Source organism: Blastococcus sp. SYSU DS0753 (assembly GCF_054051175.1).
This window is the reverse complement of the sequence record NZ_JBJHAT010000006.1, coordinates 1-55,015: the sequence shown is the minus strand read 5'-3', so window position 1 is coordinate 55,015 and position 55,015 is coordinate 1. Positions and strand designations below refer to the sequence as shown.

General features: G+C 73.2%; 64 protein-coding genes and 1 tRNA gene (1 of these 65 cut by a window edge). 45 read left to right on the top strand and 20 right to left on the bottom strand.

The window, feature by feature from the left end:
• Positions 1-312, top strand: the 3' portion of a protein-coding gene (locus ACI799_RS07360) for a DUF2017 family protein (protein WP_456612747.1). The gene continues 186 nt to the left of window position 1, outside the view; 312 of the gene's 498 nt are visible here — the last part of the coding sequence; its start codon lies beyond the left edge, outside the window; it ends in the stop codon at positions 310-312.
• Here ACI799_RS07360 and ACI799_RS07355 read toward each other — a convergent pair.
• A complete protein-coding gene (locus tag ACI799_RS07355; protein WP_456587475.1) occupies positions 251-604 on the bottom strand; it encodes a hypothetical protein in 354 nt (117 codons plus the stop codon). The two genes, ACI799_RS07360 and ACI799_RS07355, sit on opposite strands and share 62 nt — an antisense overlap.
• Before the next feature lie 102 nt (positions 605-706).
• On the opposite strand from ACI799_RS07355, the gene ACI799_RS07350 reads away from it, so the two are divergent.
• The 11 genes from ACI799_RS07350 (at position 707) to ACI799_RS07300 (ending at position 10,184) form a co-directional block, all read left to right on the top strand.
• Complete coding sequence (locus ACI799_RS07350) at positions 707-1,192, top strand: Mov34/MPN/PAD-1 family protein (protein ID WP_456587476.1); 486 nt, start codon at positions 707-709, stop codon at positions 1,190-1,192.
• A 156-nt stretch (positions 1,193-1,348) separates the two neighbouring features.
• The gene (locus ACI799_RS07345) at positions 1,349-1,627 is read left to right on the top strand and encodes a MoaD/ThiS family protein (RefSeq protein WP_456587477.1); all 279 of its coding nucleotides are present in this window, start codon (positions 1,349-1,351) and stop codon (positions 1,625-1,627) included.
• Positions 1,628-1,673: 46 nt separating this feature from the next.
• A complete protein-coding gene (locus ACI799_RS07340; RefSeq protein ID WP_456587478.1) occupies positions 1,674-2,624 on the top strand; it encodes a PLP-dependent cysteine synthase family protein in 951 nt (316 codons plus the stop codon).
• 86 nt (positions 2,625-2,710) lie between these two features.
• The gene (locus tag ACI799_RS07335; protein WP_456596749.1) at positions 2,711-3,451 is read left to right on the top strand and encodes a 3-keto-5-aminohexanoate cleavage protein; all 741 of its coding nucleotides are present in this window, start codon (positions 2,711-2,713) and stop codon (positions 3,449-3,451) included.
• A gap of 13 nt (positions 3,452-3,464) precedes the next feature.
• Positions 3,465-4,289 carry a glutamate racemase gene (gene murI, locus ACI799_RS07330; RefSeq protein ID WP_456587480.1) on the top strand — a complete coding sequence of 275 codons (825 nt, stop codon included), beginning with the start codon at positions 3,465-3,467 and terminating at the stop codon, positions 4,287-4,289.
• The gene (locus ACI799_RS07325) at positions 4,286-5,029 is read left to right on the top strand and encodes an MBL fold metallo-hydrolase (RefSeq protein WP_456587481.1); all 744 of its coding nucleotides are present in this window, start codon (positions 4,286-4,288) and stop codon (positions 5,027-5,029) included. Before murI ends, ACI799_RS07325 begins: the two co-directional genes overlap by 4 nt.
• Before the next feature lie 97 nt (positions 5,030-5,126).
• The gene (locus ACI799_RS07320) at positions 5,127-6,068 is read left to right on the top strand and encodes a DNA polymerase domain-containing protein (protein WP_456612746.1); all 942 of its coding nucleotides are present in this window, start codon (positions 5,127-5,129) and stop codon (positions 6,066-6,068) included.
• Between the two features lie 221 nt (positions 6,069-6,289).
• A complete protein-coding gene (locus tag ACI799_RS07315; RefSeq protein WP_456587483.1) occupies positions 6,290-7,738 on the top strand; it encodes an alpha/beta hydrolase domain-containing protein in 1,449 nt (482 codons plus the stop codon).
• A gap of 338 nt (positions 7,739-8,076) precedes the next feature.
• A complete protein-coding gene (locus ACI799_RS07310) occupies positions 8,077-8,952 on the top strand; it encodes a poly(ethylene terephthalate) hydrolase family protein (RefSeq protein WP_456612745.1) in 876 nt (291 codons plus the stop codon).
• 71 nt (positions 8,953-9,023) lie between these two features.
• On the top strand, positions 9,024-9,614 hold the full coding sequence (locus tag ACI799_RS07305; RefSeq protein WP_456587485.1) for a QsdR family transcriptional regulator: 591 nt from the start codon (positions 9,024-9,026) through the stop codon (positions 9,612-9,614).
• 87 nt (positions 9,615-9,701) lie between these two features.
• Positions 9,702-10,184, top strand: a complete 483-nt coding sequence (locus ACI799_RS07300; RefSeq protein WP_456587486.1) for a DUF4262 domain-containing protein — start codon at positions 9,702-9,704, stop codon at positions 10,182-10,184.
• Between the two features lie 70 nt (positions 10,185-10,254).
• Here the strand turns inward: ACI799_RS07300 and bcp are convergent, their stop codons facing one another.
• Genes bcp through ACI799_RS07285 form a run of 3 tightly spaced genes read right to left on the bottom strand, consistent with a single transcriptional unit; the run spans position 10,255 to position 12,018 of the window.
• Positions 10,255-10,743, bottom strand: coding sequence for a thioredoxin-dependent thiol peroxidase (gene bcp / locus ACI799_RS07295; RefSeq protein WP_456587487.1), 489 nt, complete (start codon positions 10,741-10,743; stop codon positions 10,255-10,257).
• 52 nt (positions 10,744-10,795) lie between these two features.
• Complete coding sequence (locus ACI799_RS07290) at positions 10,796-11,200, bottom strand: YjbQ family protein (protein ID WP_456587488.1); 405 nt, start codon at positions 11,198-11,200, stop codon at positions 10,796-10,798.
• Entirely contained in the window at positions 11,197-12,018 is an 822-nt protein-coding gene (locus tag ACI799_RS07285; RefSeq protein ID WP_456598958.1) for a potassium channel family protein, read from the bottom strand. Before ACI799_RS07285 ends, ACI799_RS07290 begins: the two co-directional genes overlap by 4 nt.
• Before the next feature lie 76 nt (positions 12,019-12,094).
• Here ACI799_RS07285 and rph point away from each other — a divergent pair, with 76 nt between their 5' ends.
• On the top strand, positions 12,095-12,832 hold the full coding sequence (gene rph / locus ACI799_RS07280; protein ID WP_456587490.1) for a ribonuclease PH: 738 nt from the start codon (positions 12,095-12,097) through the stop codon (positions 12,830-12,832).
• Positions 12,829-13,440, top strand: coding sequence for an RdgB/HAM1 family non-canonical purine NTP pyrophosphatase (gene rdgB / locus ACI799_RS07275; protein WP_456612744.1), 612 nt, complete (start codon positions 12,829-12,831; stop codon positions 13,438-13,440). The genes rph and rdgB overlap by 4 nt, the downstream gene beginning before the upstream one ends.
• Before the next feature lie 12 nt (positions 13,441-13,452).
• Here rdgB and ACI799_RS07270 read toward each other — a convergent pair whose 3' ends face one another.
• Positions 13,453-13,683, bottom strand: coding sequence for a hypothetical protein (locus tag ACI799_RS07270; RefSeq protein ID WP_456587492.1), 231 nt, complete (start codon positions 13,681-13,683; stop codon positions 13,453-13,455).
• A gap of 126 nt (positions 13,684-13,809) precedes the next feature.
• Between ACI799_RS07270 and ACI799_RS07265 the strand changes: the two genes are divergently transcribed.
• The 4 genes from ACI799_RS07265 to ACI799_RS07250 are packed head-to-tail and all read left to right on the top strand — an operon-like array spanning position 13,810 to position 15,930.
• Positions 13,810-14,184, top strand: coding sequence for a hypothetical protein (locus ACI799_RS07265; protein WP_456587493.1), 375 nt, complete (start codon positions 13,810-13,812; stop codon positions 14,182-14,184).
• A gap of 54 nt (positions 14,185-14,238) precedes the next feature.
• Positions 14,239-14,754 carry a DinB family protein gene (locus ACI799_RS07260; protein ID WP_456612743.1) on the top strand — a complete coding sequence of 172 codons (516 nt, stop codon included), beginning with the start codon at positions 14,239-14,241 and terminating at the stop codon, positions 14,752-14,754.
• A gap of 41 nt (positions 14,755-14,795) precedes the next feature.
• On the top strand, positions 14,796-15,716 hold the full coding sequence (locus ACI799_RS07255) for a DUF6910 family protein (RefSeq protein WP_456612742.1): 921 nt from the start codon (positions 14,796-14,798) through the stop codon (positions 15,714-15,716).
• 55 nt (positions 15,717-15,771) lie between these two features.
• Positions 15,772-15,930 (top strand): hypothetical protein, encoded by a 159-nt coding sequence (locus ACI799_RS07250; protein ID WP_456612838.1) that lies wholly within the window; start codon positions 15,772-15,774, stop codon positions 15,928-15,930.
• Here the strand turns inward: ACI799_RS07250 and ACI799_RS07245 are convergent.
• Positions 15,874-16,509: a GIY-YIG nuclease family protein gene (locus ACI799_RS07245; RefSeq protein WP_456612741.1), complete on the bottom strand. Its 636-nt coding sequence runs from the start codon at positions 16,507-16,509 to the stop codon at positions 15,874-15,876. The genes ACI799_RS07250 and ACI799_RS07245 overlap by 57 nt on opposite strands.
• 99 nt (positions 16,510-16,608) lie before the next feature.
• Positions 16,609-16,689 (bottom strand) — tRNA-Leu (locus ACI799_RS07240).
• An 88-nt stretch (positions 16,690-16,777) separates the two neighbouring features.
• On the opposite strand from ACI799_RS07240, the gene ACI799_RS07235 reads away from it, so the two are divergent.
• On the top strand, positions 16,778-17,071 hold the full coding sequence (locus ACI799_RS07235; protein ID WP_456587497.1) for a DUF3618 domain-containing protein: 294 nt from the start codon (positions 16,778-16,780) through the stop codon (positions 17,069-17,071).
• 78 nt (positions 17,072-17,149) lie between these two features.
• Here the strand turns inward: ACI799_RS07235 and ACI799_RS07230 are convergent, their stop codons facing one another.
• Positions 17,150-17,773, bottom strand: coding sequence for a TetR/AcrR family transcriptional regulator (locus ACI799_RS07230; protein ID WP_456587498.1), 624 nt, complete (start codon positions 17,771-17,773; stop codon positions 17,150-17,152).
• Between the two features lie 127 nt (positions 17,774-17,900).
• On the opposite strand from ACI799_RS07230, the gene ACI799_RS07225 reads away from it, so the two are divergent.
• The gene (locus ACI799_RS07225) at positions 17,901-19,010 is read left to right on the top strand and encodes an EAL domain-containing protein (protein ID WP_456587499.1); all 1,110 of its coding nucleotides are present in this window, start codon (positions 17,901-17,903) and stop codon (positions 19,008-19,010) included.
• 12 nt (positions 19,011-19,022) lie between these two features.
• On the opposite strand, the gene ACI799_RS07220 is transcribed toward ACI799_RS07225, so the two are convergent.
• Entirely contained in the window at positions 19,023-19,628 is a 606-nt protein-coding gene (locus tag ACI799_RS07220) for a histidine phosphatase family protein (RefSeq protein WP_456587500.1), read from the bottom strand.
• 61 nt (positions 19,629-19,689) lie between these two features.
• Between ACI799_RS07220 and ACI799_RS07215 the strand changes: the two genes are divergently transcribed.
• From ACI799_RS07215 to ACI799_RS07200, 4 genes are all read left to right on the top strand, one after another.
• Positions 19,690-20,544 carry an aldo/keto reductase gene (locus ACI799_RS07215; RefSeq protein ID WP_456587501.1) on the top strand — a complete coding sequence of 285 codons (855 nt, stop codon included), beginning with the start codon at positions 19,690-19,692 and terminating at the stop codon, positions 20,542-20,544.
• A gap of 137 nt (positions 20,545-20,681) precedes the next feature.
• Entirely contained in the window at positions 20,682-21,836 is a 1,155-nt protein-coding gene (locus tag ACI799_RS07210) for an acyl-CoA dehydrogenase family protein (RefSeq protein ID WP_456612740.1), read from the top strand.
• On the top strand, positions 21,829-22,512 hold the full coding sequence (locus tag ACI799_RS07205; RefSeq protein WP_456612739.1) for a PaaI family thioesterase: 684 nt from the start codon (positions 21,829-21,831) through the stop codon (positions 22,510-22,512). Before ACI799_RS07210 ends, ACI799_RS07205 begins: the two co-directional genes overlap by 8 nt.
• Positions 22,513-22,577: 65 nt before the next feature.
• Positions 22,578-24,053 (top strand): AAA family ATPase, encoded by a 1,476-nt coding sequence (locus ACI799_RS07200; protein WP_456587504.1) that lies wholly within the window; start codon positions 22,578-22,580, stop codon positions 24,051-24,053.
• Position 24,054: 1 nt separating this feature from the next.
• Here the strand turns inward: ACI799_RS07200 and ACI799_RS07195 are convergent, their stop codons facing one another.
• From ACI799_RS07195 to ACI799_RS07180, 4 genes are all read right to left on the bottom strand, one after another.
• Positions 24,055-25,173 carry an NAD-dependent epimerase/dehydratase family protein gene (locus ACI799_RS07195; RefSeq protein WP_456587505.1) on the bottom strand — a complete coding sequence of 373 codons (1,119 nt, stop codon included), beginning with the start codon at positions 25,171-25,173 and terminating at the stop codon, positions 24,055-24,057.
• Positions 25,174-25,221: 48 nt separating this feature from the next.
• A complete protein-coding gene (locus ACI799_RS07190; RefSeq protein WP_456587506.1) occupies positions 25,222-26,586 on the bottom strand; it encodes an MFS transporter in 1,365 nt (454 codons plus the stop codon).
• A gap of 91 nt (positions 26,587-26,677) precedes the next feature.
• Positions 26,678-26,914, bottom strand: coding sequence for a hypothetical protein (locus ACI799_RS07185; protein ID WP_456612738.1), 237 nt, complete (start codon positions 26,912-26,914; stop codon positions 26,678-26,680).
• Positions 26,915-27,043: 129 nt separating this feature from the next.
• Positions 27,044-27,871, bottom strand: a complete 828-nt coding sequence (locus ACI799_RS07180) for an alpha/beta fold hydrolase (protein ID WP_456598969.1) — start codon at positions 27,869-27,871, stop codon at positions 27,044-27,046.
• A gap of 85 nt (positions 27,872-27,956) precedes the next feature.
• Here ACI799_RS07180 and idi point away from each other — a divergent pair, with 85 nt between their 5' ends.
• The 3 genes from idi to ACI799_RS07165 all read left to right on the top strand — a co-directional run bounded on the left by idi (position 27,957) and on the right by ACI799_RS07165 (position 29,668).
• On the top strand, positions 27,957-28,496 hold the full coding sequence (gene idi / locus ACI799_RS07175; protein WP_456612737.1) for an isopentenyl-diphosphate Delta-isomerase: 540 nt from the start codon (positions 27,957-27,959) through the stop codon (positions 28,494-28,496).
• A 113-nt stretch (positions 28,497-28,609) separates the two neighbouring features.
• Positions 28,610-29,383: an SDR family NAD(P)-dependent oxidoreductase gene (locus tag ACI799_RS07170; protein WP_456612736.1), complete on the top strand. Its 774-nt coding sequence runs from the start codon at positions 28,610-28,612 to the stop codon at positions 29,381-29,383.
• A gap of 21 nt (positions 29,384-29,404) precedes the next feature.
• Positions 29,405-29,668 (top strand): hypothetical protein, encoded by a 264-nt coding sequence (locus ACI799_RS07165; RefSeq protein ID WP_456612735.1) that lies wholly within the window; start codon positions 29,405-29,407, stop codon positions 29,666-29,668.
• Positions 29,669-29,677: 9 nt separating this feature from the next.
• Here ACI799_RS07165 and ACI799_RS07160 read toward each other — a convergent pair whose 3' ends face one another.
• Genes ACI799_RS07160 through ACI799_RS07150 form a run of 3 tightly spaced genes read right to left on the bottom strand, consistent with a single transcriptional unit; the run spans position 29,678 to position 33,835 of the window.
• Complete coding sequence (locus ACI799_RS07160) at positions 29,678-32,044, bottom strand: SpoIIE family protein phosphatase (protein ID WP_456612734.1); 2,367 nt, start codon at positions 32,042-32,044, stop codon at positions 29,678-29,680.
• The gene (locus ACI799_RS07155) at positions 32,041-32,676 is read right to left on the bottom strand and encodes a biliverdin-producing heme oxygenase (protein WP_456587513.1); all 636 of its coding nucleotides are present in this window, start codon (positions 32,674-32,676) and stop codon (positions 32,041-32,043) included. Before ACI799_RS07155 ends, ACI799_RS07160 begins: the two co-directional genes overlap by 4 nt.
• Before the next feature lie 28 nt (positions 32,677-32,704).
• Positions 32,705-33,835: a PucR family transcriptional regulator gene (locus ACI799_RS07150; RefSeq protein WP_456598972.1), complete on the bottom strand. Its 1,131-nt coding sequence runs from the start codon at positions 33,833-33,835 to the stop codon at positions 32,705-32,707.
• A gap of 131 nt (positions 33,836-33,966) precedes the next feature.
• On the opposite strand from ACI799_RS07150, the gene ACI799_RS07145 reads away from it, so the two are divergent.
• Complete coding sequence (locus ACI799_RS07145) at positions 33,967-34,896, top strand: proline dehydrogenase family protein (RefSeq protein WP_456598973.1); 930 nt, start codon at positions 33,967-33,969, stop codon at positions 34,894-34,896.
• Positions 34,897-34,939: 43 nt separating this feature from the next.
• Positions 34,940-36,565: an L-glutamate gamma-semialdehyde dehydrogenase gene (pruA, locus tag ACI799_RS07140; protein WP_456612733.1), complete on the top strand. Its 1,626-nt coding sequence runs from the start codon at positions 34,940-34,942 to the stop codon at positions 36,563-36,565.
• A gap of 95 nt (positions 36,566-36,660) precedes the next feature.
• Here pruA and ACI799_RS07135 read toward each other — a convergent pair whose 3' ends face one another.
• Together ACI799_RS07135 and ACI799_RS07130 are read right to left on the bottom strand one after the other, a co-directional pair.
• The gene (locus tag ACI799_RS07135; protein ID WP_456612732.1) at positions 36,661-37,662 is read right to left on the bottom strand and encodes a hypothetical protein; all 1,002 of its coding nucleotides are present in this window, start codon (positions 37,660-37,662) and stop codon (positions 36,661-36,663) included.
• A gap of 126 nt (positions 37,663-37,788) precedes the next feature.
• On the bottom strand, positions 37,789-38,337 hold the full coding sequence (locus ACI799_RS07130) for a DUF488 domain-containing protein (protein ID WP_456612731.1): 549 nt from the start codon (positions 38,335-38,337) through the stop codon (positions 37,789-37,791).
• Positions 38,338-38,440: 103 nt separating this feature from the next.
• Here ACI799_RS07130 and ACI799_RS07125 point away from each other — a divergent pair, with 103 nt between their 5' ends.
• On the top strand, positions 38,441-39,625 hold the full coding sequence (locus tag ACI799_RS07125; protein ID WP_456612730.1) for an MFS transporter: 1,185 nt from the start codon (positions 38,441-38,443) through the stop codon (positions 39,623-39,625).
• Here the strand turns inward: ACI799_RS07125 and ACI799_RS07120 are convergent.
• Positions 39,567-40,286: an NADPH-dependent FMN reductase gene (locus ACI799_RS07120; protein ID WP_456612729.1), complete on the bottom strand. Its 720-nt coding sequence runs from the start codon at positions 40,284-40,286 to the stop codon at positions 39,567-39,569. The two genes, ACI799_RS07125 and ACI799_RS07120, sit on opposite strands and share 59 nt — an antisense overlap.
• Before the next feature lie 141 nt (positions 40,287-40,427).
• Between ACI799_RS07120 and ACI799_RS07115 the strand changes: the two genes are divergently transcribed.
• From ACI799_RS07115 to ACI799_RS07050, 14 genes are all read left to right on the top strand, one after another.
• Entirely contained in the window at positions 40,428-41,015 is a 588-nt protein-coding gene (locus tag ACI799_RS07115; protein WP_456612728.1) for an amino acid synthesis family protein, read from the top strand.
• On the top strand, positions 41,012-42,214 hold the full coding sequence (locus ACI799_RS07110; protein WP_456596713.1) for an amidohydrolase family protein: 1,203 nt from the start codon (positions 41,012-41,014) through the stop codon (positions 42,212-42,214). The genes ACI799_RS07115 and ACI799_RS07110 overlap by 4 nt, the downstream gene beginning before the upstream one ends.
• 42 nt (positions 42,215-42,256) lie before the next feature.
• Entirely contained in the window at positions 42,257-42,466 is a 210-nt protein-coding gene (locus ACI799_RS07105; RefSeq protein WP_456596712.1) for a ferredoxin, read from the top strand.
• Positions 42,463-43,722 (top strand): NAD(P)/FAD-dependent oxidoreductase, encoded by a 1,260-nt coding sequence (locus ACI799_RS07100; RefSeq protein ID WP_456612727.1) that lies wholly within the window; start codon positions 42,463-42,465, stop codon positions 43,720-43,722. The genes ACI799_RS07105 and ACI799_RS07100 overlap by 4 nt, the downstream gene beginning before the upstream one ends.
• Positions 43,723-43,725: 3 nt before the next feature.
• Entirely contained in the window at positions 43,726-44,871 is a 1,146-nt protein-coding gene (locus ACI799_RS07095) for an alpha/beta hydrolase family protein (protein WP_456596710.1), read from the top strand.
• Positions 44,872-45,070: 199 nt separating this feature from the next.
• Complete coding sequence (locus tag ACI799_RS07090) at positions 45,071-45,322, top strand: hypothetical protein (RefSeq protein WP_456596709.1); 252 nt, start codon at positions 45,071-45,073, stop codon at positions 45,320-45,322.
• A 1-nt stretch (position 45,323) separates the two neighbouring features.
• On the top strand, positions 45,324-46,166 hold the full coding sequence (locus tag ACI799_RS07085; protein WP_456598981.1) for a DODA-type extradiol aromatic ring-opening family dioxygenase: 843 nt from the start codon (positions 45,324-45,326) through the stop codon (positions 46,164-46,166).
• A 74-nt stretch (positions 46,167-46,240) separates the two neighbouring features.
• A complete protein-coding gene (locus ACI799_RS07080; protein WP_456596707.1) occupies positions 46,241-47,278 on the top strand; it encodes a dihydrodipicolinate synthase family protein in 1,038 nt (345 codons plus the stop codon).
• Between the two features lie 2 nt (positions 47,279-47,280).
• Entirely contained in the window at positions 47,281-48,603 is a 1,323-nt protein-coding gene (locus ACI799_RS07075; RefSeq protein ID WP_456596706.1) for an aromatic ring-hydroxylating oxygenase subunit alpha, read from the top strand.
• Positions 48,600-49,124: a 3-phenylpropionate/cinnamic acid dioxygenase subunit beta gene (locus tag ACI799_RS07070; RefSeq protein WP_456596705.1), complete on the top strand. Its 525-nt coding sequence runs from the start codon at positions 48,600-48,602 to the stop codon at positions 49,122-49,124. The genes ACI799_RS07075 and ACI799_RS07070 overlap by 4 nt, the downstream gene beginning before the upstream one ends.
• Positions 49,125-49,176: 52 nt before the next feature.
• Complete coding sequence (locus ACI799_RS07065) at positions 49,177-49,428, top strand: hypothetical protein (protein WP_456612726.1); 252 nt, start codon at positions 49,177-49,179, stop codon at positions 49,426-49,428.
• A complete protein-coding gene (locus ACI799_RS07060) occupies positions 49,425-50,204 on the top strand; it encodes an SDR family NAD(P)-dependent oxidoreductase (RefSeq protein ID WP_456596703.1) in 780 nt (259 codons plus the stop codon). Before ACI799_RS07065 ends, ACI799_RS07060 begins: the two co-directional genes overlap by 4 nt.
• Before the next feature lie 59 nt (positions 50,205-50,263).
• Complete coding sequence (locus tag ACI799_RS07055) at positions 50,264-51,892, top strand: thiamine pyrophosphate-binding protein (RefSeq protein ID WP_456612725.1); 1,629 nt, start codon at positions 50,264-50,266, stop codon at positions 51,890-51,892.
• Between the two features lie 110 nt (positions 51,893-52,002).
• Complete coding sequence (locus tag ACI799_RS07050) at positions 52,003-53,208, top strand: MFS transporter (protein WP_456612724.1); 1,206 nt, start codon at positions 52,003-52,005, stop codon at positions 53,206-53,208.
• A gap of 6 nt (positions 53,209-53,214) precedes the next feature.
• Here the strand turns inward: ACI799_RS07050 and ACI799_RS07045 are convergent, their stop codons facing one another.
• Positions 53,215-54,276 (bottom strand): LuxR C-terminal-related transcriptional regulator, encoded by a 1,062-nt coding sequence (locus ACI799_RS07045; RefSeq protein ID WP_456598985.1) that lies wholly within the window; start codon positions 54,274-54,276, stop codon positions 53,215-53,217.
• 317 nt (positions 54,277-54,593) lie between these two features.
• Between ACI799_RS07045 and ACI799_RS07040 the strand changes: the two genes are divergently transcribed.
• The coding region (locus ACI799_RS07040; RefSeq protein ID WP_456612723.1) for an FAD-dependent oxidoreductase at positions 54,594-55,015 on the top strand (422 nt) is incomplete at its 3' end.

Sequence of the window (55,015 nt, the reverse complement as noted above, 5' to 3'; positions counted from 1 at the left end):
GAGGACTACCGGGGGCTCACCGAGCAGGCGCTGCGCGGCGGCAAGGCCGACGACCTGGCCACCGTGCGCGCCACCCTGCCGGCCGACGGGGGAGAGGTGCGCCTGGACGCCGACCAGGCCGGTGCCTGGCTGCGCACGAGCAACGACCTCCGGCTGGCGCTCGGCACCCGGATCGACGTCGGTGAGGACACCGAGCCGCCGGACGAGATCGTGGACGAGGCCGACCACCAGCTCGCCGTCTACTACTGGCTCACCGCGCTGCAGGGGTCGCTCGTGGACGCGCTCGTCGCCGATCGCGCCGGCCGAAGGTGAGCAGCACCAGGGCGGCGAGCAGCAGGTCGAGCACGAAGAGCACGTAGACCATGCGGTGCAGCTCGACGTCGGCGAGCATCGCGCCGATCGTGGACACCAGTACCAGGGCCGAGGCGGCGAGCAGCAGCAGCAGGAGCACGGCGCGCACGACGACGATCACCACCACGGGAGCCCGGTCGCCCGGATGGACCGCGCTGTAGCCACGGTGCCGGAACAGCCCCCGTAGCCCCAGGAGGAGCGCCGGAAGGGCCAGCAGCACGACGCCGGCGGTCAGGAGCGACGGGACCCACACGACGCCGACCGTATCGGTCCGGGAGCGTCTCCCGACGGCCGCCCGTCCGTGCGACCGGGGGCGATGGGGGAGCGGCGCGGCGGGCCCGCCTAGACTGGCCCCGTGCTGCGCATCGACCGCGCGACCTACGACGCCATCGTGGCCCACGCCCGGAAGGACCATCCGGACGAGGCCTGCGGTGTCGTCGCCGGTCCGGAGGGGACCGAGCGCCCCGAGCGCTTCGTGCCCATGCTCAACGCCGCACGGTCGCCGACGTTCTACGAGTTCGACAGCGCCGACCTGCTCGCGCTGTACCGCGACCTGGACGACCGCGACGAGTGGCCGGTCGTCGTCTACCACTCGCACACCGCCACCGAGGCCTACCCCTCGCGCACCGACATCGGGTACGCCTCCGGTCCCGCCGCCGATCCGCGCACCCACTACGTGCTGGTGTCCACGCGCCACCACGGGCCGCAGACCGGCCTGGCCGGTGACGAGGTCGAGTTCCGCAGCTACCGCATCGTCGACGGGGAGGTGTCGGAGGAGGAGGTCGAGATCGTCGAGTCCTACCTGTTCGGGCACTCGCCGACGACCGTCGTCTACGACTGAAGAAACACCCCGTTCCCCCCGCGCCTCGCAGGCTCGGCGCGGGTCCCTGAACGGGGCCGGAATCCCGCGCGGCGGCCGGGCGTTGACCCGCCAGACGCACGACCGCTGCCCTGCGCAGCGCCCCCACGCATCGACGTCCCCGAGGAGAAGCACGCCATGGCCATCGAGGTCCGTATCCCGACCATCCTGCGCACCCACACCGGCGGCAACAAGACCGTCGAGGGCAGCGGGGACACCCTCGGCGCGCTGATCGACGACCTCGACAGCAAGCACTCGGGCCTGAAGAACCGCCTCGTCACCGAGGAGGGCAAGCTGCACCGTTTCGTCAACGTCTACGTCAACGACGAGGACGTGCGCTTCACCGGCGCCCTGGACACCCAGGTGAAGGACGGCGACTCGGTGACGATCCTCCCGGCGGTCGCGGGCGGCTGCTGAGCGGTCCCCGCTCCGCCCCCGCCCGTCTCCCCGGAAGAGCATCCCTATGGCCCGCTTCGCCTCCCTCGTCGACTCCCTCGGCGGCACCCCGCTGGTGGGGCTGCCGAACCTCTCGCCGACGCCCGACGTCCGGTTGTGGGCCAAGCTCGAGGACCACAACCCCACGGGCTCCATCAAGGACCGCGCGGCGATCAAGATGATCGAGGCGGCCGAGAAGGACGGGCTGCTGAAGCCCGGTTCGACCATCCTGGAGCCCACGAGCGGCAACACCGGGATCTCGCTGGCCATGGTGGCCCGGCAGCGCGGCTACAAGCTGATCTGCGTGATGCCGGAGAACACCTCGGTGGAGCGCCGGCAGCTGCTGGAGATGTACGGGGCGCAGATCATCTCCTCGCCCGCGGCCGGTGGCTCGAACCAGGCCGTCGCCGTCGCCAAGGAGCTGGCCGCCCAGCACGACGACTGGGTGATGCTCTACCAGTACGGCAACCCCGCGAACGCACACGCGCACTACGAGGGCACCGCCCCGGAGATCCTGGCCGACCTGCCGTCGATCACCCACTTCGTCGCCGGCCTGGGGACGACCGGCACGCTCATGGGCTGCTCCCGGTACTTCCGCGAGCACAAGCCCGGGGTGCAGGTGATCGCCGCCGAGCCCCGCTACGGCGAGCTGGTCTACGGCCTGCGCAACATCGACGAGGGCTTCATCCCCGAGCTCTACGACGCCTCGCTGCTGGACTCGCGGTTCTCCGTGGGCCCCGACGACGCGATCCACCGCACCCGCCAGCTGGTGGAGCGCGAGGGCATCTTCGCCGGGATCTCGACCGGCGCGATCCTGCACGCGGCGCTGGGCATCGCCGACAAGGAGGTCGCGGCGGGCCGCCGGGCCGACATCGTGTTCGTCGTCTGCGACGGCGGCTGGAAGTACCTCTCCACCGGCGCCTACGCCGGCACGCTCGAGGAGGCGGCCTCCGCGTTGGAGGGCCAGCTCTGGGCCTGAGGCGGTCCCGCTCGGCCCGCTGGTCGCTGACGGGTGGCCGTTCCCGCGCGTGACCTCGGTCGGTGGTGTCTGGCAGGGTGCGGCGCGTGCTGCTCCAGGCCTGCCTCAACGGGTCCCGCCGGCCCGGGGAGCACCCTGCGCTGCCGGTGACACCGGCGGCCGTGGCCCGGGACGCCGCGCTCGTCGTGGCGTCCGGCGCCGGCGCCGTCCACGTCCACCCCAAGGACGACGCCGGCGCGGACTCGCTCCGACCGGGCGACGTGGCCGCCGTCGTCGACGCGGTGCGGGCGGCCGCCCCGGGCATCCCCGTGGGGGTCACCACGGGGGCCTGGGCGGCGCCCGACCCCGCCGACCGGATCGCGGCGATCCGCGGCTGGGCGGTGGTGCCGGACTTCGCTTCCCTGAATTGGCACGAGGACGGCGCGGACGGCGTCGCGGCGGCGCTGCTCGACCGTGGCATCGGGGTGGAGGCCGGGCTCTGGCACCTCGCCGGTGCGGCCGCGTGGGCCGCCTCGCCGCACCGCGACCGCTGCCTGCGCGTGCTGTTGGAGCTGCCTGACGGGCTGGACGAGGCGGGCACCGGGACGGCGGCCGGGCGCCTGCTGACGGCCGTCGGCGACCGGGCGCCGGTGCTGCTGCACGGGGAGGGGAGCAGCGCCTGGCCGGCGCTGCGGCTGGCGGCCCGCCGCGGGCTGGACACCCGCATCGGTCTGGAAGACGTGCTCGAGCTGCCCGACGGCTCGCCGGCCCCGGGCAACGCCGAGCTGATCCGCGCTGCGACCACCGTCACCGCCGCCGTCGGGGCGAGCGGCGAGGCGGGCGGCTAGCCTGACCGGCGACATGGGGACGCAGCCAGCAGCCGACGCGCCGATCGGCATCTTCGACTCGGGGGTCGGTGGGCTCACCGTCGCCCGGGCGGTGCTCGACCAGCTGCCGAACGAGGCGGTCCGCTACATCGGGGACACCGCGAACGGGCCCTACGGCCCGCTCCCGATCGCCGAGGTGCGCCGGCACTCCCTGGCGGTCATGGACGAACTCGTCGACAGCGGCGTCAAGATGCTCGTCGTCGCCTGCAACTCCGCCAGCGCCGCGTCGCTGCGGGACGCCCGGGAGCGCTACGACGTCCCGGTGGTCGAGGTGGTCCTCCCCGCGGTCCGCCGGGCGATCGCGGCCACCCGCAACGGCCGCATCGGCGTCATCGGCACCCAGGCCACCGTCACCAGCGGCGCCTACGACGACGCGTTCGCCGCGGCCCCGCACGTGTCGGTCACCTCTGCGGCCTGCCCCAGCTTCGTCGACTTCGTCGAGCGCGGGATCACCAGCGGCCGGCAGCTGCTCGGGCTCGCGCAGTCCTACCTGGATCCGCTCATGGCGGCCGGCGTGGACACCGTCGTCCTCGGGTGCACCCACTACCCGCTGCTCACCGGCGTGCTCTCGGTCGTGCTCGGCGACGGGGTCACGCTGGTCTCCAGTGCCGAGGAGACCGCCAAGGACGTCTACCGGGTGCTCACCCGAACCGATCTGCTGCGCGACCCCGACGCGCCCGCGCCGGAGCACGCCTTCCTGGCCACGGGCGACCCCGAGCCGTTCGCCCGGCTCGGCCGCCGCTTCCTCGGGCCGGAGATCGGGGCCGTGCTCGGCGCCGGACGGGCGGGGGTCGCGTGAAGCTGACCGTCGTGGGGTGCTGCGGCAGCGGCCCCGGTCCCGACTCGCCCGCGTCCTGCTACCTCGTGGAGCACGACGGCTTCCAGCTCGTGCTCGATCTCGGCAACGGCGCGTTCGGCGCGCTGCAACGGGTCGTGGACCCGGGCGCCGTGGACGCGGTCTTCCTGTCGCACCTGCACGCCGACCACTGCCTGGACGTCGCCCCGTTCGTCGTCTGGCACCGCTACTCCGGCCGGTCCCGGGGAGCGCTCGTACCGCTGTACGCGCCGGTGGGTGCCGAGCGCCGGCTGGCGCTGGCCTACGACGGCGACGGCGACGGGTTGACCGACGTCTTCGACTTCGTCCCCGTGGGCCCGGGCGCCCTCCGCATCGGGCCCTTCGAGGTGGAGCTGGCCCGCACGGCCCACCCGGTCGAGACCTACGCCATCCGGCTGACCGCGGGTGGCCGGTCGATGGTCTACACCGGCGACACCGGCCCCAGCGACCGGCTGGTGGAGCTCGCCCGCGGGGCCGACGTCCTGCTCGCCGAGGCGGCGCACCCGGACAACGCCCCCGACCAGCCGCCCGGTCTGCACCTCACCGGGCGGCAGGCAGCCCAGCACGCGGCGGCCGCGGGGGTGGGCCGGCTGCTGCTCACCCACGTGCCCGCCTGGGTCGACCACATCGGCCAGCTGTTCGCGGCCAGCTCGGTGTTCTCCGAGACCGAGCTGGTCAGCCCCGGCGCCACCTACGAGATCTGAGGAACCGGCCCTCCTGCCCCCACCGCTCGCAGGCTCGCGGCGGGCCCCCGCACGAGGGCCGGTTGCCGGATGGCCGCGATCGCGGAACGGTGACCCCATGGACGAGCGGGACGGCGTGCCGCTGAGCAGCCTCGACTCGCCGCTCGGTGACGGGCTGGGGGTCTCGAAGCGCGCGCTGGTCGACCACCTCGACGCCGTCGCCGACCGGCTGGTCCCGCTGCTGGCCGGCCGGCCGCTCTCGGTGGTGCGGGTGCGGCCGGGCCAGGCGCCGTTCATGCAGCGGAACGTGAGCAAGGGCGCCCCCGCGTGGGTGCGCACCGTGCCCGTCTGGGCCGAGTCGGCGCACCGCGAGGTGCACCAGGTGCTCTGCGAGGACCGGCGCACCCTGATGTGGCTGGCCAACCAGCGCGCGGTCGAGTTCCACGTCCCGTTCCTGCGGGCCGGGTCGCGCGAGCCCACCGGCCTCGTGCTGGACCTGGACCCGCCCGACGGGGTGGAGTTCTCCACCGTCGTGGCGGTCGCCCGGCTGGCCCGGCGGGCGCTCGAGGAGGCCGGCCTGGCCGGCGCGGTGAAGACCAGCGGCGCCACCGGCCTGCACGTCGTGGTGCCCGTGCGCGGCGCTCCGGTCGAGGACGTCGCCGCGGCGACCCGGGCGCTCGCGCAGCGCACGGCGCAGCTGGACCCGGGGATCGCCACGACGGCGTTCCTCAAGGATGAGCGGCAGGGGCGGGTCTTCGTGGACTCCACCCGCTCGGGCACGGGCACGGTCGCCGCCGCCTACAGCCCGCGGGTGCGGCGGGGTCTGCCGGTGTCCGCCCCGGTCGACTGGAACGACCTGGGGTCCGTCCGCCCGGGGGAGCCCACCGTCGCCTCCGGGGCGGCGGGGCTCCCCGACTGGGCGGCCCTGCTGCCCGATCCCCAGCGGCTGCCGGCCGACCTGGTCGCCGAGGGGCACACCATCCCGGTCGCCCGTGTGCAGGCGATGCACGAGGGCAAGCGACGGGCCCGCCTCCGGCGGGAAGCCGGGGACGACGGGTGACGGGCGCCGGGCGGCTCCGGCCCGTGCGGCGGCAGGCTCCGCAACAAGGCGAGGATTTGTTGCAGCAACCGTTGTCGAGCGGTCCTCCGTCGGGCTAGCTTGCAGGGGACGCCATGTGATCGGCGTCATGGTTCTGGGCCTGGAACTCGTTCGCTCCCCATCTGACCGCTGCTCCTCGAGGGTGCCCGTCGGGGTGCCCAGGGGCAGCAGAAGGAGTTCCCTTGCCCGTTCCCACGCCCCTGAGCGCCCGGGCCGGCGGCACCACCGTCGCCCTGGGTGTGGCCCTGGCACTGCTGGCCCCGGCCCTCCCGGCCGGAGCTGCGGACGACGTCCGCGTGCCGATCCGCGACGCCGAGGTCACCGGGCCGCTGCCCAGCGATCTCGGTGGCAGCCCGCTCTCCGACGACCTGGCGGAGACCTACCCGTTCTTCGCGACGTACCAGGACCTCGCCGGCGTCGGGTACGTCGAGGAGGAGTTCCTCGTCTCCGGCCTCGCCGATGCCTACGCCAGCCCCCGCACCCCGGACATCGCCCCGGGCACGCTGCTGGAGGAGGACGTCCCCTACACCACGCGGATCGTCGTCCGCCGGCCGGCGAACCCCCGGCACTTCAGCGGCACCGCCCTGGTCGAGTGGCAGAACGTCACGGCGGGCTACGACCTCGACGCGCTGTGGAACTTCGAGGACGTGACCCGCGACGGTGACGCCTGGATCGGGGTCTCCGCCCAGCAGGTCGGCGTCGACCAGCTGCGGGAGTGGAGCCCGACCCGGTACGGCTCGCTGGACGTCACGGCGGGGGGTGAGTACGCCCTCGACCAGCTGGCGATGGACATCTACGCGCAGGCGGCCAAGGCGCTCGTCGCCCCGACCGGTGTCGACCCGATGGGTGGCCTGGACATCGAGACGCTGCTCTCCATCGGTGCATCGCAGTCCACCCGGTACCAGAGCGCCTACTACGACCACGTCCTGCCGAAGGTCGAGCCGGTGTTCGACGGTTACGCGATCATCGTCGGGACGGCACCGAGCCGGGCCGGGGACGAGCCGGTGTTCCAGGTGCAGTCCGAGACCGACGTGACGGCCGCCGCGGCGGCGGCCCGGCGTCCCGACGACGAGGTGTTCCGGCGCTGGGAAGTCGCGGGCGCGGCCCACTCGGGCTGGCAGGGGCAGGAGTACCGCGCCCCGCTCTCCGAGCGCGACCTCGGTGGCGCACCGCAGTACGACTGCGACCTCCCGCCGTTCAGCCGGGTGCCGATGCACCACGTGACGGCGGCCGCCTACGCGCACCTCGCGCGCTGGGCCGAGAAGGGGATCGCACCTCCGTCGGCGCCGTACCTGGAGTTCGACGACGAGGGCAACAAGGTGCGCAACGAGCTGGGGCTGGCGCAGGGCGGCATCCAGCTCTCCCAGGTGGCGGTGCCCACCGCGCTGAACGCGGGCTACAACAGCGGCGCGAGCTTCTGCCGCCTGTTCGGCACCCACCAGCCGTTCACGCTCGAGCAGCTCACGGCGCTGTACCCGCGCAAGGGTGAGTACATCAACGGCGTGCTGGCGGTCGACCACGCCAACCTGCGGGCCGGCTACATCGAGAAGGCCGACGCGAAGGAGAACTACCAGGAGGCGCTGGTCGTCGAGCGCCAACTGCGGCAGCAGCTGCGGGACGACCGCGGCTGAGCACCTGGCACGTCGGACGGCCGGCCCCTCCGGGGGCCGGCCGTTCGCGTGTCCGGGTCGAGGGCAGGCCGGAGGGCCGGGAGGGGGCGGATCGGCCGGTCCCGGCCCCGGACGCCTGCCGGAGGGAGGCGTGGGCGGACCCCACGCAGGCGGCCGACGGGCCCTGGACCAGGCAGTTCTGAAACACTTGCCGAAAGTGTTGCGCACCTGCAGAGCGTGACGCTACCTTGACGCCACGTCGGCGGTGATGTGCATCACAACCGGGCCCGGTGCGCCGGCGTACGTCCTCCTCGGTCGTCGCGACCGTCGGTCGCGACACTCCTTCCGAAAGGTCCACCGTGCCCATTCCACGCCTGTTGGCGCGCGCCTCCGCGGCGCTCGCCCTCACGCTGGCGACGGTCGTCGCCACGTCGGTCCCCGCCTCCGCCGACCCCGCCTGGTGGCGGGGCCCCGCCCCCACCCAGGCCAGCATCACCGCCGAGCGCGGTCCGTTCGCCGTCTCGACGACGTCGGTGTCGGACTGGTCGACCCCGGGCTTCGGCTCGGCGACCATCTACTACCCGACGACGACGTCGGCGGGCACGTTCGGCGGGGTGGCGATCTCGCCCGGGTACACCGCGTCGGAGTCGACGATCGCCTGGCTGGGCCCGCGGATCGCCTCGCAGGGCTTCGTCGTCATCACGTTCAACACCAACTCCCGCTACGACCAGCCGGCCTCCCGCGGTGACCAGTTGCTGGCCGCGCTGGACTACCTCACCGGTTCCAGCGCCGTCCGGTCGCGGGTCGACGCCTCCCGGCTGGCGGTGATGGGGCACTCCATGGGTGGTGGCGGCTCGCTCGAGGCGGCCAAGGACCGGCCCGCGCTGCGCGCGGCGATCCCGCTGACCGGCTGGAACGTCGACAAGACCTGGCCCGAGATCCGCACGCCCACCCTGGTCATCGGCGCGGAGAACGACAGCGTCGCGCCCGTCAGCAACCACTCGATCCCGTTCTACAACAGCCTGACCAACGCCTCCGAGCGGGCCTACCTGGAGCTGAACAACGCGAGCCACTTCGCGCCGAACAGCCCCAACGCCGACATCGCGTCCAGCTCGATCGCCTGGCTGAAGCGGTACGTCGACGCCGACACCCGGTACACCCAGTTCCTGTGCCCCGGCCCGACGGTGTCGATCTTCGGCAGCATCTCGGACTACCGGTCCACCTGCCCGATGTGAGCACCCCCTAGGCCGGCGGGGCGGGTTCCGACGACGTCGGGGCCCGCCCCTCCTGGCCTAGGCTCACTGCTGTGAGCGGCGTCCCCGAGGAGATCGTCCGCCACGCGGCGCGGACGCTGATGAGCGGCCGCCGGCTGGACACCGGCGCCCTCGCCGTGGAGCTGGGCATCTCCCGCGCGACGCTGTTCCGCCGGGCCGGCAACCGGGACGCGATCCTCGGTGAGGCCCTGGCCTTCCTCGGCCTGCGGACCCTGCGGGCGATCGAGCGCGAGCACGACGCCCGCCCGGCTCCCTCCGGGGCGCCCACCCGGCTGCGCTCGCTGGCCGTCAGCGAGGACTTCCGCTACGCCCTCAGCACCGCCCTCCCGATCCGCCGCCTCCTCGACGAGGAGCCGGCGACGGCGATCCGGGTGCTCACCGATCCGCAGGGCCGGGTCCAGCCGCGGGTGGTCGAGGCCTACACCGAGCTGTTCCAGCACGACGTCGACGAGCACGGGCTCGAGCCGCAGATCGCCGTTCCGCTGCTCGCGCTCGCCGTGGTCCGGCTCGGGGAGTCCTTCCTCTACTCCGACGTGCTGGCGGCGCGCGCGCCCGACCTCAAGGCGGCGACGACGGTGCTCGACGCGCTGATCACGAGCGTCTTCGGCCTCGACGACCGCTGAGCGGCGGTCGTCCCCAGGCGCGCCGCCCGTCCACAGCCCGAGCCGGCCGCGCCCTGGTTGTCGGTGGTGAGCCGCACTCTCTGTCGCATGACGACCGATCCGCAGACGCTGGCCTGGCTCGACCAGGAGGACAGCCGGATGGCGCAGACGATCCGGGCCCACCGCGTCGCCGTGCAATACGTCATGCGCGGCGAGGAGTCCGACGAACCGCCGTTCGGCTACACCGTCGGCCTGTTCGGGGTGGGCCATCCCGAACTCGTCGTCGTGGGGGTGGGCCACGGGACCGCCTGCGCCATGCTGAACACCGTGGCCGGCCTGGTCCTCGCCGGGCGGGACCTGGTGCCGGGCGAGCTCCTCGTCCTCGACCGGGAGCGCCGGCTCGCCGTCGAGACGCTGCCCAACCCGGCCGACGTGCTGTTCTCGGCCAATCGCTTCTACCAGCGGCCGGACGAGTTCTCGGTGCCCGCCCACCAGCTCACCTGGGCCCACGAGGGGGGCGTCTTCCCCTGGGATCCCGGCTATCCCTGCCCGCCCGAGTGCCAGCCCCGGCCGGGGACCTGGCGCGCGTAGAGCGACGTCCCGGGCACGGCCGCCCCGCAGGGCCCCGCCGCCGGCCTGCGAGTGGCGGGTTGGTCGTCGTTCAGTCGAGGCCGAGGTCGCGGCGCAGCTTGGCGACGTGCCCGGTGGCCTTGACGTTGTAGGACGCGCGCTCGATGCGGCCCTCGGCGTCGATCACGAACGTCGAGCGGATCACGCCGACGACCTCCTTGCCGTACAGCTTCTTGGTGCCGTAGGCGCCGTAGGCCTGCATCACCTGCTTGTCCGGGTCGGACACCAGCGTGATGTCCAGGTCCTCCTTCTCGCGGAAGCGGGCGAGCTTCTCCACCGGGTCGGGCGAGATCCCGATGATCTCGAGCCCGGCCTCGGCGAGGTCGCCGGCGGCGGCGGTGAAGTCGACGGCCTGGGTGGTGCAGCCGGGGGTCAGCGCCGCCGGGTAGCAGTACACGATCACGCGCCGGCCGCGGTAGGAGGAGAGCGACACCGGGTTTCCGTCGGCGTCGGGCAACGTGAAGTCCGGCGCCGGGTCGCCGGGGGTGAGGCGGACGGGGGCGGCGTCGGTCTCGCTCATGCCGCGCATCCTGCCGTGTCCCGGGGGCGGCCCTGCAAGGGGGCGGCGGGGCTCACCCGGGCAGGAAGGAGAAGCGCACCTGCCGCTGGGGGTTGTCGGTGTTGGTGTCCACCAGGCAGATCCGCTGCCAGGTGCCCAGCATCAACCGCCCCTCGAGGACCGGCACGCTGGCGTGCGGCGGGACGAACGCCGGCAGCACGTGGTCGCGCCCGTGCCCCGGGCTGCCGTGCCGGTGGCGCCAGCGGTCGTCGCGGGGGAGCAGCTCCTCCAGCTGGGCCAGCAGGTCGTCGTCACTGCCCGAGCCGGTCTCCAGGATCGCCAGGCCGGCGGTGGCGTGCGGGACGAAGACGTGCAGCAGGCCGTCGTCCTCGGACCGCACGAAGTCGGCGCAGTCGTCGGTGAGGTCGACGACGACGGGGGCGCCCCCGGTCCGGACGGCACGCAACTCCGATCTCATGGCGACGATCCTGCCCGGTCCGCCGGCCCGGTGTGCGGTGGACGGGTACCGCGGGTCCCCGGGGCGGCGTCGGATCCGTCGCCGCGGGGATCCGCCGACAGGAGCGACCGCAGCCGGGCGACCTCCTCGGTGAGCGCCTGCAGGTCGCGTCGCGTCACCGCTTCGGACTCCTCGCCCACCTGCTGCACGCGCTCGACCAGCCAGGAGGCGAACGTCGCGGTGATCACCCCGAGCAGGGCGATACCGGTGAGCATGAGACCGGCGGCGACCACCCGCCCCTCGGCGGTCACGGGGTAGCGGTCGCCGTACCCGACCGTGGTCACGGTCGCGAAGGCCCACCACAGCGCCTCGCCGAAGCCGTCGATGTTCGCCTCCGGGTGGTTCCGCTCGGCGTCGAGCACGGCCAGGGCGGCGACGAACATGAGCAGGGCCGTGGCGCCCACGACGAACACCGCGACGCGGCCGCGCAGCGAGTGCCCGGCGTGCCGGTTCAGCGCGTGGAGCAGGGTGACCAGGCGGAGCAACCGCAGCGGCCGCAGCAGCGGGAGGACGATGACGGCGAGGTCGAACAGGTGGGTCCGGACGAACCGCCGGCGGTGCTCCGACAGGGCGAGGCGGATCCCGTAGTCGACGGCGAACCACAGCCAGCTCAGCCAGGTGACCCAGCGGCAGACGGTGGGCCACGGCGGCGCGAGGTCGGGTTCGAGGACCGGCCAGGCGTAGGCAGCCAGGAACAGCAGCGCGGCCGCGGTGAGGATCCAGTCGGTGGAGCGCTCCCAGCGCTCCCGCCGCGGATCGGTCAGGGAGGTCGCCGCCATGTCCGCCGACGCTAACGGGACACCACTCCGGGCATGCGCCGTGGTGGTCCTGCACGGGGCACTACTGTCGGTGGCCGTGACCCGCCCCGACGGCCGTACGGCCGAGCAGCTCCGCCCGGTGACGATCACCCGCAACTGGCTGGATCACGCCGAGGGCTCGGTCCTCGTCGAGTTCGGCCGCACCCGCGTCCTCTGCGCGGCCAGCGTCACCGAGGGTGTTCCGCGGTGGCGCAAGGGCTCGGGACTGGGGTGGGTGACCGCCGAGTACTCGATGCTGCCGCGCGCCACGCACACCCGCAGCGACCGCGAGTCCGTGAAGGGGAAGATCGGTGGCCGCACCCACGAGATCAGCCGGCTGATCGGCCGTTCGCTGCGCGCCGCCGTCGACCTCGGCGCGCTGGGGGAGAACAGCATCGCCATCGACTGCGACGTCCTGCAGGCCGACGGCGGCACCCGCACCGCGGCCATCACCGGCGCCTACGTCGCGCTGGCCGACGCCGTCTCCTGGCTCGGCGCGCGGAAGCGGCTGGCCCGGCCGACGGCGATCGTCCAGTCGGTCGCCGCGGTCAGCGTCGGGATCATCGACGGCGAGCCCCGGCTGGACCTCGCCTACGAGGAGGACGTGCGGGCCGGCACCGACATGAACGTGGTCTGCACCGGCGACGGCGGGTTCGTCGAGGTGCAGGGGACGGCGGAGGGCGCGGTCTTCGACCGTGCGGCGCTGGACGCGCTGCTCGACCTGGCGGTCGCCGGCTGCGCCGAGCTCACCCGCCTGCAGGCCACGGCGCTGTCGCTGGAGCCGGTGGTCCGATGAGCACCCGGCTGCTGCTGGCCACCCGCAACGCCGGCAAGCTCGCCGAGCTGCAGCGGCTGCTCGCGAGCGCGGTGCCCGGCGTCGAGGTGGTCGGGCTGCGCGACGTCCAGGAGTACCCCGAAGCACCCGAGACCGGGGCGACCTTCGCCGAGAACGCCCTGCTCAAGGCGCGCGAGGCGGTCCGCTACACCGGTCTGCCGGCGGTGGCCGACGACTCCGGGCTCGCGGTGGACGCGCTGAACGGCATGCCCGGCGTGCTGTCGGCGCGCTGGTCGGGCCGGCACGGTGACGACGACGCCAACACTGCGCTGCTGCTCGGGCAGCTCGCCGACGTGCCGGACGAGCGGCGGGGAGCGGCGTTCGTCTGCGCGGCGGCGCTGGTCACCCCCGACGGCGCCGAGCGGGTGCTGGAGCGGGAGTGGCGCGGGCGGGTGATCCGCGAGAAGCGGGGGAGCAACGGCTTCGGCTACGACCCGGTGTTCGTCCCGGAAGGCCTGGAGCTCACCTCCGCCGAGCTGGAGCCCGCCGAGAAGGATGCCCGCAGCCACCGGGGGCAGGCGTTCGTGGCGCTCGTGCCCGTGCTGACCGAGGTGCTCGCCGGGCGCTGAGCCCCCGTCGGGTCAGTCCCGGCGCAGCGCGAAGCCGAGCCAGGCGAGTGAGTCCTCCTCCTCGGGCTCGGCGTGCCGGCCCGGGCGGAGCAGCTGCTCCTCGTCGGGCACCCGCGCCGGGGCCTCGAACTCCGGGGCGCGGTGCCGGCCACGGGCAGGTGCGGCGGCGGGGGAGTGGACGACGGCGGCGCGCACCATGGCGGCCGGCAGCCAGGTCGTGGTCGGGGTGGCGCCGGAGGTCATGCCCTCCCATCGGCCGGTGCCCCGCCGGGCGAGAGGGGCACCGGGGCGACGCCACCCGGCTGGGTGAACGGCCCGACCAGGTTCTGTGACGGGGTGCACTCCCGCCGCCTCAGTAGCCTCCGGGGCATGGAGCTCGTTCGTCTTCTCCTCGTCGTCGTCCACATCCTCGGCCTCTCTTTGATCATCGGGCCGTTCCTGTTCCAGGTGAGCCGCAAGGCCGGGTTCGACACGACGCTGATGACGATCGGTGCGCTCACCCAGCTGGTGAGCGGCCTGGCGCTGGTCGGCATCCGCGAGGCCGACGACCTCCCCGTCGACCACGCCAAGATCGGTGTCAAGCTCGTCGTCACGGTGCTGGCCGTGGTCACGGTGTTCCTGGCCGCGCGCAAGCAGCAGGCCGCCGACGCCGGCCGGGCCGCTCCGAAGTCGCCGCTGCCGTTCTTCCACTCCACCGGGGCGCTGGCGATCCTGAACGTCTTCATCGCCGTCCTCTGGACCTGACCGGAGCGGAACCCGGCTGACAGCTCCGGGGGCGGGGCGCTAGCGTCCGGCCCCGTGCACCCGCCTCCGCGTGTCCGACCGCCCGGGGCCGCGGACGAGCGGGCTCAGCTCGGGGGCTGGCTGGACCTGCAGCGTTCGCTGGTGCACCACAAGTGCGAGGGCCTGGGCGAGGACGACGCCCACCGCGCCCTCCTGCCGACCTCGCCGCTGATGACGGTGGCCGGCCTGGTCTCCCACCTGCGCTGGGTCGAGCACTGCTGGTTCGAGGTGCTGTTCCTCGATCGGCCCGCCGCACCCAACCCCCAGTTCGGCCAGGAAGGGGACGCAGACTTCCGCGTCGAGGGGGTGCCGCTGGCGCGGCTGCTGGACGAGTACGCCCGCCAGTGCGCGGTGTCGGACGGGATCGTGGCGGCGGCGTCGCTGGATGACCGCGGCCGGAACGGGCAGTACGGGGCCGACGCGCTGTCCCTGCGCTGGATCCTCGGGCACATGGTCGAGGAGGTGGCCCGGCACGTGGGGCACCTCGACCTGCTCCGGGAGATGCTCGACGGGCGGACCGGCTACTACTGAGCGGGCGCGTGACCCGCCGTCACCCGGGGCACACCCCAGCGATGCAGGTCTTCGTGGACGCCGCCCGGACGCTGAGCTTCGCCGACGGCACCCCGGTGACCGCGGCCTCGGGCGTGGCCCCGCTCGGGGACGGCTGGCTCGTGGTGCCGGACGACTCGACGATCGCCGCCTGGCGCCGTCCCGGCGAGGTGCTGGCGGTGCCGGTGCTCCCACCCGTCGAGGGGCTGCGCAGCTTCCGCGAGTCCGACGGCACCAAGCACCTCAAGCCCGACCTGGAGGTCGCCTGCCCCGCGGAGTTGGACGGGGAGCCCGCCGTGCTCCTGCTGGGCTCGGGGTCCACGCCCCGGCGGATGCACGCGGTCCTCGTGCGGCTCGAGGACGGGCAGCCGGTGGTGCGCTCCGCCGAGCTGACCCCGGTGTACCAGCGCATGGCCGAGCGCCTGGGGCTGCCGATGGACCACGTGAACCTCGAAGGCGCGAGCCGGCACGGGGACGTGGTCCGGTGGTTCAACCGGGGCAACCTCTTCGCCGGCGTCCGCTCGGCGAGCGTCGACGTGCCGCTGCACGACCTGGTCGCCGCCGTCCTGCGCCGGGCCGAGCCCGCCGCCGTCCCGGTGGACCGGCCCCGCGAGTACGAGCTGGGCGAGGTGGAGGGCGTGGGCCTCGCGGTCACCGACGCGGTCGCGCTGCCCGACGGCCGGGTGCTGCTGAGCGCCGCCGCCGAGGACACCCCGAACGCGGTCGACGACGGGCCGGTGGTGGCCACCGCGATCGCGCTGCTGGACGGCGACACCGTGCAGGAGGTCGTGCCCATCCCCGAGGTGGACGGCCATGTGCAGAAGGTCGAGGGCCTGGCGCTGCGCGGCATCGAGGACGGCGTGGTGCGTCTGCTGGCCGTCGTGGACGACGACGACCCGGACACCCCGTCGGCCGAGCTGGACCTGCGCGTCGACCTGGGCTGAGCCGACCGGCTGCTACGGGCGGTGAGCGGGCGGGCCGGGCGGTTAGCGTCGCCCCATGGACTTCGTCGTCTGCCCGCACGACGCCGCCCACCTGAAGGTCGTGGAGCGGCGCCGCGGCCACCCTGACGGACCTCTCCTGACCTGCCCGCACTGTCGACTACGGTTCGTGATGTCCGGTCGCGAGGTGAAAGAGGTGCCACCACCGTCGCCCTGAACGGTCGCTGCGGGCGGAGTCCCGACGCCGTCCAGCGGGTGGGCTACGGGCGAGGGCCGGCGGAGGCGCGGTAGGCCGCCCGCGCCGCTGATCATCTCGTACGACGGGTGGGCCTTGTTGTCCCGCTGGTTGAGCGGCGGGGCCGACTCGGCGATGACGGCCGCCTCCACCGCCTTCGGTTCCGGGTGCACCGCCCACGTCACCTGCAGGTGTGCGCATCCACTCGGACAGCCGCGCCTCGTCAGCGTCGACCGGGACGACGCGGTCCGTCGTCCACCGGGTGGTGTAACCCTCGGACGGCATCAGCAGCGCGACCAGGACACGGCGGAGGGTGGAGGAACCGGTCGGGCCTCGGAAGTGGTTGCCGACCACTCTGGCACGCAGGTCCCGAGCCAAGCCGATGTACAGCAGTTCCGGCCCTTCGACGCCCGGATGAGCCGGGCCGGACACCCCGGGCAGCGTCGTCGCCCGAGCCCACCAGGCGTAGAGACCGGAGCCACGCGGGATCTGTCCGCCCGCTCCCTCCGCATCGGCCGCTGGCCCGCACAACTCGTTCGCGACGGCGAGTGCATCGGTCACTTCCGCAGCCTCCCACCGCTCTCCGGCGGGACGTGGCGTCGTGCGGGGGAGACCCGGGCGTCGTCCGGCGTGGGGCCCCGGCCTGCGGGGTTGCTCCAGTGCGGGAGAGGGGAGTCGAACCCCTACGCCCGAAGGCACCAGATCCTAAGTCTGGCGTGGCTGCCGTTACACCACTCCCGCGTGCTTCCGGAGTCTAGGAGCACCCGTGCGGGCGCCCCGGGAGGACCGTCACCGCGCTGACCTGCGCCGCGTCTGGCAGGCTGTCGCCGTGCCCCGCGACCCACGACAGATCCAGCTCGAGATCGATGCGGCCCGCGAGTCGCTGGCCGCCACCCTGGACCAGATCGCCTACCGCAGCAGCCCCACGCGCCTGAAGGCCCAGGGCAAGGACGCCGTGCAGCGCTTCCTGCAGACGCCCGCCGGTCAGGCCACGATGGGCGCCGTCGGGCTCCTGGTCACGCTGGTGGTGGTGCAGAAGGTCCGGCACCGCAAGGCCGCGGCGCCGGCCAAGCGGAACCGTCGGCCCGTCGTGGAGAAGAAGGTCCAGTACCGCACGCGCTGATCGCCGTCCGACACGACGAGACCGGCCCGTCCCCCTGGGGGACGGGCCGGTCTCGTGGTTCTCGGGTGCTCGGCCGGGTCAGGCGCTGGTCGCCCGGTGGCGCACCAGGGGCAGGACGACGGTCTCCAGCACCTCGTCGACGAAGGCCTCGTCGACCGGGCGGTGGGTGAGCAGCCAGCGCTGCACGAGGAGCGCGCTGACGGTCTCGGCGGCGACCGAGGTGCGGAACGACGGGTCGAGCTCGCCGCGCGCCTCGGCGTTCTGCCACACCTGCTCGAAGGACTGCTGCCACACGGCCAGCGGACCCTTCTCGAACGCCTCGGCCAGCGCCGGGTGCCGCGGCACGGTCGACAGCAGGGAGAGGGTGGCCGCGCCCGTCGGGCCGTTCACGACGCCGACGAGGGAGTGCATGATCTCGCGCAGGTCGCCCTCGAGGGAGCCGGTGTCGGGGCTGTGCGCCTCGGCGCGGTTGAGGTCGGAGATCGTGTCGACGACCAGGTCCTGCTTGGTGCGCCACCGTCGGTAGATCGTCGCCTTGCCCACGCCGGCCTCCGCGGCGACCGCATCCATGGTCAGCGCGCCGTAACCCACGTCGGCGAGCAGGCGGAGGATCGCCGCGCGGATCACGCCGTCCCGGCTGGGATCGCGCGGCCGGCCGCCACGACTCGGACGAGCGGCTTCTGCGGTGGGGAGAGCGGCCATGGGCGAAACCTTAGACATTCAAGTTGTGAACTAGCTGGGAGTCCCCTGCGAGTACCCCCGGAAGAGCGTTCCGATACCGCCGCGCGCCTGTCCCGTGTGCCCGTGCGCGTGAGTCACCCTGTCCTCCGTGGGAACCATCTGCGGCGGCGTCTGCGGGTGCCGCCAGAACTGGGAGGTGCCCGGGCGGGCGGGTCGTGCGCTGCTGGCGACGTCGATCGGGCACGTGCTGCCGCACGTGGCCCGCACCGCCAAGGCGCTGGGCCTCACCGTCTACTCCGCGCCCCAGCTGGTCGACGTCGTCGACGACCGGGGTGGACGGGGTCTGGAGCGGCTGTTCCAGAAGCTGGCGCGGGAGCTGACCGCCGCCGAGACCGAGGCGGTGCGGGTCGCCACCGACCCGCCGGACGACGGCGCCGCACTGACCGCCCGGCTGCTGACTGCGCCCACGCTGGCCGTGGAGCTGGCGCGCCGCGGCGTCACGGTCGAGGTCGGCGTCCTGGCCGAGGCCGAGTTCTGGTCGGTGTACCAGCCGATCGTCTCGCTGGCCGACCGCTCCGTCGTCGCGCACGAGGCGCTGCTGCGCGGGCTGGTCGACGGCCGTGAGGTCGGCGGCGGGGACCTGTTCTTCGTGGCCGAGTCCGCCGGCTGGCTGCACCGGCTGGACCGCATCGGCCGGGAGTCCGCCATCGCCGGCGCAGTGCCGTGGCTGGGCGAGGACGACCTGTTCATCAACTTCAACCCAGCCTCGATCTACCGGCCGCAGGTCTGCCTGGCCAGCACCGAGCAGGTCGCGCACGACGCCGGCATCGCGCCGACCCAGCTGGTCTTCGAGGTGGTCGAGTCGCACGCCATCGCCGACCGCGGGCACCTGGTCTCGGTGCTGGAGCACTACCGCTCGCTGGGGTGGCGCGTCGCGCTCGACGACGTCGGCGCCGGCTGGAACAGCCTGTCGCTCCTCGCCGCGGTCCGGCCCGACGTGGTGAAGCTGGACAAGGGGCTGGTGCAGGAGCTGCCCGACGACGGTGCCCGCACGGTGCTGAAGGCGGTGACCGACCTGGCCCACCAGCTGGGGGCGGTGGTCGTGGCCGAGGGGATCGAGACCGAGCGGCTGGCCGAGGAGGTGACCGCGCTGGGGGCCGACATGGGCCAGGGCTGGCTGTTCGGCCGGCCGGTACGCCCCGAGCCGCCCGCCGAGGAGCCCGAGGGTCGCTGGCAGCCGGTGGCGCGGACCCGCTGACGCCGTCGCCGGTCAGCCCAGGGCCCAGCCGGTGAGCACCGGCCGGCCGTGCTCGTGCCCCAGGACGCCGTACCGGCCGGCGGGCAGCGCGAACAGCGCCCCGGCCTCGGGCGCCAGCCCGAGCCAGCGGGCCGTCAGCACCCGCAGCACGTGGCCGTGGGCGACGAGCGCGACGTCGCCGTCGGGAAGGCGGTCACGGACCCGGTCGAGGACCCGGTCGACCCGGGCGCCGACGTCGGCCAGCGTCTCGCCGGGGACGTCGGCGTCGACCGTGCCGTCCCGCCAGATCGACCACTCCCGGCCCAGCTCCTCGCTGATCTCGGCAGTGGTGCGGCCCTCGTAGCCGCCGTAGTCGAGCTCGACGAGGTCGCCGTCCACCGCTGTGGCGGTCAGGCCGGCCAGCTCGGCGGTCCGCCGGGCCCGCTGGAGCGGGCTGACCCGCACCTCGGCGAAGCTGCGTCGGCCCAGCGCCGCGCGCAGGGAGCGGGCCTGCTCCTCGCCCTCGGGCAGCAGCGGCAGGTCGGTGGCCCCGGTGTGCTGGCCGCTGCGGCTCCACTCGGTCTGCCCGTGCCGCAGCACCACGAGCTCTCCCAGCCGTCCACCGACGATCTCGCCCACGTCGTCCATCGAACACGCCCGTCCGGGAACACGCGCGGTGGCTGCCGCGCTGGCTCCCGGCATGACCACCGCACAGCTCAGCGACACGTTCAGCATCGGCGGAGACCTCCCCGTCCACCGGCTCGGCTACGGCGCCATGCAGCTGCCCGGCCCCGGCGTGTGGGGCGAGCCGGCCGACCGGGCCGCCGCCGTCCGCGTCGTGCAGGCCGCCGTCGAGCAGGGCGTGGACTTCATCGACACCGCCGACTCCTACGGCCCCGAGGTCAGCGAGCAGATCATCGCCGAGGCGCTGCACCCCTACCCCGAGGGCCTGGTCATCGCGACGAAGGCCGGGCTGACCCGCCAGGGCCCGGGCATCTGGACGCCGGTCGGCCGGCCCGCCTACCTCAAGCAGCAGGTCGAGCTCTCCCTGCGGCACCTGAAGGTCGACCGCATCGACCTCATCCAGCTGCACCGCATCGACGCCGAGGTGCCGCTGGCCGACCAGCTCGGCGCCTTCGCAGAGCTCAAGGAGCAGGGCAAGGTGCGGCACATCGGCGTCTCCGAGGTGTCGGTGGATGAGCTGGAGGCGGCGCGCGGGATCACCGAGATCGTCAGCGTGCAGAACCTGTACAACCTGACCACCCGCCAGAGCCAGGACGTCCTGGACTACGCCACCGCCGAGGGCATCGCCTTCATCCCGTGGTTCCCGATCGCCACGGGTGACCTGGCCGCCCCGGACAGCCCGGTGGCGGACATCGCCCGCGAGCTCGACGCCACTCCCTCGCAGGTGGCGCTGGCCTGGCTGCTGCAGAAGTCGCCGGTCATCCTGCCGATCCCGGGCACCAAGTCGGTCGACCACCTCACCGAGAACCTCGGTGCGGCTCGGCTGACCCTGTCCGACGAGGACATGGCCCGCCTGGACGCGCTGGCCTGAGCCGCCGCCCGCCCGGGCATAGGAAGCTCTACCCGCGTTCAGCCACCCCCGGATGCAGGTAGAGCTTCCTATGCCTCACCGGCGCGGCGGGACCCCCGGCGCGCCGGAGGGCTGAGGCACGCGTCACCATGGCCTGCGTGGACGCCGAGGACTTCCGCCAGGTCAAGGACGCCGTTCGACAGCTGATCCGCGAATCGGTGCTGCCCCGCGAGGAGCAGATCGAGGACGAGGACCGCATCCCCGACGACCTGCGGGCGCAGGCCGCGGAGATGGGTCTGTTCGGGTACGCGCTGCCCGAGGACTACGGCGGGCTCGGCGTCACGATGAGCGAGGACGTCGAGCTCGCGATGGAGTTCGGCTACACGACGCCCGCCTTCCGCTCCCTCTTCGGCACGAACAACGGCATCTCCGGCCAGGTGATCGCGAAGTTCGGCAGCGAGGAGCAGAAGAAGAAGTACCTGCCGCGCCTGTCGGCCGGTGAGCTCATCGGCTCCTTCGCGCTCACCGAGGCCGAGGCCGGCTCCGACCCCTCGGCACTGCGCACCAGCGCCCGCCGGGACGGCGACGAGTGGGTCATCAACGGCAGCAAGCGCTACATCACCAACGCGCCGATCGCCGACCTGTTCGTCGTCTTCGCCCGCACCGACCCGGAGCAGAAGGGCGGCCGGGGCATCTCCAGCTTCGTCGTCGAGACGACGACGCCGGGCGTCACCGTCGGCCCCAAGGACGCGAAGATGGGCCAGGCCGGCGCCTGGACCAGCGAGGTGTTCTTCGACGACGTGCGGGTGCCCGCCGACGCGCTGATCGGCGAGGAGGGCCGCGGCTACGCGAAGGCCCTCACCGTGCTCTCCCGCGGCCGGCTGCACATCGCCGCGCTCTGCGTCGGCATGGCGCAGCGGGTGCTCGACGAGTCGGTCGCCTACGCCGCCACCGCCAAGCAGGGCGGGGCGCCGATCGGCCGCTTCCAGCTGGTCCAGGCGATGCTCGCCGACATGCACGCCGAGCTGCTCGCCGGCCGCAGCATGGTGCGCGACGTCGCCGCCCGCTACGACTCCGGCGAGGACACCTCCGTCGGCCCGTCGTCGGCCAAGCTCTTCTGCACCGAGATGGTGGGCCGCGCCGTCGACAAGGCCGTGCAGGTGCATGGCGGCATGGGCTACCTGCGGACGACGCCGGTGGAGCGCTTCTACCGCGACGCCCGGCTGTTCCGGCTCTACGAGGGCACCAGCGAGGTGCAGCGGGTCATCATCGGCGGCGCGCTGCTGCGTGAGGCCGGCATGGCACGTGGCTAGGCCCGAGCTCACCGACGACGAGCGCGGGGTCCGTCGCGAGGCGGCGGCGGAGCTCGGTGAGGCCCTGCGCGAGCTGGTCGACGCCGCCGTCCGCACCGAGGCGCCGGTCGACCGGCTGAGCGAGGCGATCCGGGCCGCGCGCGAGCTGACCGCGCTGCTGTCGGAGGACCTGCGCGAGGTGCACGAGATCGCTTCGGTGGACGACCCGGAGACCGGCCAGCGGTGGTACAGCCCGGTGTACGGGCCGGGCAGCCCGGTCGCGCCGCCGATGGTCGTCGAGGACTTCCCGGCCGAGGGCCGCTGCGTCGGCCGGGTCACGATCGGCAAGAAGCTCGAGGGCCCGCCCGGGCTCGTGCACGGCGGGGTGGTGGCCACGCTCCTGGACCACGTGCTGGCGCGCTCCGCGCGCGGCGCCGGTCACGGCGGGCTGACGGCGACCCTCTCCGTCACCTACCGCCGGCCCGTGCACCTGGGCGTGCCGCTGGTGGTGACCGGTCAGCTGGTCTCGGTCGACGGCCGGCGGGCCACCGCGACCGCCCGGCTGGTGGCCGAGGACGACCCGGCGACGACGCTGGCCGAGGGGGAGGCGCTGCTGGTCGCCCTGCGCGCGGAGCGGGCCTCGGAGGTGTTCGCGCGCACCGGCCGCGACGTAGGTGCCTGGACCAGCCGCAGCTGAAACGGGTTCGGGAACCGCCCGGTACCCGGTAGCGTCCGCCCTCCACCGATGCACCAGGAGGGCACGTGCGGCGCACGTACGTCAGCTACAGCGGCTCCTACCAGCCGCTCACCGCGGCGGCTGTCGCGGCTCCCGACGGGCTGCGGCCGGAGCTGGCCGACGTCGGCCGGCTCGCCCGGCGCGGCGTGCGGGCGCTGGTCGGCGCCGCCCGCGCGGGGGAGCGGCCGCGGCTGTCCCGGGTGCTGGCGGCGCACCTGGGCGACGCGGCCGAGGGGCTGGACGTGGTGGAGGAGACCTGGCCCGGCTACGAGCACGTCAACGTCCAGGCCGGGGTCGACGCCTGGCTGACCGGGGCGGGGCGGACGCACGAGCTGGTCGGGGTGGCCGGGTTCCAGCACACCCAGTTCGGCCTCGGCGACCTGCTCGGTCCCGACGGCGAGCACCCGCACGGACCCCGGCCGGGCAACCCGGCCACGGTCAACCTCGCCTGCGGCCCCGACGGCGAGGTCCGGGCCTGCCAGCGGTGCGCGATCTACCTGGTCACCGAGCCCGACGGCAGCCGCGCGGCGCTGCTGCTGCGGGGTGCGGCGCCGGAGTACGGCGTGCCGCAGGTGTCGGTGCAGCTGGTGGGCACCGACCCGGCCGCGGTGGCCCGTGCCGCCGCCGAGATCCGCGCCGCGAGCATCGAGCACAACGTGTTCCGCGGCCAGGTGCTCTCCTTCGGTCAGGAGGTGTTCGGGCACGGGCAGACGTTGCTGCAGTTCCACCGCCGGCCGGAGCTGCGGGCCGACCAGCTGATCCTGGCGCCGGCCACTCTCGCCGAGATCCGGCGGCAGGTGGTGGACGTCGCCCGGCACAAGGAGCGCCTGCTCGCGGCCGGCCAGCACCTCAAGCGCGGGGTGCTGCTCTACGGCCCGCCCGGCGTCGGCAAGACCCACACCGTCCGGTACCTGGTGAGCAACCTGCGCGACACCACGGTCATCCAGCTCACCGGCAACGCGCTGCACCTGATCGCCGAGGCGTGCTCGGTGGCACGGGCGCTGGCGCCGGCCATGCTCGTCGTGGAGGACGTCGACCTGATCGCCGAGGACCGCGGCATGCACCCGGGCCAGCATCCGCTGCTGTTCCAGCTGCTCAACGAGATGGACGGGCTGGCCGAGGACGCCGACGTCGTCTTCGTGCTCACCACGAACCGCGCCGACCTGCTGGAGCCTGCGCTGGCCGCACGCCCGGGCCGGGTGGACCAGGCGGTGGCGCTGGAGCTGCCCGACGCGGCGGCGCGCCGGGCGCTGTTCGACCTCTACCGCGGGACGCTGGAGGTGGACACCAGCGGCCTGGACGACGTGATCGCCCGGACCGAGGGCGTGACGGCGTCCTTCCTCAAGGAGCTGCTCCGCCGGGCCGCGCTGGTGGCGGCGGCGCGGACCCCGGACGGCGGCGGGCTCACGGTGTCGGCGGGTGATCTGACCGCGGCGCTGGACGAGCTGCTCGACACCCGCAACGCGATGACCCGCACCCTGCTGGGCAGCCTGCCCGGCTGAGTCAGTTGGCCCGCGGCCCGGGCGCGTTGGCCCGGTCACCGGCCGGGTCCAGCTCCGGGCCGCCCGCCGGGCGCAGCAACGGCCCGGGCGCACCGGTGCCGGTGCCGAGCGCCGCCACGAACTGCCGCAGCACGTCGTCGCCGGCGTGGAACGGGGCCCAGTCGAGCAGCTTGCGCGCCCGGGCGGTGTTCAGCGCGGGCGCCTGCGTGCCGATGTCCACCCAGCCGGGCTCGGTGGGCACCACGTGCGCGGTGAACGCCGCGTGCAGCCCGGCGCGCACCGCGAACGCCGGGGTGGGGATCCGCACCGAGCCGAGGGCGCGGGCCAGCGCGTCGGCGTCCATCAGCGGCTCGGCCGCCAGGTTGAACGGGCCGGGGGCACGGCGGTCGAGCATCCGCTCGAGGGCGTCGGCGACGTCGTCGGCGTGCACGAACGAGAGGGCCAGCGCGGGCAGGGGGAGCGGGAGCAGCCGGGCGACCGCGCCGGGCAGCATGCGCGCGGCCCCGAACAGCAGCGGCCCCAGGAAGTAGCGGCCGATCTCGCTGCTGGCCTCCGGCTGCAGGACGAGGGTGGGGCGGACGACGGTCAGGGTGGTGTCCGGGTGTCGGGTGAACACCTCGCGGACCACCCGCTCGGCCTCGGACTTGTCGCGGCTGTACTGCGCGCTCGGGATGCCGGTCGTCGGCCAGTCCTCCGTCACCCGCTGCCCGCGCGCGCCGGCGGCGTAGGCGCCGATCGAGCTCATGTGCACGAACTGGCCGACCCCGGCGGCCGCCGCCGCGCGGGCCACCCGCCGGGTGCCCGCCACGTTCACCTCGCGCAGGCGATCGGGCTGCCGGCCCGGCTGCAGCGCCCAGGCCAGGTGCACCACCGCGTCGGCTCCCTCGACGAACTCGGCGATCTCCGCCTCGCTCGCGGCCTCCCCCAGGTCGGCGGAGTGCCAGCGGACGCCGTCGTACGGGGCCGTCGCCGGCGGCCGGCGCCGGGCCAGCCCGCGGACCTCGGCCACGCCGGCCCTCGGGTCGGTGAGCCGACGCAGGAGGGCGGTGCCGACGTTGCCGCTGGCTCCGGTGACGGCGATGGTGCGGCCGGAGAGCTGGCCGGGGGAGAGGTTCGGCATGTCCTGCGGCTACCCGTCCGCCCCCGCGCCAACCGGCGCGCCCCGCGATCAGCCGGTCGAGCGGGCGGGGTCGGGCGAGGTGGCGTCGTCGTCGAGTGACCGGCCCCGTAGCTCGGGCAGTGCCCACGCCGCGATCGCGGCCACCACGAAGAAGACGGCGAAGGTGGCGAACACCAGCCCCGTGCCCCCGGCGTCGACCAGCAGCGGCACGCACAGGGGCGCGGCGATGGAGGCCAGCCGGCCGAAGCCCGCGGCGGCGCCGGCGCCGGTCGCCCGCAGCGCGGTCGGGTAGATCTCCGGTGTCACCGCGTAGAGGGCACCCCAGGCGCCGAGGTTGAAGAACGACAGCACCATCCCGGTCACGAGCACCGCGGTGTCGCCGTCGGCGGCCGCGAACAGCCCGGCGCCCAGCGCGGAGCCCAGCAGGAAGGTGGCCAGCGTCGGGCGGCGCCCCCACTTCTCGATCAGGTAGGCCGCCAGGGCGTACCCGGGCAACTGGGCGATCGTGATGATCAGCGTGTACTGGAAGGACCTCACCAGGGAGAAGCCCTCGTTGAACAGCAGCGTCGGCAGCCAGATGAAGGCGCCGTAGTAGGCGAAGTTGATGCCGAACCAGACGATCCAGAGCGCGGCCGTCCGGCGGGCGGTGCCGGCCGCCCAGAGGGCACCGACACCCGGCGGGGTGGCCGGCGGTGCGGGGGGCGGCGACGCGACCGGCGCGACGTCCGCGGCGCGCTCGAACCGGCGCACCGTCGCCTCCGCCTCGTCGGTGCGACCGCGCAGCTCGAGGAAGCGCACCGACTCGGGCAGCCCGCGGCGGACGACGACGGCGTAGAGGGCGGGCACGGCCCCGATCGCGAGCGCCCAGCGCCAGCCGTCGTCGCCGACGGGGACGACGAAGTAGCCGATGAGCGCGGCCAGCGTCCAGCCCACCGCCCAGAACGCCTCCAGCAGCACGACCACCCGGCCGCGCACCCGCGCCGGGGCGAACTCGCTGACCAGGGTGGAGGCGACCGGCAGCTCCGCGCCCAGCCCCAGGCCGATGAGGAACCGGAAGACCAGCAGCGCACCGACCGACCACGACAGCGCCGCGGCGCCCGTGGCCACCCCGAAGACGAGCAGGGTCAGGGCGAACACCTGGCGGCGGCCGAACCGGTCGGCCAGCAGACCGCCGAGCGTGGCGCCCAGCGCCATGCCCACGAAGCCGATCGACCCGATCCACGAGACCTCGCTGTTCGACAACCCCCACTGCGCGACGAGCGCGGTCATCACGAACGAGATCAGGCCGACGTCCATGGCGTCCAGCGCCCACCCGATGCCCGAGCCGACCACCAGCCGGCCGTGCTCACGGGTGACGGGCAGCCGGTCGAGGCGCTCGGCCCGGGTGGCGGTGGTCCTCGGTTCGGCGGTCATCGCGGAGGAAACTACCCCGGCGTGCACGCGAACCGGGGCGGGGCGCCGCGGGTGCGGGCCCCGCCCCGGATCAGGACGGTCGTCGGATCGCTCAGCTGCTCAGGCGTGCCTTGAGCAGGGCCTTCCCCTGCTCGCCACCCTTGCGGCTCTCGTTCTGCGCCTTGCGGAAGAACTCCGCGAGCTCCTCGTCCCCGGCGCGCTCGGCGTCCTGGATGTAGGCCTCGAGGCGCAGCGCGTTGCTGAGGCTGGCCTCGGTGAACCAGATCAGGTTGTAGTCCTTGTCGGCGGTGCCCGTGACGCGACCGGTTTCCGTGGTCGACGTGGTCATCAGGTCGTCCCCTTCCCTCGGTGTCGGTTACCGGACGCTCCGGGGCTACCCCGCAGCCGGGGCGCCGAACAGCCCCATGCCGACTTTCGGGCCGCCGATCCGGACGGTGGCGCGAGGGCGGCGCAGCGCTCAGCCGCGCACGTGGGCGGTGACCAGCTCGGCGGTCCGCTCCGCGGCGAGCTCCGGGATCCAGTGCGTCACGTCGTCGAGGACCTCGAGCCGGTACGGCGCCTCGACGAAGCGAGCGGTGTCCTCGGTCGCGGCGCGGCCGAGGAACGCGTCCCCGGTGCTCCACACGTGCAGCGTCGGCACCCGCACCTTCCCGACCGGGTCGCGCCCGCTCCACGGCAGGGCCCGGTACCAGTTCAGGGCCGCGGTCAGCGCACCCGGTTCGCGCATCCGCTGCGCGTACCGGTCGACGGCGTCCTCGGGGAGGCCGCCGTGCCGCAGCATTCTTCGCAGCGCGGCGCCGTCGCCGGCGAGCAGCAGCCGCTCGGGCAGCACGGGCAGCTGGAACACCCCCACGTAGTAGGAGCGCAGCGCCTGGTCGCTGGTCACCACGGCGCGGGCCATCGCGGCCGGGTGCGGTACGGAGAGCGCGGTCAGCGTGCGCACCCGGTCGGGGTGCCAGGCACCCAGGGCCCAGCCGACGATGCCGCCCCAGTCGTGGCCCACCACGTGCGCGGACTCCAGGCCGGCGGCATCGAGCAGGGCGAGGACGTCCCCCGCCGTCTCGCGCAGCCGGTAGTCCGCCCGCCCGCGCGGCCGCGCCCGGGGCGAGTACCCGCGCTGGTCGGGCGCCAGGGTGCGCAGGCCGTGCTGGTGCAGCGCCGGTGCCACCCGGTCCCAGGCGGTGGAGTCCTGCGGGAAGCCGTGCAGGAGGACGACGGGGTCGCCGTCGGTCGGTCCGGCGTCCCGGACGTCGAAGGTCAGGCCGTTCCGGTCGAAGCTGTCCACACCCCGACTGTGCCCCGAAGCCCGCCCCCGCGCACCGGGGGGAGCGGAGCGGGCGCGCCCCCGGTCGATCGGGGACCATGGGCCGGTGACCGCCACTCCTGTCGAGATGATCGTGCTGGTGGACGAGGAGGGTCTGGCGATCGGCACGATGCCCAAGCCACAGGTGCACCACGGCGAGACGCCGCTGCACCGCGCGTTCTCCGCCTACCTCTTCGCCGACGACGGCCGGCTGCTGATCACCCGCCGGGCCGAGGACAAGCCGACGTTCCCGGGGATGTGGACCAACACCGTCTGCGGTCACCCGGGGCCCGGTGAGGACGACGGGGCTGCGATCGCCCGACGCGCCGGCTTCGAGCTGGGCCTGTCCGTCGCCGACGTCCGCCCCGCCCTCCCGGGCTACCGGTACCGGGCGGAGTTCCGCGGCGTCGTCGAGAACGAGATCTGCCCGGTCTACGTCGGGCGCTTCACCGGGTCGCCGGCGCCGGAGCCCAGCGAGGTGGCCGAGTGGGAGCTGCTGGACTGGGCTGCGTTCCGCCGGCGGCAGGAGACCGAGGGCGACGCGTGGTCCCCGTGGTGCCGTGAGCAGGCGAGGCTCATCGAGGAAGCGGGCCTCCACCGCATCTGACCGCGGCCCCGGAAAGGCGCGGTCGGTCGCCCCTGCCGGCCCCGACCTGCGCTGCCGGCGGTTGTCGGCGAGGCTGTCGGCGACGGACGCGCACCGACGACCGAGGAGCTGCCGTGGAGGCGTCGTTGAAGGGCCGGGTCGCACTGGTGACCGGCGGGGCCAGCGGGCTCGGCCGGGCCACGGCGCTGGCGCTGGCCGAGAGCGGCGCGCACGTGGTGGTCGCCGACATCGACGCGTCGGGCAGCGAGGAGACGCGGTCGCGGGTGGTCGCCGCGGGCGGCTCGGCGGAGGTCGTCCCCCTGGACGTCACCCAGGACGAGAGCCGGCGGACCGTCGTGGCCGACCTGTTCGACCGGCACGGCGACGCGTTCGACGTCCTGGTCAACGTGGCCGGCATCGACCGGCCGGGCTACATCACCGACATCGACCTCGCCGACTACCAGCGGGTGCAGGCGGTCAACTGCGAGGGCCCGATCTTCCTGACCAGCGAGTTCACGAAGCGGGTGCAGGACCTGCCGGAGGGGCGCACCGCCGACGTCGTGCACGTGGTGTCGCTCTCGGCGATCACCTCGGGCAGCGGGGCGATCGCCTACAACGGCTCCAAGGCGGGGTTCCTCAACGCGACCCGCTGCATCCAGCGGGAGCTGCGGGAGAAGGCCGTGCGGCTGGACGACGGCACCGAGCGGCCGTTCCCGTGCCGGGTGCAGAGCGTCATCCCCGCCGCGATGGACACCCCGATGATGGAGCAGTGGGGGATCCCCGGGCACCTGATGATGCCGCCGTCGGCGGTCGCCGAGGCCATCCGCACCCTGCTGCTCCTGCACCCGGCGGCGTTCGTCCCCGAGATGCAGATCGTGCCCCGGCTCGAACCGAACTTCCCGCGCTGACCGACCATGAGGAACTGCCGCATGAACGCCCCGGACGACCCCACGCCGGACACCGCGATGGCGTCGGGCTCCGACGCGGGCAGCCCCGGCGGGCGGCTGGGCCCCGGTGACCTGGCACCCGACGAGGAGCGCCTGCTGGCCGCGCTGGAGCAGAGCCGCACCGCCGCCCCCGAGGACCCCATCGCCGTCGTCCGCGCGGCCGAGGACGAGCGCCCGCTGCCGTCGGACGGCGGCCCACCCGACGACGGGCTGACGCCCCGCTTCACCGCCCCGGGCGGGAGCTGAGCGGCCGGCTCAGCCCGGCGGGGGCCGGAGCCGGGCGGCGACGAGCGCGACGTCGTCCTCCCCGCCCTCGGGCAGCAGCCGGTCGATGAGCGCGTCGCACATCTCGGTCACCGGTAGGTGGCGCAACTCGGCGAGCGCGCGGCCGAGCAGCTCGACGCCGTCGTCGAAGACCTGGTCGCGGCGCTCGACCAGCCCGTCGGTGTAGAGCAGCAGCGTGGCGCCGGGGGGGACCACCGTCTGGTGCTCCGCGCGGACGGCGGAGGGGTCCACGCCGAGGAGCAGGCCGGGTCGGTCGGGCACCAGCAGCTGCTGCGTGCCGTCGGGTGCGACCAGCAGCGGCGGGAGGTGCCCGGCGCTGGCCCAGCGCAACCGGGTGCGGTCGTCGGCCGAGCCCGCCGGCCGGTCGAGCCGCCCCACGAGCACCGTGGCCAGGGCGCCCAGGTCCAGCCCCTCGATCGCCGCGTCCAGCCGGGACAGCACCTCGGCGGGACCGGCCGCGCTGTCGTAGGCGATGCCACGCAGCAGGCCGCGCAGCTGGGACATCGTCGCCGCGGCCTCGGTGTCGTGGCCCACGACGTCGCCGATGACGAGCACCGTCGAGCCGTCGGGCTGCTGGAAGACGTCGTACCAGTCGCCGCCGACCTGTGCCTCCCGCGCGGCCGGCACGTACCGCACGGCCACCGCCAGGTGGTCGGGCTCGGGCGGGTCGGAGAGCAGGCTGCGCTGCAGCGTCTCCGCGGCGCGCACGATGCGGCGCGACCGCGCGTACAGCGCCTCCAGCAGGTGGGTGCGCAGTTCGGCGGCCTCGCCCTGCTCCTGCGGCGTCCACGACTCGGAGCGGCCGCGGACGGTCTCCCGCCAGCGCTCGAAGGACTTGCGCGGGCTGAGCCGGACCTCCGCGCCCTCGCGTTCGGCGATCGCCTTGTTGCGGGGATCGCCGCCCCAGTCGATGTGCCGTACCGCCTCGCCGCGGAACCAGAGCACGTACTGGCCCTCCGGTAGCGGGATCACGAGCACGCCGCAGGCCGGGCCGACCGGGCCGAGGCCCGGCGCGGCGGCGGCCAGCGCGTCGGTGGCGACGACGTCCTCGCCGCGGGTGGCGGCCCACCCGGCGATGGCGTCGGCCAGCCCGGGCCGCAGCCCGGCGCCGGCGGTGCCCCGGGCGCCCTGCAGGTTCACCACGACCCCGTCGGCGGCCAGCAGGTCCAGCAGGCTGGGGGAGCCCAGCACCGTCTCGGTGAGCGGGCGCTCCTCGTCCATGGCGGCGGCGGTCAGCCAGGCCAGGGTGGAGCGGACCCGCAGGGCGCGGTCGAACTCGTCCTCCTGCGCCCGGTCGGTCAGCCGCAGCGAGAGGGTGGAGCCGAGGAACTCCGCGGCGGCGCGGGTGGCGTAGGGCGGGGCGTGCGGTCCGCTGTAGTGGTGGCAGGCGATGAGCCCCCACAGCCGGTCGCCGCGCAGCAGGGAGATGGACATCGAGGCGTGGACGCCCATGTTGCCCAGGTACTCGACGTGGATCGGCGAGACGCTGCGCAGGGTGGAGAACGTGAGGTCCAGCGGCCGGCCGGTGACCGGGTGGACGGTCGGACGGAGGGGGACGGGGGCGTACCCGACGTCGGAGATCAGCCGGATCCAGTTCTTCTCGTACAGCGCCCGCGCCTGGGCGGGGATGTCGCTGGCCGGGTAGTGCAGCCCGAGGAAGGAGTTGAGCTCGGGGGTCTTGGCCTCGGCCACCACCTCGCCGTTGTAGTCGGCGTCGTACCGGTAGACCATCACCCGGTCGAAGCCGGTCAGCGCCCGCACCGCCCGGGCGGTGATGTCGTAGAGCTCCTGCAGCGTCGCGGCGCGGTTGAGCTCGCCGACGGTGCCGCGCACGGCCTGGTAGGTGTTCGGGAAGGAGAACGGTCGCGGTCCGCGGGCCGGCTCCAGCTCGACGACGAGGGTGGTGACCGGCGCCGACTCCCCGGGGGTGGGGTCGGGCCGGGCGTCCACGGCGCGGACGGGCCCGGGGTCGATCTCCGTCCGGTGCAGGAGGGCGTCCACGGGCAGCGGCTCGCCGCCGACGTCGAGGGTGACCTCGACCGGGTTGCGCTCGCGCAGGTCGCCGAAGGCGCTCGCGGAGCGGATCACCGCGGCGGCCGGTGCCGCGCCGATGACCTCGGCCAGCGGCCGGCCCAGCGCGCGCCGCCAGTCCACGCCCGTGAGGTCGGCCAGGTTCTCCGACACCTGCTGCACGATCCAGTCGGGGTCGCGCACGGCGATCAGCACCCCACGCGGCTGGATGCTGCCCGGGATGTGGATCGGCTCGCGCTCGCAGTTGGTGAGGTCGACGGGGTCGCCCGGGGCCAGCAACCCGGCCCCGCGCTCGACGTCGGTCACCCCCGGGCCTGCTGTCGGGCAGCGGGGCGGCACCACGCGGCGAGCACGCGGAACGTCTCGCGCGCTGCGGCGACGACCCGGTCGGCGTCGCCGCCCGCGGCCACGTGCGCCCGCGTGACCCGGCGGTAGGCGGCCCACATCGCCCCCGTCTCCTGGCCGTAGGGCGAGAAGGCGCGGATGCGGACGCCGGCCAGGTGGGGGAGCGCCGCGAGGTGGCGGTCGATGAACGTGCCGCCGAGGGTCGACCCCTCGAGCACGTAGAGCCGGCCCAGGGCCTCGTCGGTGCTGGCAACGGCCGGCAGCTCCGGCGTCCCGGCGGGGACGGGCGTGCTCAGCGCCGCGAGGTCCGCGGCGAAGAGATCGGCCCGGCGGCGGCGGGTCCAGTCCACGGTCGCGGCGTCCGCGGGGTGCTGGGTGGCCCAGGTGTCGAGGCCCCGCTCGGCCGCCGCCCAGAAGCCGTGCATCAGGCCGAGGACGTGCGCCAGCCGCTCCCGGTCGAGCTCCGGGTCCAGCAGCTCCAGGGTGTCCTCGAGGAGCTGGTGCTCCTCCGCCGTGCCGGTGCGCAGCGCGCGTAGCACGTCGTCGTGCCCGCCGCGGGGGTCCACCGGCGCAACCATCTCTCCCGCAGCCATCGCCCCGAGCCTAGGCGACCGGCGGCCGTCACGAGCGGGCCGGCCGCGGGCCGCCGGACAGCCGGGCCGCGCGCAGCCCGGCGTGCAGCAGCAGCCGGGCATCGCCGTCGGCGAGGTCGAGACCGGTCAGCGCCCCGATCCGGCCCAGCCGGTAGTACAGCGTCTGCCGGTGGATGTGCAGCGACTCCGCCGTCCGGGAGGCGCTGCCGGCGCAGTCCAGGAAGGTCTCGGCCGTCGTGGTCAGCACCGGGTCGGCGAGCAGCGGCGCCAGCAGCGGATCGGGGCCCGGTAGTGCAGTGACCGGCCGCCACCCGCCGAGCTCGCCCCAGTGGGCGACCGGGAAGAACCGGTCGACGACGGCGGCGACCCGTGCCGCGGCGCGGGCCTCACCCCACTGGCCGGGCAGGTCGTCGGCGCCGCGGCGGGCCGACGAGACGCCCGCCGTGCTGCCCACCGGCAGGGTGGCCAGCGTCGCGGCGGCGAGCGCGCCGGCCGGCCGGAGGTCCGTGGGCGTGGGCGTGGGCACCAGGACGGCGACGCCGTCGTCGAGGACCGTCGCCACCGCACCGGCCGCCGGCAACCGCCGCTCCGGCAACGGGCCGCCGTCGGCGGAGGTGAGGGCGACCAGCACCTGGGCGCCCTCGCCGGTCAGCCGGTCGCCGAGCCGCCGGGCGGCCTGCGCCCGGGCCGCCGGGCGGCCGGTCAGCGCGTCGGCGAGCTCCGGCCCCAGGTCGTCGGCCGGGCGGCCGGCGAGCACGCGCCCCGCCGCCGCGGCCAGGTCCAGGGCCCGGCGCAGCGCCGGATCGGCGAGATCCCCGGGGTCGATCCGGCCGTCGTCCAGGAGCCAGAGGTACCCCCGGGTACGGCCCTCGTGGCGAACGGGGATCACCAGCCGGGTGAGGACGCCGGCGGCGGGATCGGCCGGCGTCCGCATCGGGCGGGTCGCCGACGCGATGCCGAAGTCCTCGAACCAGCGCCGGGTCTCGGGCGCGGAGCCGCGGGTGAGGATCGACCGGGTACGGACGGCGTCCATGGGCTCGGCACCGCTGTCGTCGTGCGCGCAGAAGGCCAGCAGCGTGAAGGCGGCGTCCTCCAGGGTGGCGGGGGCGCCGAGCACCCGGGACACGTCGTCGACCAGCTCCTGCAGCTCGTCCCGCACCGCCGCCCCTCCTCGTCGTCGTACAGCTGTATGAGAGCAGACCGGGGAAGTCCGGACATCTGTCCCTGGTCCTGAGGAGGCCGCGTGCCTAGCGTTCGGGGTGCTGGCGTCGTCCGCTCCCGGGAGGTCCCGTGCTGCTCTCCAAGGCCCTGCTGGCCGCCTCCCGACGGCCCGCCCTGCGGCGGGCGGTCACCGGCACGCCGGCCACCCGCCGGGTGGTCGACCGCTTCGTCGCCGGGGAGTCGCTGGACGACGCCCTCGCCGCCGTCCGCGCGCTGACCGCCGACGGGATCGCGGTCACCCTCGACCACCTCGGCGAGGACGTCACCACCCGCGCCGAGGCCGAGCGCTCCCGCGACGCCTACCTGGCCGCCCTCGACGGGCTGGCCGGCCTGGGCCTGGGCGACGGGGCCGAGGTGACGGTGAAGCTCTCGGCGTTCGGCCAGGCGCTGCCCGACGGGCACGAGACCGCCGTGGACCTGGTGCGGCCCGTGGTGGCGGCGGCCACCGCGATCGGCACGACCGTGACCCTCGACATGGAGGACTCCCGGACCGTCGACTCGACGCTCGCCGTCCTCGCCGAGCTGCGCAAGGAGCACCCGGGCACGGGCGTCGCGCTGCAGGCGATGCTCTTCCGCACCGAGGACGACGCCAAGGCGCTGGCCGTCACCGGCTCGCGGGTGCGCCTGGTCAAGGGCGCCTACGACGAGCCGCCCGCCGTCGCGCACCAGAAGAAGAAGGACGTCGACGCCGCCTACGCGCGCTGCCTGGAGATCCTCATGGCCGGCCCGGGGTACCCGATGGTCGGGTCGCACGACCCCGCCATGGTCGCGCTGGCGCACGAGCTGGCCGCGCAGCACTCGCGGTCGGCGGACTCCTGGGAGGTGCAGATGCTCTACGGCATCCGCCCCGACGAGCAGCGCCGGCTGGCCGCCGCCGGCACCCGCGTCCGCGCCTACGTCCCCTACGGCGCCGACTGGTACGGCTACTTCATGCGCCGGCTGGCCGAGCGCCCCGCCAACGTGGCCTTCTTCCTCCGTTCGCTGGCCACCCGCTCCTGAACCCGTTCGCCGGCCACCCGATCCAGAACCCCGAGAGGTCCCCATGGACGCCGTCACCCAGGTCCCCCCTCCGCACAACGAGCCAGTGCTCACCTACGCCCCCGGCACGCCCGAGCGCGACGAGCTGCAGCGGCGCCTCGCCGAGCTGGCGAGCGCCCCGGTGGAGCTGACCGGCACCATCGGCGGCCGGCAACGCATGGCGGGCGGCAACCGGTTCGACGTCGTGCAGCCGCACCGGCACGCCGCCGTGCTGGGCACGTCCGCGCACAGCACGCACGCCGACGCGCAGGACGCGATCCGCTGCGCCAAGGAGGCCGCGCCGACCTGGCAGGACCTCTCCTTCGACGACCGCGCGGCGGTCTTCCTGCGCGCCGCCGACCTGCTGGCCGGGCCGTGGCGGCAGACGCTGAACGCCGCCACGATGCTGGGTCAGAGCAAGACGGCGCAGCAGGCCGAGATCGACAGCGCGTGCGAGCTCATCGACTTCTGGCGCTTCAACGTGCACTTCGCCCGCGAGATCCTCGCCGAGCAGCCGAAGTCCTCACCCGGCGTCTGGAACCGCACCGACCACCGTCCGCTCGAGGGCTTCGTCTACGCGATCACGCCGTTCAACTTCACCGCGATCGCCGGGAACCTGCCGACGGCGCCCGCGCTCATGGGCAGCACCGTGGTGTGGAAGCCCGCGCCCACGCAGCAGTTCGCCGCGCACTTCCTCATGCGTTTGCTGGAGGAGGCCGGCCTCCCGCCGGGTGTGATCAACATGCTGCCCGGCGACGGGGTCGCCGTCTCCGAGGTCGCCCTGGCCGACCGCGACCTCGCCGGCATCCACTTCACCGGGTCGACGCCGGTGTTCCAGCACCTGTGGCGCACGGTCGGGGAGAACATCGCGGGCTACCGCGGCTACCCGCGGATCGTGGGGGAGACCGGGGGCAAGGACTTCGTCGTCGCCCACCCGTCGGCCGACGTCGACGTGCTGCGCACCGCGCTGGTCCGCGGCGCGTTCGAGTACCAGGGGCAGAAGTGCTCGGCGGCGTCCCGGGCCTACGTGCCCCGCTCGGTGTGGGCGCGGCTGAAGGACGACCTCGTGGCCACCACCGAATCGCTGCCGATGGGCGACGTCACCGACTTCTCGAACTTCATGGGCGCGGTCATCGACCGGAAGTCGTTCTCGAAGCTCTCCGACGTGCTGGACCGGGTGGACGACGACCCGGCGCTGTCGATCGTGGCCGGGGGCACCGCCGACGACGCCGAGGGCTTCTTCGTCCGGCCGACGATCATCGAGGGCACCGACCCGGGCCACGAGGTGTTCACCACCGAGTACTTCGGGCCGGTGCTGGCGGTGCACGTCTACGACGACGCCGACTACGACGCCGTGCTGACCCAGATGGAGTCGGTCGCGCCCTACGCGCTCACCGGTGCGGTCATCGCGCAGGACCGGGTGGCGATCGCGCACGCGCAGAAGTTCCTGCGGCACGCGGCGGGCAACTTCTACGTCAACGACAAGCCCACCGGCGCCGTCGTCGGGCAGCAGCCCTTCGGCGGGGGGCGGGCGTCGGGCACCAACGACAAGGCGGGTGCCAAGCAGAACCTCATGCGCTGGACCAGCAGCCGGTCGATCAAGGAGACGTTCGCGCCCCCGACCGACCACCGCTACCCGTACATGGGCTGACCCGTGCATGTTGATCAGGTGACCTGATCGTCAGGGGTCCTGGCTCAGCGTCGACCGTGAGCCAGGACCCCATACGGTGAGCCAGGACAGCGGGCTCAGGCGACGTCGAGCTCCGACCCCGGCTCCGGACGACGGACGACGGTGAAGCGCCGCGGCCTCGCGGGCGGCGTCGCCAGTATCCGCCGCAGGTCGGCGGTCACCCGCGGCCAAGGAGCGCCCAGGTCGGCCTTGGCGATGCGCACCACGCGGACGTCGAGGCGGCGGACGCGGTCCTCCCGGCGTTTCTCCTCCCAGAGGACGTCGTGCGGTGATCGGCCCCCGTACGGATCGCTGTACTTCACCTGGCCGTCGAACTCGATCGCCACGGCCGCCTCCTCGTACCAGGCGTCGATGCGGGCGATGAACCCGCGCTCGTCGTGCAGATCGACCTGCAGTTCGGGTCGGGGGAGCCCGGCGGCCAGCAGCGCGAGCCGGCCTTCGCTCTCCAGGGGCGACTCCGCCCGTCCGTCGCTGAGACCGACCGCCCGGGCCGCCTGGGAAGCCCCGGTCCGGTGCCGGGCGGAGTGCACGGCGAGCTGCAACTCCGAACGGAGGACGCGGCCCTTGTGCAGAGCGGCGTCCAGAGCGATCACCGTGTCCACCAGGGACCACTCCCGACCGCAGTCGACCAGCGTCCGGGGGACGGAGGTGGTCGCGAACGGCTCGATCCAGGGGACGACGTCCGCCTCGGGGAGCCTGGCCCGGGCGACGCGGTACCCCCGGCCGGCGCGCCACTGGTCGACCGCGGTGACCCGCACGTCTCCACCCGCGGACGCAGGCACGAGCAGCCCGTGACGGCGAGCGGCCGACGCGTGACTGAGCACCGGGCCGGGCGCGAGGCTCATCAGGACGGCGATGCCTGCCATGAGATGGCGGTCGTCAGCGTCCGCCGATCCCCGGCGTGCGGACTCGACGTAGACGCCCTTGCGCAGCCGCGTCCACCGGCGGGTGCGCAGCTCCGTCTTGATGTCATCGACTGAGTAGCCGGCCGCCAACGCCTCCTGGCTCGTGAAGACTCCGAGACGCCGGTCCGCGCGGCACTGCAGCAGCGGGTGCACCGGGGGAGTCTCACCATTCCGCGAGGTCGCTGGGCCGGGAACGGGGCAGCCTGTGGACAGTCGCCGTCCTGGCTCACCTCGTGGGGTCCTGGCTCACGGTCGACGCTGAGCCAGGACCCCTAACGATCAGGTCACCTGATCAACATCGCGGGCGGCGGGCCAGTGGACGCGGCCGTCGTTGCCGAGGACCGCGCCGTCGGAGGGGCGGTGCGGACTCTGCCGGCCGTCGGGCATGAGGTGATGCACCGGCGTCGACCGGGCGAGGACGGCGACGTCGGCGACCAGCCGCCGGTGGCAGCGCCACCACACGAACTCGCTGCACATGACCGCCACCGTGCGGTCGGCGGCTGCGGCCAGGACCTCGTCCATCGCGGCGGCGAAGTCCGGCGTGCGGGTGTGGGCCGCGTAGGCGGCGAACTGCGCGACCGTCCACCAGTCGTCGGCGACCGGCTCGCCGGGCGGCAGCCGGCGACGTCCGCCGAGGCGCTCCTCCCAGCGGTAGCCGATCCCCGCCGCGGGCAGCCACTCCGCCAGGGCCTCCTGCCGCACGTCGGGGTTGGTGCGGCTGCCGGGGAACCGGCGCACGTCGACGAGCAGCTCCACGCCCGCGCCGCCGAGCCGGGCCGCCAGCGCGGTGCGGTCGTCGGATCCGTGGCCCACGGTCAGCAGCGGCATGACCTCCTGCCTACCCGGGCGCGGGCGGCCGCGTCTCCCAGGTCATGCTCGAGCGGTGCATGGACTCGCGGGGGCGCGGACGGCCTTGTGGCGCGGACGGGGGATGCAGGGCCTGATAGGTGTCACGCTGCTGGGCTTCGTCAGCTACTGCCTCACCCTGGCGTCCCTCCCGAGCTACGCGGTCGCCGGTGGCGCCACGGAGGGTTCCGCCGGTGTGGTCACCGCGGTCTTCCTGCTGGTCACCATCCTCACGCAGACGGTCGTCCCGGCCCTGACGGCGAGGTTCGGCACCGGGTCGGTGCTGGTCGCCGGTCTGCTGGCGATGGGGCTCCCCGCGCCCCTGTACGTGTTCGACGACAGCGTGCTCTGGATCTCCGCGATCTCCGCCGTGCGGGGCGCCGGGTTCGCCGTCCTGACCGTGCTCGGGGCGACGTCCGCGACGCGCGTGGCCCCGCCGGAGCGGCGCGGGGAGTCCGTGGGTGTCTACGGGCTGGCGATCGCGATCCCGAACCTCGTCGCCATCCCGGCCGGGGTGGCGCTGGTCCTGAATGGGCACATCGGGTGGTTGGCGTGGTTGTCGGCGGCACCGGTGTTGGGGGTGCTGTTCGTACCGATGCTCGTCCGGTCGATCGGGCCGGAAGCACCACCGGGACCGGCAGGAACGGGTTTCGCGGCAGCCCGGGCGGCCTTGGCGCCGTCGGTCGTGCTGTTCGTGGTCACCATGGCCGGGGGTGGTCTGGTCACCTTCCTGCCCATCGAACTCCCGGACGGGGTGCTGGCGACCGTCGCGTTGCTCGTCTTCGGGCTCACCGCAGCGGTCACGCGCTGGGGAGCGGGCCTGCTGGCCGATCGGATGCACAGCCGGATGCTGCTGCCGCTGTCGTTGGGGACTGCGGCAGCCGGGATGCTGGTCACCGCACTCGGCCTGGGCAGTGGCCCGGCGTGGGTCCTGATGGGGGCAGGCATCTGCGGCGCCGGCTTCGGCGCCGTGCAGAACCTCACTCTGCTGGCCGCGTTCCGGCGCGCCGGCGAGGGCGGGACGACGGCCGCCAGCGCCATGTGGAACGCGTCGTTCGACGGTGGGACTGCGAGCGGGGCGCTCGTCATCGGACTGGTGGCCGCCGGCATCGGACTGGACTGGACCTACGCGGCCGTGGGCCTGGTCCTGGCCGTGCTCTGGCCTCTGGCCGTCGTCGCGGCGCGGCCGCGAGCCGAGCGCTACGACCGGGTCACTCCTGGGGAAGGACCGTCCGCACGCGGACGACGAAGTCGCGGAACTCGGCCATGAATGTCGATAGGAAGACTCGGGTGCTGTCGTCCAGGACTTCGCCGTCGTCGCTGAAGAGCTCCGGTCGGAACTGGATGTACGCCTCGGTCGCGTTGAATTGTGGCGAATTGCAGTAGCTGAGGATGCTCTTGAGCGATTGCTGCGCCACGGCGGTTCCGATCGCCCCGGGCGAAGCGCCGATCATTGCCGAGGGCTTGCGCGCGAAAGAGTTGTCGCCCCACGGCCTGCTGCCCCAGTCGATGGCGTTCTTCAACGCCCCCGGGATGGATCGGTTGTATTCAGGGGTGACGAAGAGCAGTCCATCGACGGACTCCACGGCTCGCTTCAGCTCACGAGCCTCCGGTGGGAAGTCCCGATCGAGGTCTCGGTTGTACAGGGGTAAGCGCCCGATCGGGACCTCCACCAGCAACAGATCGCTCGGTGCGAGCCGGATCAACGCCGTGGCCAGTCTTCGGTTGATCGACTGGCTCGAAAGGCTTCCGACGAAATAGCCGACCTTCAGCTTCACGTCCTGCTCCAGTAGATGTGCGTCGTCCACGGAATGATGGTCCTGGTCGGCGATGGCGCCGACGTGCCGAACCGCGATCGCCGAAAGAGGAAGTTCCTGCCGCGGCCGGTGTGCGGAGAACCGTGCGGGGCAGAGGGCATAGCGGTCTTCCACTACCAACCTAGATCGCGCATCCGGAGCCTCTCGGCCGAGCGCACGATTTGACCCAACCGGGGGACAAGCCGGGCTCTCGCCAAACCTAGTGTCCTGGTCGGCCCTTGACGTGGCCGTTTGTTCGCTAGCGAAGGAGAGACCGTGGCCAGTACTCAACCCGCCGTCCGCAAGGTCTTCTCGCAGGTGGAGGTCGTGCACTCGGCTGCTGGTCGAGCCGACGAACGTGGTCCGCTGCGCCGGGTAGCCGTTTGCGCCGTGATGGAGAACCCCTACGCCGGCAAGGGCTACGTCGAGGACCTCAGCGAGCTGGTCGAGTCCTCCGGGTTCATCGGGACCATGCTGGGCGAGGAGGCTGCCCGGCTGCTGGGCGACCCCGTCGAGAGCTACGGGAAGGCCGGGCTGGTCGGCACCGACGGCGAGCAGGAGCACGTCAACGCGGCGGTGACGTCGGTGTTCGGGGACGCCTTCCGAAGCGCCATCGGCGGGGGCAGGGCCTGGATCACCTCGGTCACCAAGGCGGCCACCGCCGGTGCGGTCATCGACGTCCCCCTGGCCTACAAGGACGAGATCTGGGTGCGCAGCCACTACGACGCCCTCGAGGTGCGCATCCCGGACGCTCCGCACCCGGACGAGATCGTCGTGATCGCGGCCGTCGCCAACCGGGGCCGGATCAACGCGCGGGTCGGCGGGATGACCGTCGACGAGGCCCGGCGCGGGGCCGCCCAGTGAACGGCGACATCGCCGTCGTCGGGGCCGGCACCGTCGTCTCCGGCGACTTCCAGGCCCCGGTGCTCGACGGCGTCGACACGGTCATCAGCCGCGGCGGGAAGATCGCCCACATCGGTCGGCGCCAGGACCTGGCGAGCGAGGTGGCGTCGTCCGACGTCGTCGTCGACGCGAACGGCGCGACCATCGCGCCAGGACTCATCGACTCCCACTGCCACGTCGTGCTCGGCGACTACACCCCGCGCCAGAAGACGGTGGACTTCCTCGCCAGCTACGTGCACGGAGGGATCACCAGCGTGGTCTCCCCCGGGGAGATCCACGCGCAGGGTCGCCCGCACAGCGCGGCGGGGGTCAAGGCGCTCGCGATCGCGGCCAGGACCTGCTTCGAGAACTTCCACCCGGGCGGGATGACGGTCCATGCGGGCGCCGTGGTGCTCGAGCCGACGCTGCGGGACAGCGACTTCGCCGAGCTCCAGGCGGCCGGTGTCCGCCTCGCCAAGTTCGGTTTCGGCCTCTACGAGGACCCGGCCGACGGTTACGACCAGGTGCGCGGCGCGCAGGCGCACGGCATCACGGTCATGTGCCACTCGGGCGGTGCCAGCATCCCCGGCAGCAAGCCGATCACGCCCGACCACCTGCTGCACCTGGCGCCCGACGTCTGCGGGCACATCAACGGCGGGCCCACCTCTCTGCCCGCCGCGGGCGTGGACCGCATCATCGAGGAGACCTCGATGGCGCTCCAGCTGGTGCAGGCGGGCAACCTCCAGTCGTCCCTGCGGATCCTGCGCAAGGCCGTCGATGACGGGCAGTTCGCGCGGGTGGTGATCGGTTCGGACACGCCGACCGGTACCGGCGTGATGCCCCTCGGGGTCATCAAGACGGTCGCGGAGCTGTCCTCGTTCTCGGGCCTGGACCCGGCGATGATCTGGGCCGCCGCCACGGGGAACAACGCGCGGGTGTGGGACCTGCCGGCCGGGTTCATCGAGGTCGGGCGGGCTGCCGACCTGGTCGTCCTCGACGCCCCGTGGGGCTCCACCCGCGACGACGCGCTCGGGGCCCTCGCGGTGGGTGACATCCCCGGCATCACCGCGGTGGTCACCGGAGGCGAGCTGCGCAACCTGACCAGCCGGAACACCCCCCGCGCGGCACGTCTGGCGTCGGTGACCCCCGACATGCCGCACCTGAGCGCCGCCGGCCACTGAGCCGCCCGTCCACGCCACCTCTCGAGTTCGGAGGACCCACCCATGGGCTATCGGATGGTCTTCGACCGCACCAAGTGCCAGGGATACGCCAACTGCCTCATCGAAGCGCCGGAGATCTGGGACTTCGACGAGGACGAGGACATCGCCGTTCTCCGCCAGGAGATGCCGGGTGACGAGCTCCGCGCGAAGGCGGACGCCTCGGCGCGGGGCTGCCCGGCCCACGCGATCACCGTCGAGAGCGTCCCCGAGTGAGACGTATCGCGATCGTCGGCGCCTCGCTCGCCGGCGTGAGTGCGGCCGAGGGGCTGCGCGACCGGGGGTTCGACGGGGACATCACCGTGGTCGACGGGGAGGCGGGGCTCCCGTACGACAAGCCACCCCTGTCGAAGAAGGCCCTGCTCGACGCGAGCGCCGACGGCGAGCTGCCGCTGCACCCGGAGTCCTGGTACGACGAACGGGGCATCGGTCTGCGACTGGGGCGCCGCGTCCTGTCGATGGACGGGTCGAGCCGGTCGCTCCAGCTCGACGGTGGCAGCGAGCTCGGGTTCGACGGGCTGGTCATCGCGACCGGATCCGCGGCGCGCGAGCTCCCCGTCCCGTGCGGTGAGCCGTCCCGCATCCACCGCCTCCGGACCTGGGAGGACAGCCGGCGGCTCCGGGCGGACCTCGTGCCGGGTCGGCACCTCGTCGTCGTCGGCGCCGGGTTCATCGGACTGGAGGTCGCGGCGACCGCTCGGCAGCTCGGCGTCGACGTCACCGTGGTCGAGACCGCGGCGACGCCGCTGAACCGCGCATTCGGGCCTCAGGTCGGTGAGTGGATCCGCCGGCTGCACGAACGCAACGGGGTCGATGTGCGGTGCGCCGTCGCCCTCCGGCAGATCACCCCGGCCCGCGGCGGTTTCACCGTGGAGTTCGCCGAGGGGCCGACGCTCTCCGCCGACGTCGTCCTGGCCGGGGTCGGGGCCGTTCCGCAGACCGACTGGCTGGCCGGCAGCGGCCTCGCGCTGGCGAACGGCGTCCGGTGCGCGCCGGACCTGAGCACGGGGATGCCCCGGGTCGTCGCAGCCGGCGACGTCGCGCAGTGGCACAACTCCCTGTTCGGCGAGGACATGCGCGTCGAGCACTGGACCAACGCCGTGGAGCAGGGACGCCACGCCGCGGGGACCCTGCTCGGCGAGCGGGAGGACTACCGGGCGGTGCCGTACTTCTGGAGCGACCAGCACGAGGCCAAGATCCGCTTCGTCGGCCGGGCCGACGCCGGTGACGACATCGTCCTCGAGGAACCCAAGCCCAACGCCCTGGTCGCGCTCTACGGGAGAGGCGGCGTCCTCCGGGGGGCCGTCTGCGTGGCCACGCCACGGCGCCTCGCGGAGTACCGCGAAGCGATCCGCAGCCGCACTCCGTGGGCGGAGGTCGCCGACCGGATCACCGGCGGCACCGCCACCAGGCCCACGAGAAGCCCAGCCACGAGAAGTCCTGGAATCCAGCCAGGCGTACAGGAGGTGTAGTCCATGACCGAGACGACGTCCGTGTCGAACGAAGACGCGCTGTCGATCATCGAGCTCTTCCCCCAGGACGAGGACTGGTCGCTGCAGACCATGCGGCTCCTCGCGCAGGTCGCGGTCGGGGGTGCGGACCTGTTCGAGTGCGCCCGCACCGCGGCCCGCATCGGGGACACGACCACCGACGGCGAGGTCTGGTACCGCGAGTGGAACCGGACGGCCGAGGAGGTTGCCGCGCAGGGCCGCGCCGCCCTCGAGCGGGGCGACATCACCACGGCGCGGCGCGCGCTCTTCCGCTCGTGCAGCTACTACCGCCACTCGGAGTTCTTCCTGCGCTCGCACGACCCGCGCCGGGCCGAGGCCTACAACAACGGCCGGGGCAACTTCCGGCAGGCGGCGTCGCTGAGCGACGGTCTCATCGAGCAGATCGAGGTGCCCTTCGAGGGCAAGACCATGGAGGGCTACATCGTCCGGCCGGACAACTCCGGCCAGGCCCGCCCGACCGTGCTCTTCCTCGGTGGCGCCGACTCCTGGGCCGAGGAGCTCTACTTCCTGGGCGGCACCGAGTTCCCGGCCCGCGGCATGAACGTGGTCATGGTCGACACGCCCGGCCGGGGGAGCAGCCTGCGGTTCAAGGAGATGTACAGCCGGCCCGACTACGAGGTGCCGGTCAAGGCCATCTTCGACTTCCTCGAGCAGCGCTCCGACGTGGACGCCGACCGGTTCGGCCTCGCTGGCGTGAGCTTCGGCGGCTACTACGCGCCGCGTGCGGCCGCGTTCGAGCCCCGGGTGAAGGCTGTAGCCGCGTGGTGCGGGACGTGGAGCATCCTCACCGACTTCTACGAGTTCTACCCGCCGCTCCAGGAGCAGCTGCAGTGGCTCAGCGGCTCGAAGGACGACGCGGAGGCCCGGAAGAAGCTGGCCGAGTTCACGCTCGACGGCGTCGCGGACAAGCTCCGGATCCCCGTCTACGTCATGCACGGCACCCGCGACATCATCATGGACATCAAGGGTGCTCACCGCTTCGTCGAGGCGCTCACGACCGATGACGTCACGGTGGACATCTACGACGGGGCCGGGTCGCTGCACTGCAGCTACGACTACTTCACCGTCGCCACGTCGCGGCTCTCGGACTGGTTCGCGCACAAGATCTGAGACCCGCCGGCGGTGGGGTGGCTCCCGCCGGAACCCCCGCGAGAACAGGGGGTCACCCCACCGCCGAATGGACCCGGACGGGTAGTACGAGCGGCTCCCCACCGTCCCTAGGGTCGAGTCATCCGGTCGGGAGATTCCGGTGCCGCCAGGTCAGAGCGGCGACCGACGACGCACCGACAGCACACGGAGAGGTGAGGGCGTGTACAGCCTGCACAAGCTGTTGTGGGACATCCGCCGCGACGGAGCGCTGAAGGAGCGGTACCTCGCGGACCCCGATGTGGTGCTGGACGAGTACGGCATCGAGGGCGAGTGGCGGCAGTCCATGAAGGCGCTGGACTTCAAGGCGTTGTACGAGCGGGGCATCAACCCCTACCTCCTCTACTTCTGCGCCATCCAGCTGCAGGTCGACCGCGCCGAGTACTACGCGCGCATCCGAGGAGAGGTGAGCTGAGATGTCGAAGACGGGCACGGTGGTCGGCGCCTTCATGGCTTCCCACTCGCCGGGGATCACCGGCTGGCCGGAAAGGGCCCAGCCCGGCCAGCGCGAGGTCGTGGAGCAGGCGTACGCGGAGGCGCGCCGCCGGCTCGACGCCCTGCAGCCGGACGCGGTGGTCGCCGTCTCGGTGGAGCACTTCACCAACTTCCACCTCGGCAACCTGCCGGCGTTCGCCATCGCGACCGGCGACTCCTACCTGGGGCCGGTGACCGCCGAGATGGGCGCCTTCCTCCGGGTGGAGCAGCACCAGTACCCCGGCGACGCCGAGCTGGGCCGTCATCTCTACGACTTCGCGCTCGCGTCGGAGTTCGACCCGTCGCTGGTGGAGGGAGGCCTGGACTTCGACGAGAACTTCTGCGTCCCGCTCAAGCTCCTGGACCCGGAGTCGAAGTATCCCCTCGTCCCCGTCATCGTCAACGGTGTCAACCCGCCGTGGCCCACGCCCAAGCGGTGCTACGACTTCGGCGTCATGATCCGGCGGGCGGTCGAGGCCCAGACCGCCGCGCAGCGGGTCGTGGTCATCGGCACCGGCGGTCTCTCCCACTGGGTCGGCCTTCCCGAGTCCGGGGACATCAACACCGAGTTCGACCGGGACTTCCTCGCCCGCCTGGAGTCCGGTGACCGCGAGCGGCTCACCGACTACTCCCAGGACGAGATCGACAGGGCCGGCAACGGAGCCCACGAGATCCGCACATGGCTGGTGGCCGCAGGGGCCGCCGGCACGCCGTTCGAGGTCCTCGCCTACGAGCCGGTGCCCGAGTGGCTGACCGGCACCGCGGTCGCGGCCGCGCGGCTCTGACCCATCCATCCACCAGACGAGCACCACCGCACACCGTCTGCGCAGCGTCGGCTGCGCCAGTCAGAGGAGACCAGATGAGCAAGCTGCCCAAGGTGACCGGCCGTGACATGCGTGGCGTGATGGCCTACCCGCCCACCCCGGCGCTTCCGGGCGCCGAGCGGGTCGACGCGGTGGACACCGTCGACCTGCAGGAGACCGAGCGGATGATCCGTGCGCTCATCGCCGACGGCGTCGACGCCATCGCGCTGAACGGCACCCTCGGTGAGATGGCGACCCTCACCTTCGAGGAGTGGAAGGCCTTCGCCGGCTGCGTGGCCGAGACGGTCCGCGACGTGAACCCGGACTTCCCCGTGTTCATCGGCACCACGACGCTCAACACCCGCGACACCGTCAGCCGGATGCAGTTCCTCGCCGACCTCGGCATCACCGGCACGCTGCTGGGCCGGCCGATGTGGGGGGAGATGGTGGCGCCGGTCATGGAGCGCTTCTACCGCGACGTCGCGACCGCCGTCCCGGAGATGGCCATCGTCGTCTACGACAACACCGCCGCCTTCCGCGGCATCATCCCGCGCTCGGTCTACAAGACGCTGATCGAGCTGCCGCAGGTGGTCGCGGTGAAGTACGCCGGCGGTGCCTCGGTGGGCTTCCGGTACCACAACGACATGGCGCACACCGGGACGAGCTTCCCGCTGATGCCGATCGAGACCGACTGGTTCCCTGCGTGGGAGATGTACGGCGAGGAGCTCGTCGGGATGGCGTGGTCCTCCACCACGGCCATGGGTCCGGGCCCGGTCCTGGAGTTGCGGGACGCGCTGCAGCAGGGCCGCACCGAGGACGCCCGCTGGCTGACCGAGCGTCTTCGCTGGGCGCACGAGCCGTTCCTCGTCGGGCAGGACTTCATGGAGTTCGCGAAGTACAACATCCCGCTGGAGAAGATCCGCATCAACGAGGCCGGCTACATCAACGTCGGCAAGTGCCGTCCGCCGTACACCGAGGACCTCGTGCCGGAGCAGCACGTGACGTCGACGATCGAGCACGTCGACCGGTACAAGCAGATCTCCGCGGAGATCGAGAAGAAGTTCGGCCCGCGCAAGAAGACCGAGCAGGTGTAGTCGTGACGGCTTGGGCGGTCAACGGCGACATCGAGGCATCGCTGCAGGACATCCGCAAGGGGATCGGCGAGGGCCGGTTCCCGGCGAGGGCCTTCAACGACCAGCAGATCTACGACCTCGAGCAGCAGCGCCTGTTCTCACGTGCGTGGTGCTTCCTCGCGCACGAGTCGGAGATCCCGGCACCTGGTGACTACGTCACGCGGTACATCGGGAACAACAACATCATCGTCGCGCGGGACGAGCACGGGCAGATCCACGCCAACCTGAACATGTGCCGCCACCGCGGCAACGTCATGTGCAAGTCGGAGATGGGCAACGCCTCCCACTTCCGTTGCTCCTACCACGGGTGGACCTACAAGAACTCCGGGGAACTGGTCGGCGTGCCCTACATGAAGGAGGGCTACCAGGGTCGGCTCAAGCGCAAGGACTGGCCATTGGTGCGGGTCCGCGTCGACACCTACGCCGGGTTGGTCTTCGGCTGCCTCGATCCGGGCGCGCCGAGCCTGGAGGAGTACCTGGACGGGTTCCAGTTCTACCTCGATCTGTACCTCAAGCAAGGCGAGGCGGGCAGCGAGGTGCACGGCCCGCCGGACCACTGGGTCGCCGACACCGACTGGAAGATCTGCGCCGAGAACTTCGCCGGAGACGGTTACCACACCCCAGTCGCCCACCAGTTCGGCTTCAACCTCGGGTACTTCCCGTCATCGGGGTCGACGCACAGCCAGGGGTGGGCGGCCAGCATCCCGGGCCGCGGGCACGGCATCGGGCTCGGCCACAGCCCCACCTTCCCCCCGTTCGGCGGGTTCCCCGAGGAACTGGCCGCGGAGATGAGGCGGACGCTGTCCCCGGCGCAGATCGAGGTCTTCTCGAAGGTCCGGACCGCGGTGGGGACGGTCTTCCCGAACCTCTCCTTCCTGATGCAGCCCTTCAGCCTGGTGCCCGGTGAGCCGGGTGTCCGGTTCGTGACCATGCGGCTATACCACCCGATCGGGCCGGGGCGGATGGAGATGTACTCGTGGTGTCTCGTCCCCAAGGGCGCATCCCAGGCCTACAAGGACGAGGCGTACAAGGCGTACACCCTGGCCTTCGGCCAGGCCGGCACCTTCGAGCAGGACGACTTCGAGAACTGGACGAAGGTCACGCGGTCGGCGAAGTCGACGCTGGTCAAGGACGTCGACTTCCCCTACATCATGGGCATGGACAGCGAGCGGGACCCGGAGTTCCCCGGCCCCGGCCACGTGGTCAAGCCCTACGTCAACGACACCAACTTCAGGAACCTCTGGAGCCGGTGGGGCGACTACCTGGTGGGGGAGGTCGGGTCGTGACGGCGACGCAGCAGCCGCGGGTGGATCGCGAGACGGTCCTCGACATCACCGAGTTCCTCTACCGGGAGGCGCTCGCACTCGACGAGCGGCGTTTCCGCGACTGGCTGGAGTTCCTGGCCGACGACATCCGTTACGAGGTGCCGGTCCGCGTGACCCGTGAGGGGCTTGCGGACTGGGAGCTGGCGCCGACGTCCCGGATCTTCGACGACACGAAGGGCACCCTCGAGGTGCGGGTGCGACGCCTCGAGACCGACTTCGCGTGGGCCGAGCAGCCGCCGTCCCGCACGCGTCACTTCGTGACCAACGTGGTGGTGGACCGGACGGAGAAGGCCGACGAGTTCCTCGTGTCGTCCAACGTCTTCATCTACCGCAGCCGCGGCGACGACCCGAACCCGAGCCTCTACTCGCTCTTCCGCAAGGACACGGTCCGGCGCACGGCGGACTGGTGGGAGCTCGCGCGCCGGTGGGCGGCCCTGGACCAGTCGCTGATCAACGCGCACAACATGTCCATCTTCATCTGAGCAGCTATCCCGACAGGAAGGCGACATCGTGGCGGAGCAGAACGACCCTGGCGTGGAGCGTCCGGAGATCGGCGAGGTTTCCGAGTACCCCGTCGACGGGGGCAATGACGGCCCGATCGTCATCGCCAACGAGTTCGCGGACGTGGTGATCCGCAAGGTGGAGACCCGCAACGGCATGCGACTGGACATCTGGTCCCCCCGGCGGGGCAGCAGGGTCATGCTCGACGCGGTGGCGCTGGACTGCCTCAGCTACCAGGAGCCGGAGCTCATCAGCCAGCTGATCGCGCGAAACCCCGGGCAGTGACCGGGCGCCTCGACGGGCAGCGGATCCTCCTGACCGGTGGCGGGTCGGGCATCGGTCGTGCCGTGGCGCTGCGCTATGCGGCCGAGGGAGCGTCGGTCACTGTCCTGGAACGCTCCGCCGGCCACGCCCGGGAGCTGGCCGAGCTCGGCGGACCGGCGCTCGACGTGATGGTGGGCGACGCGACCGATCCCGATCGCCTCGCCGAAGCCGTGGAGCGGGCGTCCGCCGCCGAGGGGCTGGACAACCTCACCAGCTGCGTGGGGGTGTTCGACTACTACGCGAGCCTGCGCACCCTGTCGGCGGCGGAGCTGCTCGCCGCCGCCGACGAGGTGTTCCGCGTCAACGTCCTGGGCACGCTGTCGGCGGTCCACGCCGCCCTGCCGGCGCTGCAGCGTGCGCGCGGCTCGGTCACCTTGACCCTGTCGGAGTCGGCCTTCCACCCGGTCGGCGGGGGAGTGCTCTACGGGAGTTCCAAGTGGGCGCTGCGCGGGGTCGTCGCGCACCTCGCGGCCGATCTCGCGCCCGAGGTGCGGGTCAACGGGGTGGCGCCCGGAGGAACGACCGGCACGCGCTTCGGCGGACTGTCCGCGCTGGGTCAGACCCAGACGGCCGACCGCGTCGAGGGCCGTGACGAGCGCATCGCCGCAGGGACCCTGCTCGGGGTCGCTCCGCGTCCCGAGGACCACGCCGGTGCGTACCTCTACCTCGCGGACCGGGCTGCGGCGGGCATCGTGACCGCGGCCGTTCTCAACACGGACGGAGGACGGCGGCCATGACCTGCCGGTCCTCCGGTCGCGCTCACAGGTCCGACCCACGCGACAGCGGAGGCTGAGAGATGGTCAAGCGCTTCAACGACGTCCTCGCCCAGGCACTGGCCGGCCTGGACGTCGAGGTCATGTTCGGCGTGATGGGCGACGCGAACATGTACGTCGTCGACTCGTTCCACCGCAACGAGGGGGGCAGGTTCGTCGCGGCGGCGAACGAGGGCGGTGCGGTCCTCATGGCGGCCGGGTACGCCGCCGTCACCGGTCGCGTCGGCGTCGCCACCGTCACCCACGGCGCGATCGCCAACTGCGTGAGTGCACTGTTCGATGCGGCCCGCGGGCACTATCCGCTGGTCGTCGTGGCCGGCGACACGACGCGCAGCGAGGCCTTCCACCTGCAGAACATCCCGCAGCGGGAGGTGGTCGTCCCCACGGGGGCCGGCTACCGGCAGGTCCGCTCGGTGCACACCGCGGCCGAGGACCTGGCGGCCGCGGTGAGCCAGGCCGTGTTCGAGCGTCGTCCGGTCGTCCTCGAAGTGCCGGCCGACTTCCAGCAGGCGCCGGCCGAGCCCCGCGCCGCTCGTCGGGGTCGGCTGACGACGGGGGTGCTGACGCCGGCGCCCGAGGATCTCGAGGACGCGGCCGGCGTGATCATCGGCTCCAGTCGTCCGCTCGTCATCGGCGGCCGCGGCGCCGGCGGCCTCGGAGCCGCGGACGCCCTCCGCGAGCTCGCGGTGCGCATCGGAGCGCCGGTGGCCACCACGCTCCGCGGCAAGGGCCTGTTCGCCGACGATCCGTGCAACATCGGCGTCGTCGGGACGCTCTCCCACCCCGTGGCCTCCGAGGTGATCGCCCGGGCCGACTGCCTCGTGGTCTTCGGTGCCGCCCTCAGCGCCCTCACGACGCTGAAGGGTGAACTGCTCGACGGCAAGCGCGTCGTCCAGGTCGACACCGACCCCGCGGCCCTGGGGCGCTACTTCCCGGTCGACGTGGCGATCGCCGGCGACGTCTCGACGACCGCGCGCGGCCTGCTCGCCCTCGTCGAGGAGGCAGAGGCGCCGGCCGCAGGCTTCCGCAGTGACGACCTCGCCCGGCGCATCGCCGCCTGGCACGAGGAGGACCGCGGTGCGGTGCAGGCCGACGGCCCGCTCACGCTCACCGGCGTTCTGCACCGGGTCAACGAGATCCTGCCGCGACGCCGCACCCTCACCATCGACGGCGGGCGCTTCTCCCACGAGGCGCTGCGGATCCTCGACGTCGACCATCCGTGGGACTACGCGCACTGCCTCAACGTGGGGCACATCGGCATGAGCGTCGGCTACGGCATCGGTGCAGCTGTCGGCCGGCCCGAGGTCCCGGCGCTGGTCGTCGCCGGGGACGGCGGTTTCATGCTGGGTGGCCTCGCCGAGTTCAACACCGCCGTGCGCAACGGTCTGGACGTCGTCGTGATCCTGCTGAACGACAGCGCCTACGGTGCCGAGTACTACCGATTCGTCGATCAGCAGCTCGATCCCAAGCTCACCACGTTCGACTGGCCGGCCTTCACCACGGTGGCCTCCTCGCTCGGGGGAACCGCCGTGCGGATCGAGGGGTGGTCGGACTTCCGGCGGCTCGAGGAGCTGGTTCGCCCGGGGTGTGGCCCCGTCCTCGCCGAGGTGATCCTCGATGCCGCCACGATCCCGGACCCGGGCTTGCACTGACGACCGCGCGTCCGGTCACCTCCCCGGCATCGCTCGGCCACCCGGGGCCACCACGTCGCCGACGAGAGTGAGGCCTGGCCCGTGACGCGCTTCCTGGGATCGGACGCGAGGTGAGCCACGGGCAGCGGGCGGCAATCCCGTCCTACGCGCTGCTGCTGGTCGGTGTCCTCGCGGTGGCCATCAATCTCCGGGCCCTCATCTCGGCGGTCGGACCGGTCCTGCCGTTCATCGGTGAGGACACCGTGATGTCGCCGGTGCAGCTCGGCGTCCTGGCGGCCGCCCCGGTCGCGGCGTTCGCGGTGGTGTCACCGCTGGTGCACGCGCTGGCATCGCGCTTCGGCGTCGACCGGACCCTCTTCGGATCGATGCTCGTGCTCGGCGCGGGGACCGTGATCCGCTCGCTCCCCGAGCCTGCGCCCGCATGGACGCTGCTGCTCGGCACGGTGGTCATCGGCGCAGCCGTCGCGGTGGGCAACGTGCTGCTCCCGGTGGTCACGCGGCGTGACTTCCCCACACTGGTCCCGAGGATCACCGGCTACTACATCGCGGTGCAGAGCATGGTGGCCGGGGCGGCGTCGGGGCTCGCGGTGCCGGTGGCCGAGGCCACCGGGTCCTGGCGGACGGCGCTCGCGGTCTGGGGCGGCTCGATCGTCGTCGGCCTCCTCGTCTGGCTGCCGCGGGTCCGCACCGCCGGGCCGCCTCCCCCGCAGCAGAGGGACCTCCCTGCCCCCGCCCTGGGCGCCGTCTCGATGTGGCGGTCGCCCCTGGCCTGGCAGGTGGCCGGCTACTTCGGCCTGCAGTCGACGGCGTTCTACGTCCTGCTCAGCTGGCTGCCCACGGTCGAACAGGACATGGGTGTCCGCCCGGGTGCCGCGGGATTCCACCTCTCGGTCTTCCTCGTGGTGGGGATCATCAGCAACCTGGCGGTGCCACGCGTGCTCACGATCCGGGGCGACCAGCGGATCACCGCTGCCCTGGTCCCGGTCGGGATCGTCGTCGCGATGGCCGGGATGCTGCTGGCGCCGGGGCTGGTCGTCGTCTGGGTAGCCCTGAGCGGGCTCGCCCTCGGCGCCTCCATGGTGGTCGCGTTGTCGCTGATCAGCCTCCGTGCCGGGGGTGACCGGACCGCGAGCCGGCTGTCCTCCATGGCGCAGGCTTCCGCCTACGGGGGCGTGGCGCTCGGTCTGCTCGTGGCCGGAGGGATCCGGGAGCTGTTCGGCCCCGGACAGCACCTGCTGGTGTACGTGCTGCTGCTGGCTGTGGGTCAGCTGGTGCTGGGCACCCGGGTCGGGCGGCCCGGCCAGATTCCTGCCTGAGCCCCCTCAGGAGGCGTTGCTCGCCGTCCAGATCAGCTGGACGAGCTCGGCCCGGTTGCTGACGTCGGTCTTGGCGAAAACTCGCTTGAGGTGCTGCTTGACGGTGTTCTCGCTGATGAACGCCTTGGCCGCGATCTGCTTCGTCGTGAGCCCCTCGCTGACCAGCTGGGCGATCTCCTGCTCACGCTTGGTGAGCACGTCCCACGCCGGCAGCTGCTTCGCCGTCTTCTCGTCGGGGCACGGGAAGACGACCGTGACGGCCGTCCGCTCGCGCTCGGACAGCCGGTAGGACTTGACGATCGACTGCTTGCCCGTCGCGGCCTCGCGGATGCTCCTGGTGGACACCCGCTTCCCCTCGGCCCGGAACTCGGTCATGGCCTGCTCGATGCACGACCGGACGGGGTCGGACACAGGGACGGGGGCGTCCCAGAGCCCGAGGTCGTTGCGCGCCGTCCGGTTCTGGTAGATCACGTTCGCGTCGAGGTCGGTGACGACCACCGCCTGCGGCAGCCGGTCGAGCGCGTGCTCCAGCGCGTTCGTCCGGTGCCCGGCCAGCTCGAACCGCAGCGCGCGCTCGGTCGCGAGCCCGAGCTGCTCGCTGACCAGGCGGGCAGAAACCAGGTCCGTGTCGCTGAAGGCAGGCTGGTGCACTGGGCGGGCGAAGTTGATCGTGCCGAGCATGACACCGGAGACCATGACCGGGGCCTCGAGGGAGTGCCCGAAGCCTCCGAGCCCCAGCGCATGCCGAGCCCCGCAGCCGTCCCACTCCTTCCGGCTCGTGACCCGGGAGGAATCGATGGGCCGGCGCTGCAGGGCGACGAAGCGCAGTACCGGGTCGTCCGCGCGGCCGAACTCCTCGTAGTGCTCGAGGACTTCGCCGTCCACGGTGGCGCGGACGTCCACGACGGCTCCGCGCTCGGGATCGAGCTCGTACAGCCCCAGGCCTTGGGCCTCGATCACCCGGCCGACGGACCCGAGGTACGCCTCGGCGACGTCCTCCTTCGTCAGCGCGGCCTGCAGCGCGCCGGCGAATCGGTGACGTTCCTGCTCTACCCGTGCCCTGGACACCCTCGCGCACCCCTCAGGTCCTCAAGCCCGTCCGCTCGTCGCCGCGTCTGCAGACCGAGTGCACGGCAGAGCTGGCGGACGACGAGCGATGTGATGCACCGCACTGTAACGTCGCCCGCCACCGGATCCGGATCACGGGGGTGATCTTCATCCCTTTCGGTTTCCGAACTGTGTCGTCGACGTCGATGCGATGTAACCCCTCCCGCGCCTCCTCGTGCCGCCGCGCCAGCGACACCACCCCGTTCCGAACCCGGGTAGTGGCGTTGTCCTAGGGTCGTCCCGAGTGGCCTAGGTGGGTCGGTCCGAGAGGTGTGCGCATGAACAGGGTCGTCCTGGTGGGTGCCTCGCTGGCCGCGGTGCACGCCATCGAGCGGCTGCGCGATGACGGGTTCCAGGGCGAGATCGCGCTCGTCGGCGCCGAGCCGCGTCTGCCCTACGACCGGCCGCCCCTGTCGAAGGAGGCGCTGCGGTACCGGCCGGAGCCGGCGCTGCTCCGCGAGCCCAGGTGGTACGAGGACCAGGGCGTGACCCTGCTCCTCGGCCGACGTGCCGTCGAACTCCGCGCCGACCTCTGCTCGGTGGTCCTCGACGGTGGCGCCGAGATCCCCTACGACGGCCTGGTCGTCGCCACGGGTTCCCGCGTCCGCTCGTTGCCCGCGGGCCACCAGCACGTCTCCATCCTCCGGTCGATCGACGACGCCGTGGCGTTTCACGAACGGCGCCCCGCCGCCCCCCACGT

Excerpts from the sequence above, each read along its gene's own strand:
- ACI799_RS07345 (WP_456587477.1), top strand. The coding sequence starts at position 1,349 with ATGGCCATCGAGGTCCGTATCCCGACCATCCTGCGCACCCACACCGGC.
- ACI799_RS07340 (WP_456587478.1), top strand. The coding sequence starts at position 1,674 with ATGGCCCGCTTCGCCTCCCTCGTCGACTCCCTCGGCGGCACCCCGCTG.
- murI (WP_456587480.1), top strand. The coding sequence starts at position 3,465 with ATGGGGACGCAGCCAGCAGCCGACGCGCCGATCGGCATCTTCGACTCG.
- ACI799_RS07320 (WP_456612746.1), top strand. The coding sequence starts at position 5,127 with ATGGACGAGCGGGACGGCGTGCCGCTGAGCAGCCTCGACTCGCCGCTC.
- ACI799_RS07300 (WP_456587486.1), top strand. The coding sequence starts at position 9,702 with ATGACGACCGATCCGCAGACGCTGGCCTGGCTCGACCAGGAGGACAGC.
- bcp (WP_456587487.1), bottom strand. The coding sequence starts at position 10,743 with ATGAGCGAGACCGACGCCGCCCCCGTCCGCCTCACCCCCGGCGACCCG.
- ACI799_RS07290 (WP_456587488.1), bottom strand. The coding sequence starts at position 11,200 with ATGAGATCGGAGTTGCGTGCCGTCCGGACCGGGGGCGCCCCCGTCGTC.
- ACI799_RS07285 (WP_456598958.1), bottom strand. The coding sequence starts at position 12,018 with ATGGCGGCGACCTCCCTGACCGATCCGCGGCGGGAGCGCTGGGAGCGC.
- rdgB (WP_456612744.1), top strand. The coding sequence starts at position 12,829 with ATGAGCACCCGGCTGCTGCTGGCCACCCGCAACGCCGGCAAGCTCGCC.
- ACI799_RS07270 (WP_456587492.1), bottom strand. The coding sequence starts at position 13,683 with ATGACCTCCGGCGCCACCCCGACCACGACCTGGCTGCCGGCCGCCATG.
- ACI799_RS07265 (WP_456587493.1), top strand. The coding sequence starts at position 13,810 with ATGGAGCTCGTTCGTCTTCTCCTCGTCGTCGTCCACATCCTCGGCCTC.
- ACI799_RS07255 (WP_456612742.1), top strand. The coding sequence starts at position 14,796 with ATGCAGGTCTTCGTGGACGCCGCCCGGACGCTGAGCTTCGCCGACGGC.
- ACI799_RS07250 (WP_456612838.1), top strand. The coding sequence starts at position 15,772 with ATGGACTTCGTCGTCTGCCCGCACGACGCCGCCCACCTGAAGGTCGTG.
- ACI799_RS07230 (WP_456587498.1), bottom strand. The coding sequence starts at position 17,773 with ATGGCCGCTCTCCCCACCGCAGAAGCCGCTCGTCCGAGTCGTGGCGGC.
- ACI799_RS07215 (WP_456587501.1), top strand. The coding sequence starts at position 19,690 with ATGACCACCGCACAGCTCAGCGACACGTTCAGCATCGGCGGAGACCTC.
- ACI799_RS07195 (WP_456587505.1), bottom strand. The coding sequence starts at position 25,173 with ATGCCGAACCTCTCCCCCGGCCAGCTCTCCGGCCGCACCATCGCCGTC.
- ACI799_RS07190 (WP_456587506.1), bottom strand. The coding sequence starts at position 26,586 with ATGACCGCCGAACCGAGGACCACCGCCACCCGGGCCGAGCGCCTCGAC.
- ACI799_RS07185 (WP_456612738.1), bottom strand. The coding sequence starts at position 26,914 with ATGACCACGTCGACCACGGAAACCGGTCGCGTCACGGGCACCGCCGAC.
- ACI799_RS07165 (WP_456612735.1), top strand. The coding sequence starts at position 29,405 with ATGAACGCCCCGGACGACCCCACGCCGGACACCGCGATGGCGTCGGGC.
- ACI799_RS07155 (WP_456587513.1), bottom strand. The coding sequence starts at position 32,676 with ATGGCTGCGGGAGAGATGGTTGCGCCGGTGGACCCCCGCGGCGGGCAC.
- pruA (WP_456612733.1), top strand. The coding sequence starts at position 34,940 with ATGGACGCCGTCACCCAGGTCCCCCCTCCGCACAACGAGCCAGTGCTC.
- ACI799_RS07130 (WP_456612731.1), bottom strand. The coding sequence starts at position 38,337 with ATGCCGCTGCTGACCGTGGGCCACGGATCCGACGACCGCACCGCGCTG.
- ACI799_RS07125 (WP_456612730.1), top strand. The coding sequence starts at position 38,441 with ATGCAGGGCCTGATAGGTGTCACGCTGCTGGGCTTCGTCAGCTACTGC.
- ACI799_RS07105 (WP_456596712.1), top strand. The coding sequence starts at position 42,257 with ATGGGCTATCGGATGGTCTTCGACCGCACCAAGTGCCAGGGATACGCC.
- ACI799_RS07095 (WP_456596710.1), top strand. The coding sequence starts at position 43,726 with ATGACCGAGACGACGTCCGTGTCGAACGAAGACGCGCTGTCGATCATC.
- ACI799_RS07085 (WP_456598981.1), top strand. The coding sequence starts at position 45,324 with ATGTCGAAGACGGGCACGGTGGTCGGCGCCTTCATGGCTTCCCACTCG.
- ACI799_RS07080 (WP_456596707.1), top strand. The coding sequence starts at position 46,241 with ATGAGCAAGCTGCCCAAGGTGACCGGCCGTGACATGCGTGGCGTGATG.
- ACI799_RS07055 (WP_456612725.1), top strand. The coding sequence starts at position 50,264 with ATGGTCAAGCGCTTCAACGACGTCCTCGCCCAGGCACTGGCCGGCCTG.